Genomic DNA, 57,671 nt, shown 5'->3' on the forward strand with positions numbered 1-57,671 from the left:
ATCCATTAGCGCCCAACACGGCTTGGGTAACGGATATTACGTACATCAAAACGCATGAAGGCTGGCTCTATCTTGGCGCTGTAATGGACTTGTTCTCACGACGAATAATTGGTTGGTCAATGGGCAGTCGTATCACCAAAGAGCTTGCGTTAGATGCTTTATTAATGGCGGTATGGCGTCGTAAACCTGCTGGCAAAGTGCTGGTTCATTCAGATCAAGGAAGCCAATACACGAGCCATGATTGGAGTGAGTTTCTAAGCGCTCATGGTTTGGAAGGTAGCATGAGCCGTCGAGGCAACTGCCATGATAACGCAGTAGCAGAGAGTTTCTTCCAACTGCTGAAACGTGAACGAATTAAGCGAAAAATCTATGCGACCAGTATGCCAGCCACTTTACTGATTTCGATAATACGGATGCTTTAGGAGCCGGGAAAGACAGTGAATTCAATTTAGGTGTACAGGCGGAGGTTTGGTGGTAAGCAGATAAAACATCATTGATGTTGATTGCTGTATAGCAAACCATAATCCGAGTGGTATTAAATCACTCGGATTTTTATGTAAGCAATTCATGAGCCACACTATTACTTATGCATGATTGAGCACTTTCATTGCAGATGTAATGGTGTCTATCGGGGTTTATCAGAAAGGTAAAATACTTTTATGACATTATTGTCATTCTTTGGTCAGGCGAAGTTCAGGTGTGACTCTTTATACTGACTCCGTTCCCTAGTTTACTGATGATATAGAACATCATCATAATCGTATTTTGGCTTTGTTGCTTAAATCGGTGGAACTAAATCAAAAATCTACGATCTGATCGGCTATACCCATCAATCGTCGTAGCCTCATGCCTAAACCTCGTTACAAAACAACTAACTGGAAGCAATACAATAAAGCCTTAATCAACCGTGGTTCTCTGACCTTTTGGATTGATGAGAAAGCGATAGCCGAGTGGAAGCAAAACAAACAAGGCAAGCGTGGTAGACCTCGCCGATTCAGCGACTTAGCCATTACTACCGCACTGATGGTGAAACGCGTTTTCTCTATACCATTGAGAGCGTTGCAAGGTTTTCTAGACTCAGTATTTAAGCTGGCTAACATCCCGCTTGTTTGCCCGCACTACACCTGTATAAGCCGCCGAGCTAAGGAAGTTGAGGTTTCATTTAAAACCAAAACCAGAGGTGCGATACAACATCTGGCAATTGATGCCACTGGCCTCAAGGTTTATGGCGAAGGTGAATGGAAGGTCAAGAAGCATGGAACTGATGGGAAGCGAAGAGTCTGGCGTAAGCTGCATATCGCGGTAGATACAAGCACCCACGAAATAGTCGCAGCAGAGCTGAGCTTATCTAACGTAACTGATGCCGAAGTGCTCCCCAACTTACTCAAGCAGACACGTCGTAAAATCGTTGAGATATCAGGCGATGGCGCTTATGACACAAGGAATTGCCATGATGCCATACGGATCAAGCGAGCTGTTCCGCTCATCCCGCCAAGAGAAGGAGCAGCCTTCTGGGAACAAGGGCATCCTCGTAACTTAGCGGTAGGTTGCCAGAAGCTCTACGGCTCCAACAAGAAGTGGAAAAAGAGGTATGACTATCATAAGCGCTCTCTGTCAGAGACCGCAATGTACCGAGTAAAACAGTTGCTAGGTGGGAAATTAAGTCTAAGAAATTACAATGCTCAGGTTAGCGAGACTTACGCTATGATCAAAGCGCTGAACAAGCTTACAGGGCTTGGTATGCCTGAAACTCGGTATGTTGTTTAAGAACTGATCAACATGGGGCTACCATGTCTTCTCACCGAATTAAGCAACAAAGCCTCGTATTTTTCATTCAATCCTGCCTTATGTTTGAAGCTGAGCTTATTGCTCAGCTCTTTTTTTACTTGCGAGATAAACCATTGGAGGGATGACAATCCATTGTAAAAATGGAAAAAAACCTATGCCAATTATTGGCACAATCGGCATAAGCGGGTCATATTCCCAGCGCGAATAAAATCCAGTATTGATGTGCTCCAGCACAATGGTCGATGCCATTCCTGGAAGAATAAAAAGAAAAACATCCACTAAAGAAGCGGTTGATAGCCAATGCTTTTTGTTTGTGTAGAAGACAAAATAGTATGAAATAACAGCTATGACACCATCCCCCAGAGAAGCCTGAGTGCACATCCAGTTCATTGCTGGCAGGTCTGTCGACTGAGAGAACGTAAATAATGGCATCTGCCACATCTCCCAGAAGAAGTGTATGAAAAAAGAATAAAGGAAGACATATAAGGCAGAATAGTTTCTATTTGAGCCTGATTTATATATGACTGTCATGTCGAATTATCTACAGTAAACATCGGTTACAGATCAGTGATTCGTATCGTTTATAAATTGCAATAAGAGTCACTTGATGGGGAAAAGTTACTTTGATTGTAGCTTAGTGAGTTAAATTGAGCCCCAAAAGATAACTCTTGGGGCTTATCGGGGTTAAAGCGTCATGTTTTTAGTCATACCCGCTTCAGCGTGGCCCGGAACATTGCATGCAAGCTCTACATTTGTATCACCATGGAAATGCCACGTTAGCTGTTTGGCTTTTCCTGGCTCGACAGTGACTGAGTTGCCTGAATCATGCATGTGTTGGCCGCCCATTTTTCTCATCATTTCTCGGTGTTCTAACTGCTCTTTTGCAGAACCAATCGTAAATTCGTGGTTGATTTTTCCGGTATTCATAACCACAAACTGAACAACGTCATTAGGTTCAATGTTTACCTCTTGTTTAAAGGTGATTTTCATATCGTCTGAGAGCATGACATAAGCAATTTTAGTCGGTTTTACGCCTGGGGCAGGCATGCCGACATCTGACATCCCTTCTGAACTCATCGTATTGCCATGATCCATTGTTCCTTGGTTAGTCATTGTCATATCCGCTAGTGCAACAGAAGAGCTTACCGTCAGGGCAATAGCTAGTGCGAGTTTTTTCATATGTATATTCCTTAATATTGGAGCTGATATTTACTTTGTTTCATGCTGTTTCCACAACTTAAAGATTGCTGGGATAACGAGCAGAGTCAGTAGCAGGGCAGATGCCATACCACCAATCATGGGTGCAGCAATGCGCTGCATAATTTGGGAGCCGGCGCCTTCTCCATACATAATGGGGATAAGGCCCATAATAACAGTGATGACAGTCATCATTACCGGGCGGACACGCAGTCCGGCACCTTCGCGAATGGCGTTGTTCAGGTCATCAGGCATTAAGGGCACTTTTTTATCCTGAGCTTTAAGCTTGGTGAAGTGCCAGGCCTGATTCAGGTAAACCAGCATGATGACTCCAATTTCAACGGCCACACCTGACAGAGCGATAAAGCCGACCCCTACAGCGATAGACATGTTGTAATTGAGAGCGTACATGAGCCATAAACCACCAACCATAGCGAGTGGCAGAGTGGTCATTATGATCAGTACTTCTCCAACACGACCGAAGCTGAAAAACAGCAGTAGCGTAATAATGGTGAGGGTAATTGGAATAACAATGCTGAGGCGCTGTTTAGCACGTTCCATATATTCATACTGACCAGACCAGGCAAGTGAATACCCTGATGGGAGTTTCAGCTCGTCCGCCACACGTTTTTGAGCCTCACTGACGTAAGAGCCTAGGTCACGGTCTTCAATGTCGACAAATACCCAGCCATTCGGGCGGGCATTTTCGGTTTTAATCACAGGAGGACCGTCTTCATAGCGAACATCTGCGACATCTGCCAACGCAATTCGGGCACCGTTTTGAGTGACTAATGTTAAGTTTTGCAGTTTATCGACCGAGTCGCGGTAGTCTTGTGGATATCGAACATTGATAGGATAACGCTCAAGCCCTTCAATGGTTTCACCCACATTCATTCCGCCAACAGCCGTTGATACCACCTGTTGAACATCTTTGATACTCAAACCGTAGCGTGCAGCGGCGCGACGTTTGATATCCACAGTAACGTAGCGTCCACCGGCAACACGTTCTGCATACACGGAAGCGGTACCTCTTACACCATTTAAGATAGGTTCAAGCTCAGAGCCAATACGTTCAATCGTTTTTAGCTCCGGACCGACAATTTTAATGCCAATAGGCGTTTTGATCCCGGTAGAGAGCATGTCTATACGGGTTTTAATCGGCATTACCAAGGCATTGGTGACACCGGGGAACTGGAGCAATCTATTGAATTCTTTACGCAGAGATTCTGTTGTGACTCCTTCCCGCCATTCTTCGTGAGGTTTCAGTTGAATAACCGTTTCGATCATCGTCAGTGGCGCTGGGTCAGTTGCAGTATCGGCACGGCCAACTTTACCCCACACCGATTTTACTTCCGGAACGGTTTTTATCAGCTTGTCCATTTGTTGCAATAATTCACGGGCTTTACCAACGGAAATACCAGGGAAAGTGGTTGGCATATACATCAAATCGCCTTCATCCAGAGGAGGGATGAATTCACTGCCAAGTTTGCTGGTTGGATAGTAAGCGGACGCCATCAGGGCAATGGCGATGACTATCATCGATTTTGGATAATTAAGGCTAATGTTAAGCAGCGGACGATACAGTCCAACCAGTATTCTGTTTACCGGATTTTTATGTTCAGGGAGAATTTTACCACGGATAAAATAGCCCATTAATACAGGGACTAATGTCACCGCCAGGCCCGCCGATGCCGCCATCGCATAGGATTTCGTGAAAGCGAGAGGTGAGAACATTTTGCCTTCCTGTCCTTCGAGTGCAAACACTGGCACAAAGCTCAACGTAATAATAAGCAGTGAGAAGAATAGTGGAGGACCCACCTCCTGAGCCGCATCCCCAATGATTTGCCAGCGGTTCTTATCGGTGAGCGGTGTTCGTTCTATGTGTTTGTGCACATTTTCTATCATTACGATGGCACCATCCACCATCGCACCAATAGCAATGGCAATACCACCCAGTGACATGATATTCGCATTGATACCCTGCCAGTGCATAACAATAAATGCAGACAGGATACCGACAGGCAGGCTCAGCGCGATAACTAAAGATGAACGAATGTGGAACAGGAACAGTGCGCAGACAATCGCCACAACAATGAACTCTTCCGCCAGTTTTTTCCAAAGGTTATCAACGGCTGCATTAATCAGGGTTGAACGGTCATAAGTCGGAACAATCTCAACACCTTCTGGCAGGCCGAGTTTCAACTCCTCCAGTTTGGTTTTGACATTACTGATTACCTTGCTCGCATTCTCGCCAAAGCGCATCACAATAACGCCACCCACAGCTTCACCTTCACCATTGAGTTCGGAGATACCACGGCGCATCTGCGGGCCGACTGAGATATCAGCGATATCACCCAGCATCAGAGGTGTCCCTTCTTTCGTAACTTTGAGTGGTAACGCTTGGATGTCCCCAATACTGGTCAGGTAACCGGTAGTACGGACCATATGTTCCGCTTCAGCAACCTCGATAACGGATGCCCCTGTCTCCTGGTTACCGTTTTTAATCGCCATATTTACTTGTTGAAGTGTCAAGTTATAGGCTCGTAGTTTTGCCGGATCAATCTGGATCTGATATTGCTTAACCATGCCGCCAACGGTAGCCACTTCTGATACACCATCGACAGTTTGCAGTTCGTATTTCAAGAACCAATCCTGCAAACTGCGCAACTGCGCTAAGTCATGCTGTCCGGTTTTATCCTGCAATACGTAACTGAACACCCAACCGACACCGGTCGCATCTGGCCCAAGTGTTGGTTTGGCATTTTCAGGCAATTTAGGCGCAACCTGACTTAAATATTCCAACACACGGGAGCGAGCCCAGTACATATCGGTTTTATCATTAAAAATGATATAGACGTAGGAGTCGCCGAAGAAAGAGTAACCACGAACGGTTTCCGCACCGGGTACAGCCAGCATTGCTGTCGTGAGTGGGTACGTAACCTGATCTTCCACTACCTGTGGTGCCTGTCCCGGATAGCTGGTTTTGATGATAACCTGCACATCGGAAAGATCCGGAATGGCGTCGACCGGGGTATTCTTAACACTAAACAGGCCCGCTGCGACCAGAGCAACTGTTGCCAGTAACACGATAAGGCGATTGCTCAGGGACCAGCGAATAATGGCGTTGATCATTGTTCGCCTCCCAGATGTTCAATGTCTTTTAAAGAAAAGTTTTCTTTGTCTTTTTCGACTAGAAATCGGACACGGTCACCTTCCTGAAGACCGGATAGCTCAACGTCGGGGCCAACGTTGAAATTCATTTCCCCTGCATCCCAGTGCCATTCGGATACGGGTAAGTGCTGAAGGGTAATCATGCCAAAATCGGCCATCAGCATGGTGATATTGCCTTCAACCCATACGCTCTCACTGGTGCTAACACCATCAATACGCGATAAATCAGCAGATTGACTGGACTCTGAATCCAACAGGAATTGAGCGGAGGATACGACGTTACTTTTATCGGTCAGCCCTTCAAGAACTTCGACCTCATTTCCGGCTTCACGCCCGATACGGATACGCGCAGAGCGGAACTTACCTTCACCTTCAGACAGTACAACACGCGTCATGCCACCTGAACGAATGACCGCCGATTTTGGTATGGTCAGTACGGATTCATCGGTGACAGGCTGTAAGGTGATGTTGGCAAACATGTTAGGTTTCAGCTCGCCTTGTGGGTTGGGGAATTTAAGGCGCAGTCTGAGAGTTCGGGTTTGTGGATCTAAGATAGGATAGACGTAGTCAATCTCACCGTCCCACTCCTGACCCGGAAGTGCATCCAGCGTCATTTTCGCTTTGCTGCCGGCCTTAACCCATTGTGACTGACGTTCAAAGACTTCGGCATCAACCCACACGTTATCAAGCGGACCTGCACTTATCACGGTTTGAGCCGGTGACAAATATCCACCCTCTCGAACATTTAAGCTGGCAACGACGCCGTCTGCTTTCGCTTTGATGTCAATGGATTGAGACGCTCTGCCACGTTTTACGATGGATTGGATTTGTGGGAGGTCTACACCCAATGTGATGAGACGCTCGGTTGCGCCTTTGATTAATCCGCTTCGACCTGTCCGGTAAGCGTTAAGAAGTTCTTCCTGCGCCTTAACTAGTTCAGGAGAGTAAAGGGTAAACAATACATCGCCCTGATTCACTTTATCGCCGATAGCGCTGACGTTAAGTTTTTCCACCCATCCAGCAACACGTACGTTGATTTGCCATAAACGGCTTTCATCGAACACAATGTAACCTACAGTGTCGATGCTTGGTGACAGCGGTGTAAGCTGAGCCTGTACCACTTTGACACCCAAATTATTTTCAACAGAAGGATCGATTGTGACCGTTCCTGGCTTACTTTCTCCGGCGCCATCTTCGGCATAAACGGGAATTAAGTCCATACCCATTGGGGATTTACCCGGCTTATCGCGTTTGTAACTTGGGTTCATGGGTGCGACCCAGTAAAGAGGCTCATTGTTGGCTTTCGCATTACTTGCGGTATTGCTGGTTGTCTCATTACCCAAAGCCGAATGCGTTAATATCGTTTGCGCACCAAAACCCAGTGTCGCGCCAATAATGAGCGCAATGGTTGTTACGTGAATAGTTTTCATTAGTTGACCTCGTTGTTACTGCTCTGACGATGTAGCGAGTTGTGGCGTATCTACCTGATATTGGTAGCTATTGAGTAGCGCTGACAGATTGTTATTCGTCAGATTTAAATCGGTGATAAGGCGTTGATATTCGAGTTTTAGAGCGAGTTCGTCTCGGGTGGCGAGGATCACATCATTGAATTGTGCGGTGTTGTTCTGATAACCGCGTTCAGTGGCTTTCACCTGAGAAATAGCCTGGGGAATCAGTGTTGACTCAAAACGTTCAATGCGTTGTGACAGGTTGTTTTGATCAACAAATAACGAGTTGACCTTCGCATTGAGCTGTTTGAGTAAGGTATCTTTTTGAGATTGAGCAGCGCCTACCTGATATTGAGCCGCGGCTAAGTTTTGGTCCTGACGGTTTCCGGTGAATAAAGGAATGTCCATAGTGATGAAGGCGCTGACTACATCCGATGCCGGTTCACCTTTCATGTTGTTGGCCTGACGATAGCCATATGCCATTTCCACACCAAATTGTGGAGAGTAGGACTCTTTTGCAATATCGACCTGAGTTCGGCTCGCTTCAATAGAAGCATCAACCATACGAACAGTTGGGTATTGGTTAAGTCGCGAGTAGTAGTTGCCATTACTCGCGGTGTTTTCCAACGCCTGCAAAACTGACCAGTCAAGTGTATTTGAAGCCTGTAACTGATTTGCACTGAGTAACCAATCAGATCCAAGCCACTCGGATAATTGAGCCGTCAGTCTTTGTTGTGTCTGTGCATTGGCCTGAAGTTTTTCATCAAGCTTAGTGACCTGAAGCTGGGCGTTAATCAGATCCTGAGCTTCACTTTTACCGATGGAGTAGTTGGTTTGAATGAAAGCTTCCAGCTCTTCCATCAGTTGTTTATTTTCTAACAGAATCTTATGTGCTACCTGCTGATAACCCAATTCCAGCCAAACTTTTGTGATCGCATTGATGACTTCCAGCTCTCTGGCGGTCACTTTTAATTCGATTCCACTGGCTTGCTGGTTGGCTTTAACGCTGTTTAACTCAAGCGTATCCCCACGGCCAAATTGCTGTGAGATACCAGCAGAGATATTGGTCATCGCATCTTCATCGAATGCGAAACTGTCTACCGGCAGGCCTGATACCCCAAATTTGAGCTTTGGATCTTGCTGGGTAGAACTGGCTTTCCCTGTTGCTCGCATGGCCTGTGCCTGTGCATAAAATTGACGGCGAGAATCGTCATTCGTCAGTGCTGTCACGATAATTTGAGACAGCTGATTGGCGGCCATAGACTCTGCGTTACCTGGCTTTTGCTCACCAGCGTATACAGACGCACTCGTCCATGCCGCAGCGCTGATAGACAGCGCCAAAAGACATTGTTTAAATTTCACTTTTTTAATCCATCACAGAGCGCGTGACGCGCACGAGAGCTTTTCCGTATGAATTTACGGAACCTAAATATTTGAGTGGAATTAAGCGATCGGAGGTCGATAGAGGCTTTGCGTCTTACGGATAACATCACCAGAGATTGGTGATGTAACCAGAGCGAGTGAGGTACTTACAGTGATTAAAACATGAGGTGTAGCCAGAGTCGCCACAGAGGCTACGCAGGTGGTGTCACAGCAGCTTTGGGCTGTATCAGAGACGACTTCACAGTGCCCTTTAGTGCTTACAGTGTCTTTTCCCTCAATAGTTTGATGATGAGATGACATCTGCTGTGTCTGACAACTCATTAAGGAAACCATTTGTTGTAAGTCGTGCGAATTTGCGCTGTTCATCACGGTTGAACCTGATGCAAATCCAGACACAAGCAAAGCTGCTAATGTCCAGAGAGTGATCCAAGTTGTCGGAATGAAGTTTAAGCGCATACTCTATATCTATTTTTGAATGATAGTATTAAGTAAATCGATACAGCCCTATATATGTCCCAATAAAATCGATTTAAATTATTGTAAAATAAAACGCGATTCTACTTATTGGCTTTAAGTAATACAACAAAATATTTATTGCTATCGATTATTGTCACGCTCTACATAATGTACTTTAACATTAACCTTACCCACGTATTCCAGCTCACCATTTTCATTCATTCGCTCTTGTACTGTTACGAAACCGGCATTCTCTAAATGTGTTCTTTTTGAATTCACGTTAAAAGTTAGAACACGGAGTTCATCATTTAGTTCTTGTGCTGACATCGTTTTTAGATGATGCAGTTCAGATAGTGCTAGTTGATAGGCTTCATCTGACGTTGACGTTGGAGCAACAGAGACAGTTTTCATGTCTTCACGGCTGATGTAATTACCACCAATGATGTTCAACGGTTGTGCGAATACAGGAACAGTTGTCAGTGCCATTAAAGAAACAACAAGAGCAGTTTTGATTGTGTTCATGTTTTTATCCTCAGAGTTATGATTTTCAGTACTAACATTTTGGACTATTGTTACTGACATTATGCTTTCTGAAAAATGACTTTTTTGTCATAAAGTGTAGGTATGTAATCCAATTATTGGATTACATAAAAGGCTATTAACTCAATGAAGAAAGACACGTTATATGTGTAAGTTTGCTACTTCTTTGTCTGATCTACCTCGGGTTGAATTTTCTAAGTAATCGAGAATACCTCAGTGTACTAATCAACCCAGAGTCCGACGGAAGATCGTCATAGTGGACTGCCAAATTTGGCAGAGAAAAAGGAGTTTCTCCTATATAAAGTAATTCGTATTTCACTAAATTAAGTTAAAAATGCTAAGCAATTTTTGTTCGGAACCTTCTTACGAGTCTGGGCTTTTGGGCTATGAAACTTAGGTATTGAGACAAAAAAAGAATGGGGAGCGTAATTGCTCCCCATTCTTTTTTTACCGTTACTGGTGGTATTACTTTTCTTTGATGGCTTCACAGCCTTCAGGAACGGTGATGTTCGCTACGTCCTTACCTTTCTGTTGCGCCTCTTTCACATTCATTTTGTATTGAGTGCATTTGCCTACACTGGTATTTACGGCTCCCGAATCTGCGGATGGGTTTCCGCCCAGTGTTCCACCAGCAAAGGCGGAAGAGGTTGAGAAAACTAACGCTGCTGTGATGAGTAGAGATGACTTGTTCATAGTTTATCCTTACGAGTTGGTTGAGTGTGTTATTTGGATATTGGAAGTTAGAAGTTGTAGACAAAGGTGCCAGCGCTGGAGGTGACTTCGATTTCTTTCACGTTGTCCACGGTGTAGTTGTTGCTGTATCCGGTATAGGTTTGGCCGAACTTTAACGAAACGTTTCTTGATAGCTCTGAGGCTGTACCTGCTGGTAATCGGCAGTTGCCTCGGTTAATCACCACATTGCTGATTACGGTGTTGTCGGCGATAGCTTGCAGGTCAAAAACCAATGTTCCCCAATGCGAGTTAGTCGATATCGACACTTCAATATCTGCTGTTGCTGCTTGAGTCTCTTCTTGGTCGCCACAAGCGGTGAGCGCGATAAACAGGATGGTCATAGCGGCGTATCGGAGTAGGGTGCTGGTTAATGTCATAACGGTGCTCTCCTTATCGGTGAGGGAAATTCAGGGTGTACTGATTCCATCGTGTTCACGCATGAACCGCTCAAGATTGAAATCAGTCGGATAGGTAAAAGAAAACGTCGATACACTGGCCTCATTAATCAAAGGCAAGGCTAGGGTACGTATCGTGTGTTGACCGGATAATCGAAAGAGCAGCAAGAGCGCGTCACACTGAACCGAGAGTCCCAGTGGCTCAATGAGCGCCTTCTCTTGCTGCAATACTTGGCTAGATATCTTGAGCATACGGTTGTGCAGTAACGCCGTGTGTACCGCATTCAACACGTGCCGTTGCTCGTCACTCCACTCGCGAATAGTGGGCAATGCCACATGTACTTTGGCTAACCATGCTTGCTCTTTTGAATGTGCTGAAGCTATACGGGGCAAGGGGTTGCCTCTCTCCGAGGAGGACCCTTGCCCGTAATTCAGAGCATCAGGTACTAGCGGTAGTAAGTACTTGTTGGTCAGTTGCCAATAGAGCATTTCCTGCTTGTTGAGCTTCAGTAATTGCTCTGAGGTTTTACGATAAACATGGGGCATGCTCATCGAATCACACTCCACATTAAACACCTCCACAATGACTTCATCGAGGTAGCGTTTAATGCTGCGCGTGGTGCGGTGGATATCGAGTAGGGCTAACTGCTGCTGCAACTCCCTAACGGTGATCCATCGATGTTGAGGAATAAGCATCAGCGTGTGCAGCAAAGCGGATAACCCTTCAATGCTGGTTTTATTGCTCATGACTACGCTCTCAATACATCAAAGCTCCACACCGGAGTCGGACATTTAATGTCGGGAGAATAGAGGTGGGTCAGACACATAATGTCCAACGGTGAAAACAGCATCAATCGGCATCACCAAAGCGTGAGCCGATTAACATTAACGAGGCTTATGCTTATCACTGAGCTCGGCAATCGCTACCAATAACCCAATCAACAGCACCACCAGAAACCCTAAAGTGGATAGGGCTCCAATAGCGCCGAAGAACGGGGAAAGTGAAAACAGCGTGATGAGGGCAGTGACAAGTTTGATGATTTGTAGAAGAAGGGAAGTCATGAGCTATTGCGGGGTGACGGCTATCTCGTTGTAAGCGTCCGTATCGACATAGGCCAGAAAGTTATTCTCCCATAGGCGATACAGCTCTTTGGCATCACGGCTTCCTTGTATTGGTAGCCAGCCACGATAGGCCACAAAGAACTGCCCAACCCGAAAATCAAAATCCAAGTTGCGCTCTAGCTCTGGATAGTAGTTACCCATATAAGCAAAGTCGGTGATGTACTCAATGCTCCATTCTCCTGTTGAGGTTTGGCAAATTGCCATCTCAACCGGATGGAAGCCGCCTTCATCCGCGCTGTAACTTTTATCGCGAAAGTTAAACACCAGATAACGGCTGGTGGTCAGTGCTTCATTACTCAGCAAGTGAGCGGTGAATCGCTCGCTTAGCAGCTTATGCAGTTTCTTCGATACAGGTAGTGTGGAGGTAGTGAAGGTTAATTTGGACATAGTGAGTCCTCCTTGTTTCAGGATTCAAATAAGAAATGAGAGAGTGAGAATTATTGGAACGTACCGACCATCGTCAGTTGCACGTCATCAAAGACATTACGAGAAAGGTGGCGAGCAAAGGCTTTCATCCATACCGAGAGCAGCTCTTGTACCTCTGGGTGGGATAAATCCGTGCTCCCTACATCGGGTTGATAGCACCAACGGTTAGCTAGGTGAAAGTACAACTCAGGCTCAACGGTTGTGCTGTTGTCATCGGGATAAGAGAAGCTGGCAAAGAACACAACCAACCAAGGGCTTGAGGTTGACTCTCGCTTAAACTGTACCTCTATCGGGTGCAAACCTTGTCGATGTCGGTAGTAACTCATTTGACGGCAGTTCAATACGAGTCGTTCTGCGTTATCTGAGATGGTGTATCTATTAAAAAGCGCTTCCAGTGACGCATGTAAAGCGTCATCAATAGAAAGCTCACCATAATGTTGCTCAATCATAACCAACCTCTTTCAGCAAATGAGGTGCAGGTATCGCCTGTCACGATATGGTCGAGAACGCGAACATCCACCAGAGCTAAAGCGTCTTTGAGTCTTTCGGTTATGCGTCTATCGGCTTGAGACGGCGTTGAGTCTCCAGATGGATGGTTATGCGCAAATATCACTGCTGCGGCATTGACTTCCAGCACCGCTTTCACCACTTCTCGCGGGTAGACGCTGGCCGCATCCACCGTTCCCTGAAACAGCTCTTTAAACTCAATTAGGCGGTTTTGGTTATCCAGCAACAATAAGGCAAACACTTCACGCTCATGGCTGCCTAGCTTACAGCGCACATACTCTTTGGTGGCATCAGGGTTAGTTAGGGCATCACCACGCACGTAGCGCGTAGCCAGTATCTCAGCGGCATGCTCTAGAATTTCATTTTCCTGATAGCGTTGCTGTTTTTGGTAATCGGAAGTTTTGGGATTCATTTCAGGCTCCTGTCGGAATCAATGATGGGTATTCACATTGATGACATATGCCTGAATATTTTTTGGTTTAGGGTGAAGGGCTATGGTAGGCAAGAAGAAGGAGGTTGCAAGCTTCTAATGAGAGCATATGGGTTGTCAGTTTTAAGGAGGAAAGATAATGGCGTTAGAATGAGAAAGGGTAGGGCAGAATCGAGTGTGATCACAATTTATTGAGTCGCTACTCTAAATGATTTATGCCCCAAAATCATTTAACTTGAGATTCCTGACCACTCTCTCATGTCAGTTCTTGACCAACTCTCCCTAATAGCAGATTATGAGCTTAGTTGAGCATTTGCGACTATACTACAGACATGTTCTGCAATTTGTGGGAGCAAGGGATATAAAGACAGTTAGAACAGTATGCTGCTACGGTATCTGCATTTTATGAAAATATTATATAGACAATGTCTGCTGAAAAGACACTGTTAGCCCACAATCGATGTATTGTATACGGAGGAGGAATGAATTCTTGGCAAAAAATAAAGCTTAAAATCATATCCTCAGTAAACAGGATACGTTTAAATTTTCAATTAGAGAAAACACCTAAGTTTTTCGTATCGTCATACACGAAAAAGCTAAACCTTTTTTTACGTGGACGAAAAGAGTTCTTACAGCAATCAGTTTGCTTGCCGCGTTCTATGTGTTTGACAATTCCCTTTATGCTTTTCTCTTCGGTGTTGGTGTATGGCTACTTATCACTTTTGTCGAAAAAACGGTTTTTATCTATAACAGTTTTCTCGTTATGCCACTGTTAACCTATGAACACGACCCAGCAAGATTACTAGGCACTTCATTTGGAGTAGCAGTCCCCTCGGATGGTGAGCTAGAAATACCAATTGTCGGCTTTGTGGTTGCGGACGAGGAATATGGGCGTCATATGCATGAAACTTTAAAATACTGGACTGATAACAACACTCGTGACGAAGAGGGGCGTGTTTGCTTGAGTGCAATTGTTCTAAATCCAAAAGAGTACGTATTTCTGTGTTACCCAAACCTTGAGCACTGCTCTGTTGAACAATTTCATAAAGAAGTCGAGAGTAGGCGCAAAGAGAAGAGTTTAACTGATATTCATATACCGATGTTTGCTCTAACTATTATTGGTAAGCGATGTCAAATTGGTGAGGGTTCTTACTTCCCTACGTTTCGTGAAAAATATCGTGAGGGAGTGCCTGTCTTATTTCAAATATGTATGCCAGGTGAGCAAGGACAAGTTAAAGATATAGATGGTTTGGATGATTTTGTGCTGTTTAACCTAAAAATTAAAGACAAAGATCAGCTGACAAGAAAAGAAATTGAATACGACTACTTGAAAGTTATGGGCTAACAAGGCGTTAGGCTCTCAAGGAGAATAAAGATTGGACGCAGTAATAGGAAAAAACGCTGTTGTTTTATTGGGAGCAATGTTTGCAGCCCTTATTGCGGGATATTTCGCGTTTACAAATCTCGTGGCATCAAAAGAAAATAAGATATCAGAATTTAGGCAGGAGTGGATTAATTCGCTCAGAAATTCTATCGCGCGATACATTTCATCACTTACATACCTATCAACACTTTATATTCATCATTCAGCGCGACCGGAAGAAAAGCGAGATAAATTTGAAATGGCTCGAGATGTAGAAGAGGTATACGCGAGAGTCAACGAGTCATACAACGACATAATTTTTCGTATCAATGACAGTGAAAAAAATGCGGAAGGTAAGAAACTAAATGATGCCTTTTTGTCGGCGCTTTATAAAACGAGAGAACACTACCATAAGAGCGAATTGTCAGAGGCTAGAAAGGCCTGTGAGCCTTTGAGAGAGGCAAGTAAACCGCTCCTAAAATATGAGTGGAAGCGCGTTAAATCTGGCGAACTAAATTACAGAATGGCTAAATATCTTGCCATAGTTGTCTTGCTAAGCGGGCTATTAGCTGCATTTTCAAATGCCTATTACATATGGAGTGAAGGTAACAATCATCACTCCAGTGTCGAAGAAAAGCCTAACAAATCAACGCAGCCGACCACTAACGCTGTGGCTGATTGAGGCATTATACCTAATAGAGGAAACCATGGCACAAGAAGCAGCAGATATAGAAAATAGACCAAAAGAATTATTCAAGCTTCCTAATTATGGTTGCTTACCTTCTGGTAGTTTTCAAATAGATTTAAATGGTGCTCTCGGGGATTTTTTGGGTCATGACCTATTTGATCTTGATGGAAATCAGCCGATAGAGGGCAGCATACTGAAATTGACGGGTGGTCTGATTAATGTAAACCCATCAGATGAAGCTATTGAATTTTATCGTGAGCGTGGTGACGATTTTCAAATGATCAATGTAGTAGTTTGTTGCTATGCATTTGAAGAAATAGATGGTCATCTTTTTGGACTTCCATACCATGTATCGTTAAGACCTGCACAAAAAAGAGGACTACCATCATCCGTCGGAGTTGATTGGATCGATAAAATCGACTTGGAGCGCATTTTAGATGGCAACCCACATTATATGGGGTTCAATCCGTTTTCAAATGCGTTTGGTTTGTATTGTGTTGGTGAAGGAATGCCAGTTAACGAGCAAATGTGTTCAGATGTAATAGGGTTTGTTTATAACACCTATTTTCTTGCATCAAAATACGATAAGTCAGACGTTTTAGATCCCGGTTTGTGCACATCACTACTCGGTGAAAGTAAGGCTTTGCTCAATGATTACCGAAAATTTAGGTTCTCTCGATACTTTAAACCATTTGATAACATCGAACCGGTAAAAATCTGGGGGTGCGATTCTCCTATAGAGCTTTTCTTGCTTCAAGCTATGCACAGTTTCGGGCTAAAGCCTACAATTCAAACCCACATCCTAACAGACGGAACTATTTTTCCAACTTTGCAAACAATGTGGGAAGGTGGTGTTAGAACTAAAGCTTTGAGCAAGACAATCACAGAGGCTGATTTTTACTTTGCTAAACAGCGTGTGGCGATTTTTGTTGATTCTGTAGCTCATCATTCTTCTGAAGAAGCCATTGCTAAAGATAAAGCAATAGATGACAAGCTAGAAGCTATAGGAATACGCAGTATTAGAATTTCGGGTCCCGATATCATGAACTCGCCAATAGCTTGTGCTCAGCGTGTCTTCGATATCATCGAAAATTAGGTATAACAAACGTCTAAGGACTCAGTATACTTTTCCTAATCTGACAGAAACGCTATAGAGCATCAGTTCTAAATCGTTTCTGTCCATCAGTTGGCTGTGTAGGGCGATGAAGTCATACTACTAAGTCAAAATTGTCAGATCATGCATGAGTCGGCATATTTGAAAAGAGGATGCCAATGGCATCCTCTTTTTTTTCTTATGCCTAAATGACAATGTGATTCTTAACTAGCTCAGTAACTTTTTCCAGTGCTTCTTTGCGCTCTTCCAAGTAGTCATACCGATCATAGATACCCTCGACTCCTTTCAGCTTATGATTTAAACAGCGCTCCGCGATATGGCTAGGCACTTTGACTGAAGCGAGTAGGCTACGACAGGTGCGGCGTAGATCATGAACCGCAAAGTGTTTGATATCGCCCATTTTATTTGGTGGTTGTACCTTACGGCCGGGCTCTCGACCAAATAGCTTTGAAATAGCTCTGTTCAATGTGTCTTTACCCATGTGCGGTACTTTGCTTTCTCTTCTGTTAGGGAAGACGTATTCTGAACCACAAGCTCGCTGATGTAGTTCTTTAAACCATTTAATGCACAGCTCCGGAAGCGGAATCGTGAAACCTGTGCCAGATTTGCTTCGCTCCGCTGGTAGGTGCCATAAAGCATTATCTAGATCGAACTCAGTCCACTTTGCTTCTGTTAGCTCTGATTTACGAACGCCAAGACAAAGAAGCAGAGCACAAGCTAGGTAGTTGTCTCGATTGAAGCTATAAATGTTTTGGTTGAAGACGGAAAAAACATGTTTAATCTCTTCCAGTTCTAAGACCCGATCTCGGCTCTCTTCAATGCCACCAGCATCATAGTTGGAAAATGCTAGTGCAGGGTTAGACTCAATAACACCAATCTTCATACCGTGTTTAAAAAGCTGTTTACAATACATTAGCGTGTCGTTAGCTGTGGTTGGACGGCCACTGTCAGCGACTATTTGGATGATGTTGCGGATATCTAAAGGTGTAACACGTTTCAACGTGTATTGACCAATTTGTGGAGAGATCTCTTTCTGATAGATACGCTTAGGTATATTGGGGTGCTTGAGCCTTTTGGACAAATCCTTGTACCAGTCTTCGAAGAGGTCATCGATTATTTGTATATCGGCTTGCTTACTCCGTTTTCTTTCTGCAATTGGGTTAATCCCTTCGCTGATTTGCTTTCGAAACTCAGCTGCTTTCAACCTTGCATCTGCAAGAGAAAGTTCATCGACCTTGCCAATAGTCACCTCCTTTCTTTTCTTAAAAAGGGTGTACCTTAGCATCCAGTATGGTCGACCTATTCTAGGAATCATTAGATAGAAACCATCACCATCGGCATGACGACCCGTTTTTTGATCTTTTACTATCGCCTTAACTTGGTTGACAGTGAGATTGCCCATCTCTATCTCCTTGAATTTATAGCTCTAATCGAAGTTATCATTATATCACTCTCCAGAAGTGGGGAGTATGTTGTGATATTTATACTACGATGGGGAGTAAATAGCAAAATGCTACCCACTATACTCCCCGTTTGTTCATGGCTGTTGATGAATTTTATGGATGTATATGGATGGTGAAAATAAAAAAACCCTTGTAAACAAGGGTTTTGTGGAAGTGAGTGGAGTATGGGGGAATCTATTCTATATTTTGGATCTGCTCGCGCATTTGCTCAATCAGCACTTTCAGTTCTACGCCAGAGGCGGTGATGTCGGTGCTGATCGATTTGGAAGCCAGTGTGTTCGACTCGCGGTTGAACTCCTGCATCATGAAATCTAGGCGGCGACCGACTGAGCCACCTTTTTTCAGAATATTGCGCGTTTCTTTGACGTGCGAATCGAGGCGATCCAGCTCTTCGGCTACATCGGATTTCTGCGCCAATAGAATCAGCTCTTGTTCGATGCGGCTCGGGTCAAGCTCCACTTTGGCTTCTTCAAATTTGCTGACCAGACGTTCACGTTGCCAGTCGATGATTTCCGGCATGCGCGCGCGCACTTTCACCACTTCGGCGCTGATGCCATCCAGACGCTGCTCAATCAGCGCTTTCATGTTTTCGCCTTCGCGACCACGAGCTTCGATGAATTCACTCACCGCTTCGTCAAAACCTTCCAGCAGTGATTTGTTGATCGCGTCCATATCCTGTTCAGGGGTTTCCATCACGCCCGGCCACTGCATGACCTGGAACGGGTTGATACGGCTCAGTTCGCCGGTCATGTGCATGATTTGGCTCGCCGCTTTAATCACTTGTTCGGCCAGCGCTTCGTTGATGTTTAACTTGCTTTGCGCTGCCGGGTTGGCATCAAAACGCAGATGACATTCGACTTTACCGCGCGCCAGACGCTGGCGGAAACGTTCGCGTAACACGGGCTCCAGGCCACGGAACTGCTCCGGCAGGCGGAAGTAAGTTTCCAGATAGCGTTGGTTAACCGAGCGAATTTCCCACACGGCACTGCCCCAATCGCCTTTGACTTCTTTGCGTGCATACGCCGTCATGCTGTAGATCATCGATATGTCCTTGGTTTTGAATTTTTTTAAATGAACTGGCGCTAATACTAGCATAGAAAAACCCTGCGGTGGCGAGATGCACTTCCCAGTTGCGTGGCCAACTTGATGTAACGATAGGACGCAAACCTAGGATTGACGTTCGAATTCCGCTATAATTCTGCCCCAATCAAATCCGCCCCCTCGATGGCGGCTCACCCAACACAGGTAAAAACCTTATGCGTCCAAATAACCGCGCTGCGGATCAGGTTCGTCCGATTAACATTACTCGTCACTACACGGCCTACGCAGAAGGCTCTGTGCTGGTGGAATTCGGCAACACCAAAGTGCTGTGTAACGCAACGGTAGAAGAAGGTGTGCCACGCTGGCTGAAAGGTCAGGGTAAAGGCTGGGTAACCGCAGAATACGGCATGCTGCCACGCGCCACCCATTCGCGCACACGTCGTGAAGCGGCGAACGGCAAGCAAGGCGGTCGTACCATGGAAATTCAGCGTCTGATCGCGCGCAGTCTGCGTGCTGTGGTGGACTTGGAAGCGATGGGCGAACTGATGATCACTGTGGACTGTGACGTGATTCAAGCCGACGGTGGCACACGTACCGCATCGATTTCTGGTGCCAGTGTTGCGATGGCTGATGCGTTCGACAAACTGGTCGCGGACGGCAAACTGAAGAAGAACCCGATGAAAGGCCATGTCGCGGCAGTTTCAGTGGGGATTCTGGGTCAAGACGTATTGTGCGATTTGGAATATGTGGAAGATTCGGCGGCAGACACCGATATGAACGTGGTGATGACCGAAGAAGGCAAGATGATCGAAATTCAGGGCACGGCCGAAGGCGAACCGTTCAGTCACGAACAGTTGCTTGATTTGTTGGCGGTGGCCAAGAAAGGCATTGCAGATATCGTCTCGGCGCAGAAGGCGTCGTTAGAGAATTGATGTTTAGCTCCCGATTGGGGGCTATTTTTTTGTCTGAATTTTTTGCCGCGTGAGCGGCAGCAAGAAACCTTGGGCGTTTACTGGTGTAAGCGTCCACCGTTGAGTTTGACGATGCTCAAACCAGAACCATGTAAATATAGAGAGAAAGTGATGAAAGCATACCAGCGTGAATTTATTGAGTTTGCCCTAGAAAAGGAAGTACTGAAATTTGGTGAGTTTACTTTGAAGTCTGGCCGTAAAAGCCCATATTTCTTTAACGCTGGTCTTTTCAACACTGGCCGCGATTTAGCGCGCCTCGGCCGTTTTTATGCGGCGGCGCTGGTGGATTCAGCGATTGAGTTCGATGTGCTGTTTGGCCCAGCCTACAAGGGGATTCCGATTGCGACCACCACCGCCGTAGCACTGGCGGATCACCACGATGTGGACACGCCATACTGCTTTAACCGCAAAGAAGCCAAAGATCACGGCGAAGGTGGCAATCTGGTGGGCAGCGCGCTGGAAGGCCGTATCATGCTGGTAGACGATGTGATTACCGCGGGCACGGCGATTCGTGAGTCGATGGAAATCATTCAGAACAACGGCGCAGATTTGGCCGGTGTGCTGGTGGCGATTGACCGTCAGGAAAAAGGCAAAGGCGAATTATCGGCGATTCAGGAAGTTGAGCGTGACTTTGGCTGCGCGGTGATTTCGATTGTCAGCCTGACCGACCTTATCACCTATCTAGAAGAGCAAGGCGGTAACCGCGAACACCTCGACGCGGTGAAAGCGTACCGCGCGCAATACGGTATCTGATACCGACCTCCTCAAAGGGGAATGGACGGACAACAAAAAGCCCACCGATTGGTGGGCTTTTTAGTTCAAGCTGGCGTTGCAGACATTATTGGTAACGAATGCCTTTCGGCACGTTCGGATCCTGCATGGTTTTAAAGCGTTTGTGCAGCCACATCCATTGGGTTGGCGCGCGCATGATGACCATTTCTACATACTTGTTCATGTAGGCTGCGGCGGCAATTTCATCTTTTTGTGGGTAGTTGTCTCCCACGGAGATGTCAGCCAAAATCTCATACTTGCCTTCGTCGTTACGAAAGCCTGAACCCATCACGATGGCGCAGTGGCTGGTGTACGCCAGAATGCTGGTGCCGGTGGTGGTGCACGCATCTTGCACTGCAAAAAACGGCACAAATACCGATTTGTTACGCCCGTAATCGTGGTCTGGCAAATAGAACAGCAGCTCACCCTGGCGCATCACACGAATCATTTTCTTCACGTCTTTACGGTCAATCAGTACGTTGCCATTATGTGTGCGGCCCCAATACTGAATGAAGTTATAGGCTGGGTTGTTGTGTGGGCGAAACGCGCCATAACCCGGCAGACCCAGCACGGCAAACGCACGCGCGGTAATTTCCAGGTTGAGGGCATGCACGCAGCACAGCAGCACGCCTTGGCCGTTGGCTTTGTATTCGCGCAACACCGCCAAGTCTTTCTCAACAATACGACGTTTGAACCGCCAGGTGGGCCAGAACCAGGTGATGCCAGTTTCAATCAGTGCCAGACCCGTATTTTTGAAGTTCTCGACCACCATCTGATCGATCTCGTCGCTACCTTTGTCAGGAAACGCCAGTTCAAAGTTACGTTTGGCGACGTGCACGCGTTTTTTACTCAAACGCATGCCCAACAAGCCTAAGCTCTGGCCGAGTTTCAGCAATACAGGATAAGGCAGCAGGTTAACGATCAGCGCGAGCGTGCCGAATCCCAGCCACACGCCCCAGTTTTTAGGGTGCAGCAGAGACAGGGTGAATTGAGGTTTGCCGTATTTGTCTTGACTCATGGGGTTCACTTAATCTGAGCACTCAGCAGCGACCAGTATTCGTCGAAGTTGGCCGTGGGCAGGTATTTGAAATCGGAACGCACGAAGCGGTTCAGACTGCCTTCGACCTGACCGAGTAACTGGGCGGCCAGAATGTTTTCGTCAACAGGAAATGATTTGCCTTCACGAATTTTACGTTCACGCAGAATCTGACGCAGTGAGGTCTCGATGCGCTCGAACAACTGATTGATGCGCTCACGCAGACGCTCATTTTCAAACATTAGAGCATGGCCGGACAAAATTCTTGTCAGACCGGGGTTACGTTCTGAAAACGCCAGCAGCAGTTGCATCACCAGACGAATACGGTTCAGGGTGTCTTTTTCATCATCCAGAATGCGGTTGATGCGCGACATCAACGACTCTTCGATGAACTCGATCAGACCTTCGAACATGCGTGCTTTGCTGGGAAAGTGACGATACAGCGCCGCTTCAGAGACACCGACCTGTTTTGCCAGTTTGGCGGTGGTGATGCGCGAGGCGCCTTCGTGCGACTCCAGCATTTCTGCTAAGGCTTGGAGAATTTCTTCACGTCGATTGCTTTTCTTACTGACGGCCATAACCGTGTTTCCTTTTAATACCACTGCTTGGTTAGAAATGAGTCGGGCGAAACGGTCACTGTTTCGCGCCCCAACCTCACTTCAGAGCGTTTCGATAAAATGGTGTAAGCAGGCGGGGAGCCGCTTACAGTTTGTCGTTGATCAACAGCATCAGCGCTTGTGCCAATTCGGCTTTGGAGGCCAATGGCAGTGATTGCTCACTGGGTGCACTTGGTTCACTCGGGCGCCAATACACCGTGAGGGCATTGTCGTTGCTGTTGAAACCCTGGCCAGCGACGGAGACGTCGTTAGCACAGATCATATCGAGATTTTTCTTCACCAATTTGCCGCGCGCGTATTTTTCCACATCCTGTGTCTCGGCGGCAAAACCGACGGTAAATGGTCGGTTATCGGTCATCGCGGCGACCGAGGCGACGATGTCCGGATTTTTGACCATAGTGACGCTGAGCGTATCACTGTCGTCGGTTTTTTTGATTTTTTGCTGTGCCATGCTCTGCGGACGGTAATCTGCCACCGCCGCGCAGCCGATAAAAATATCGTGCTCGCCTGCGTGCGCCATCACCGCTTGGTGCATGTCGATGGCACTGTCTACATTGATACGCGACACGTTGGCAGGCGTTGTTAAATTCACCGGGCCACTGACCAGCGTCACTTGCGCTCCCAGTTTCGCCGCCGCATCGGCAATCGCAAAGCCCATTTTTCCGGAACTGTGATTGGTGATGTAACGCACCGGATCGAGCGCTTCCCGGGTCGGGCCCGCGGTCAGCAGGACGCGTTTACCCGCCAGCGGCTTTGGGCCGAAAAAATCCTCACAGCGATGCACCAGATCCATCGGTTCGAGCATGCGGCCCGGGCCGATATCGCCACACGCTTGTTCACCGGCGGCTGGTCCCCAGATCTGCATGCCGCGACGAGCCAGAGTGGCAATGTTTTCTTGAGTCGCGATATTGCGGTACATCTGCTGGTTCATTGCCGGAGAGACGACCACAGGCGCATCCGTCGCCAGCACGAGAGTAGTGAGCAAGTCATTGCCCATCCCTGCGGCCATGCGCGCGATCAGATCGGCGGTGGCCGGAGCCAGCAGAACCAGATCGGCCCACTTGGCAAGTTCGATGTGGCCCATCGACGCTTCGGCGGCCGGGTCGAGCAGGCTGTCAGAGACAGGGCGACCGGAGACCGCTTGCATCGTTAAAGGCGTGATAAATTCTTTTGCCGCTTTGGTCATCACGACCTGAACGTCGGCGCCGCGCTCAATCAGGCGACGGGTTAATTCTGCACATTTGTACGCCGCGATACCGCCGCTGATACCAAGCAGAATCTTTTTTCCTGCCAATGTTTGCATGCTGGATTCCTCAAAAATTCTGCGCGCTATGTTAGCACAACTCCAGAAAGATGTCGGAGCTGTGTCAAATCTCGGCATGTGCAGGCGATAAATCCTCAGCCGGACGCTGCAAAGTTATGCCAGCCTCACAGATATTCTTTCTGGATTATGCAACATACTGTTTTATAAAAACCAATAATAAAGCACAAGGAACTTTATGATTACCTCCCTGAGAAGCCGAACTAAACTTTTACTGCTAACGGTCATTCCTCTGGTGATTATTACTGCCATGATGACGGCGGTATATTACTGGAACGGGATGAAATCCCTCGACCAAGAACTGACTCAATACCGCGCGCAGCTGGTCGACAGCCGCAAAGCGGAGCTCAAAGCCTACCTGATGATGGGTGTCACCGCAGTGAAATCGCTGTACGACGCCGATCAGGGCGGGGAAAACAAAGAACAGGCGAAAACGATTCTCAAAGCGATGCGCTTTGACAGCGATGGCTACTTCTTCGCCTATGACTCCAAAGGCATCAACACGCTGCACGCCATCAATCCGTCATTGGAAGGCAAGAATCTCTACGATCTGAAAGATAAAAATGGCGTGCCGGTGATCGCCGGATTGATCCAAGCGGCAAAATCGGGCGACGGCTTCCTTTATTTCTCGTGGCACAAACCGTCGATTGATGCTCAGGCACCTAAACTGGGGTATGCGGAATATCTGCCGAAATGGGACTGGGTGCTGGGAACCGGTATCTATATTGATGACATCGATACTCAGGTCGCGCAGTTTAAGGCGCAGCGCGAAGCGCAGCTGTATGAACAAACCCTGTCGGCAGTTGGTCTTTCCGTCGTCGGGCTTGTGCTGACTATCATCGTGGTGAGTGTGCTGGTTGCGCGCGGCGTGGCGCCGTTGCAGCACGTGGTGGACTCACTGAAAGCGGTCGCGGCGGGTGGCGGCGATCTCACCGCGCGTTTGAAAGTCGAAAGCCACGATGAAGTGGGCGAAGTCGCGCAAGCATTCAATGCCTTTATGGACAAACTGCATCCGCTGATTGTCGATCTGCGTACCTCGGCGCAGGACGTGCAGTCTGCCGCGGCCGATCTCGATGTGCAAACCACGCAGTCCAGCCAGCAAATGAACAGCCACTGCATGGAGACCGACAAAGTGGTTGCCGCGGTAACCGAAATGAGCGCCACAGCCCGTGAAGTGGCCAATAACACCAACTCTACCGCTCAGGCGATTGATTCTGCCAACCGCCAGATCATGGATGCGCAGAAAGAGGTGAATCTGGCGATTGAAGGTATTGGCGAGCTGGTGAACGAAGTCAACCTGACTTCGGATGCGATTCAAGAATTGAGCCAGCAAACGGAACAGATCACGAAAGTACTGAACGTGATTGGGGATATTGCTGAACAAACCAACCTGCTGGCATTGAATGCGGCAATTGAAGCAGCACGCGCTGGCGAGCAGGGCCGCGGTTTTGCCGTCGTGGCCGACGAGGTACGCTCATTGGCAAGCCGCACGCAAAACAGCACACAGGAAATCGGTGAGATGCTGCAGGCGCTGCATCAAGGGGTGAGTAAAGCGGTCAGCAGTATGGCACTGAGTCAGGATCGCGGCGAAAAAACCGCACTGGAATCGGTGCAGATTAAAGACAGTCTGTCTGGCATTTCCGATGCGGTCAGTGTCATTCACGATATGGGGATTCAGACCGCTTCTGCCGCTGAGCAGCAAAGCGCAGTGGCGGAAGACATCAACCAAAACCTGGTCGCGATTCAGCAGATAGTCAATGAGCTTAGCGATAACCTGCAGCGTTCAGAATCGATCAGCACCCGTTTAGCACAATTGGGCCAGCAAATGGGGAACCTGGTCGGTCACTTTAAGCTTTAACTGACAACGGCGTTGCACCGCTGAATGACGCCGCTCTAAAGATCCCTCAGGCCGCTTGCAGCCTGAGGGAGAGATCGGCTTGAGTATGGCAAATCACAGGAGCCATACATGAGCCTCAAATCCCTTCCCAATGAATCCATGCCGCGTGAAAAGTTGTTGTTACGCGGCCCTCAGGCATTATCTGATGCTGAATTGCTGGCGATTTTTCTGCGCACCGGCACTCAGGGCATGAATGTCCTCGAACTCTCCGACTTTCTGCTGCGCGAGTTTGGATCGCTGCGCGCCCTGTTTTCCGCCACCAAGGATCAGTTTTGTGCCCACAAAGGGCTTGGCGAAGCGAAATTTGTTCAGTTGCAGGCGGTGTTGGAGATGACTCAGCGCTATCTGGCAGAAACGCTCAAACGCGGCGAAGCGCTCACCAGTCCGCAGCAGACCAAACTGTATCTGTCGAGTGTGCTGCGCGATCGCCAGCGTGAAGCGTTCTACATTCTGTTTCTCGACAACCAACACCGCGTAATTCGTGATGAAGTGCTGTTTGAAGGTACGATTGATGCGGCGAGCGTCTACCCGCGAGAGGTGGTCAAACGCGCACTGCACCACAACGCGGCGGCGCTGATACTGGCACACAACCACCCGTCCGGTGTTGCGGAACCCAGTCAGGCGGACCGAAGGATCACGCAGCGTCTAACCGATGCCCTAGCGCTGGTGGACATTCGCGTGTTGGATCACTTCGTGGTGGGTGACGGTGACGTGGTCTCATTTGCGGAGCGGGGCTGGATATAAAGCGACACAAAAAATAAATTTCGGGTTGTTGAAAGTTTAAACTATTGAGCAAATACAAGGCTGTAGGGACAAACTTTCACTTTTTCTCAGGAAAATTCCGACAGCCCTTACCAGCAATTCACTTGAATGCACAAAAAATGCTTAGCTTTCTGTGGTTTTCTGGTATGATTCGCACACATTTTTTAACCCCAATTCAGCTCAACACAAAAAAGATCAGGTAATCCTGTAAAAAGGATCTGTTCGGGTCTTGAGCAATGCGTGTCAAGTTAGTATAATGCGCGACCTTTGATAGCCTTGTATGGATTTTCCATAACGGTTTTTAACCTCAACTTCTTATGTAGAAAGAGAGAGGTTCGGCCACCAAGGTTGATATCGAGCTGAAACGATTTGGAGAAGACATTCATGTCCCGAGTATGCCAAGTAACTGGTAAGCGTCCAGTAACGGGTAACAACCGTTCACACGCACGAAATGCTACTAAGCGTCGTTTTCTGCCGAACCTACAAACTCATCGTTTCTGGGTAGAGAGCGAAAAACGTTTTGTTAAACTACGTCTAACTGCTAAAGGCATGCGTATCATTGATAAGAAAGGCATCGATGCTGTTCTTGTTGATATCCGTGCACGTGGCGAAAACGTTTAAGAGGAATTAAACAATGGCTAAAGGCATTCGTGAGAAAATCCGTCTAGTATCTTCTGCTGGTACTGGTCACTTCTACACAACTGACAAGAACAAACGCAACATGCCAGGCAAATTTGAGATCAAGAAATTTGATCCAGTTGTACGCCAGCACGTTGTATACAAAGAAGCGAAAATCAAGTAATTGATGGCTTCCTTGGAACGATAAAAACCCAGCCTCTTGGCTGGGTTTTTTCTTTTCTGCTTTCGGTGTCCTGCCAAGCACTTATCTAGGATCTCTTTTCTTCCTCTGCTACTCTAGCGGTATCGTAATCAACTAAGGACAGCGATTATGCGCGTCGCGCCTCATCGTCGTCGCCGATGGAATAACATTCTGATTCTGGCGGTGATTGTGTTTATCGGAGTGTTGAATCTGCCTGCGTTCATCAAATCTTATTTGATCGAACCGGAGGTTAGCTCGTATCCAACCTTACTCAATCCGCACGCCAAGCTACAGGCTATGCATTTTGCCCGTTTGTCACTGGAGCTGAATCAGGGCCGCTGGCGAGCCACACCACCGACAGAAGTGGCACCGGAAGAGCTGGTGAAACGTTGGCAAGAGCTGGTTGGTACGGAAGTGGACGATGAGACCTATCTGTCGTTGCAACCGAATTTACGCAGTCCGCAGACGATCGAAGTGTGGTATAGCGATCAGGAAGAGCCGCAAAGGATCACTTATTACCGTACGCCACAGTTCTGGCTGTTTAAGAACTGGCAGGATAAGTGGATCGCCATCTCTGTCGACAATGGTTACCTGCTGCCGTCATTCTGAGCACCGCTCCATCATTAGAGGTTTAATTACACAACATGCCAGAACTCCCGGAAGTTGAAGTCAGCCGCATGGGTATCTCACCGCATCTGGTGGGAGAAACCGTGCGTTCGCTGACGTTCCGTACGCCTAAACTGCGTTGGGATATTCCCGCTGAATTGAAACAGATGGAAGGGCAGGTCATCACCGCCATTTCTCGCCGCGCTAAATATTTAATGATTGAAACATCGGTTGGCAGCGCTATCGTTCATTTAGGCATGTCAGGGTCACTGCGCGTGTTGGATGGCGATTTTCCACCCGCCAAACATGATCACGTGGATCTGACGCTGACCAATGGCAAAGTACTGCGCTACAACGATCCGCGCCGTTTCGGTGCCTGGTTATGGTGTCCGGTCGGCGAGAGTCACGAAGTGCTGGGTCACATGGGACCAGAGCCACTGACGGAGGCGTTTAATGCTGAGTATCTGCAAAATAAGGCGCGTAATAAGCGGGTGGCGGTGAAGTCGTTTATCATGGACAACAAAATTGTCGTCGGTGTTGGCAATATCTACGCCAATGAGTCGCTGTTCAGCTCTCATATTCATCCGCTGCGACCCGCCCATTCGCTGAGTGAAGCCGAGTGGATTTCTCTGGTGGCTGACATCAAAGCGGTCTTAACTACCGCTATTGCGCAAGGTGGCACCACGCTGAAAGATTTTGCCCAAGCGGATGGCAAACCGGGCTATTTTGCTCAGGAGTTGCAGGTGTATGGCAAAAAGGGCCAACCTTGTCCTCGCTGCGGCGAGAAAATAGCCGAGCTTAAAATTGGTCAGCGCAACTCGTTCTTTTGTCCACAATGTCAGCCACCAGAGCGCGAAAAATCAACACATTTGTGATATAACGCCCATACACTAATTTAGAGGCTTAAAGAGTATAACAATGAAATATTTAGTGACCGGAGCTGCGGGTTTTATTGGTTCAGCGGTAATTGAACGTCTGTGTGCCGAAGGCCACGATGTGGTTGGCATTGATAATCTGAACGACTACTACGATGTGGCGTTGAAAGACGCGCGCTTGGAGCGAGCGGCACATGAACGTTTCTCGTTTCTTGAAATGGACATCGCGGATCGCGAAGCGATTGCCGATCTGTTTGCGGCTGAACAGTTTGATAAGGTCATTCATCTGGCAGCGCAAGCGGGCGTACGTTATTCGATTGATAACCCGATGTCGTATGCCGACAGTAACCTGGTCGGCCATCTGACCATTCTGGAAGGTTGCCGCCATCACAAAATCAAGCACTTGGTCTATGCATCGTCGAGTTCGGTGTACGGTCTGAACCGCAAAACGCCATTCAACACGTCTGATAGTGTGGATCACCCGATTTCCCTCTACGCTGCGACCAAAAAGTCTAATGAGCTGATGGCGCATACCTACTCTCACCTGTACGGTGTACCAACAACAGGGCTACGTTTCTTCACCGTGTACGGTCCTTGGGGACGTCCGGATATGGCGCTGTTTAAATTCACTAAAGCTATCATCAATGGTGACGCTATCGATGTGTATAACAACGGCGATATGATGCGTGATTTCACCTACATTGATGACATCGTTGAAGGCATCCTGCGTATCAAAGATGTGGTACCTGAGCCGAATGCAGAGTGGAGCGTGGAAGCAGGATCGCCGGCGACCAGTTCAGCACCTTACCGTGTGTATAACATTGGTCACGGCAGCCCGGTGAAACTGATGGATTACATCAAAGCACTGGAATCGGCGTTGGGTATCGAAGCGAAGAAAAACATGCTGCCGATGCAGCCGGGTGATGTGTATGTGACGTACGCTGACACTCAAGACCTATTCAACGCGACGCAATACAAACCTCAGATGGGGGTTGAACAAGGTGTGGCGAATTTTGTGAAATGGTACAAAGAATTCTATTCTGTATAGCGATACTTCACACACTCTTTGCGGCCGGGACTTGTGTCCCGTGCTGTAAACGATAATCTTCCGCTTTGCCGGATGCTCAGATATTGATGAGCCAACTCTGGCTCAACGCCATATTATTCCCTGAAATTGATGCCCTGAATTCGGTATCATTCTTGCTAATGTGACTGACTGATTTTATTCCCTGACCAAGAAAACACCCGCTTTTCGCTCGTCAGATTGTCCACCTGTTTGTTGTCCATAAAAATGAAGTATCCATCTCATCTGCGCCAGCTGTGTCTGCTGCTACTCCAGTGTTTCTTGTTCTCCTTCAGCCTGTTGCTGATTGCCCGTGTGGTGTTTTTTCTTCACATTCGCGATGTATTGCCGGAGGCCGGGGTCAGTGATGATATTGGGCGGGCGTTCTGGGTCGGTGGGCGGTTTGATGCCAAGGTCACCGCCATCGCTTACGCGCCGTTGCTGCTCAGCGGTTTAATTGCCGCTGCGTTTCACAATATCTACCGCCGCTGGCTGAAATTTGCCTTGGGTTATCACAGCGTGATTGCCTTTTTGTATGTAGTCGGAGGCATCGGTAATTACTACTATTACCTGACTTATGGCAGCTACGTTGACCTGTTTGTCTTTGGTCTGTGGGAGGATGACACTAACGCCGTACTGATCAATATCTGGCAGGATTACCCTATCATTCGCGGTTCGTTGTTGTCCGTTTTGGCCGCATTGCTGGCTTATGTCTCTTCACGCTGGTTCTTGCGTACAACGCTGGGGCAGTTGCGTCCACGCATGTATTGGCATTGGAGCGTGACGTCGCTGGTGGTCGTGCTAACGATTGTGGTCACGTTTGTCGTCGCACGCGGTTCGCTCGATAGCCATCCGCTTAAGCGTTACCACGCCAGTGTGTCGCAGTACAAACCGCTGAATATGATCACGCCGAACGTGTTTATGGCGCTTGATTGGGCGACAACCGATTACAAAGAGCAGCGCCGTTTTGACCCTGTGTCACAACGCGTATTGACCGCGCAGATGGAAAAGATGCTCGGTCAGCCGACGCCAAACTATCATGTACCGACCAACTCTTTCCTTACTGACAATCCACCGCATGTCGTGGTCGCGATGATGGAAAGCATGGGTATGAATATTTTGGTGGAAGACGATCCGCAGACGAACGATTTACTGGGGAGCCTGCGTCCGTATTGGGAGAACGGTTTCTTATTCGAGCGCTTTATGGCGGGCACGTCGGCGACCATCGACAGCATTGTCATGACGTTGTTCCACAGCCCGGTGGCGACGATCAGCCACTCGTCGATTCAAAACATTGCGCTGCCAAGCTCAGCTGTTCTGCCATATAAGCGCGCGGGCTATGAAGTCACATTCCTGTATGGCGGCAATGGCATGTGGCGAAATCTGGCCAACTATTTGCCGGTGCAAGGGTTTGATCGCGTTTACGATGAGAACGACATTATTGAGGCATTTCCGGAGGCGGCCCAATATTCCGGAACTTGGGGCGTACCGGATGGCTACTTGTTTAAGTATGCCAACAAGGTTTTGGAGGAGGCGAAAAAACCGACGCTTATTTTTATTATGACGGTGACCAACCACTCGCCGTACAAAGTGCCGGATTATTATCAGCCGAAGCCAACGGTCATGAGTGAACGTTTGTCCTCGCTGATTGGTTATCAGGGCGATCAGGCCAAAGTGTTACTCAACACATTCCAGTATGCATCGGATGCGTTGGGGCAGTTTATCGGCCGAGTCAAAGCCTCAGACAAGTTGAAGGACAACACGGTGATTGCGGTTACTGGCGATCATCGCATGCGTTACAGCAGCACCGATGAGCCGACCGAATACGGCTTAACCTTCGCCGTGCCATTTTTCCTTGATGTGCCACAGCCGATTTTGGATCACACGCCATTTACCTATGATCCGCAGCGCATTGGTTCGCATCGCGACCTGTTTCCGACGCTGTATCATTTCAGTTTGTCGAATCAGGATTACATCAGTTTAGGCGGCGAAAACCTGTTGGCCACAGACGGAGTGAGTAACATCGGTTTTAATGCCTCGCGTACTATCAGTGAAAAGGGCGCATTCAGTAGCAGTGGTTCGGGGGTGTTTTATGCGTGGGACGAACACAATCCGCTGTTGAATCAATCCAGACCGGAGAAGAATCCACCGCAAGAGACGGACTGGGGCAAAGAGTATTCGTTGCTGCAAGATTATTATCTGCGCTCGCAAGTGTTGCCGATGACGCCATAAACTGGACTAACACATCAAGAAAAAGGCTGCTCAGTGAGCAGCCTTTTTTCGAGGCGTGACTATTCCACAATCTTTTTGCTGTGCAGCGCGTTGGCTACCAACTCGGGCACAAACGCATCCACGTTGCCTCCATGAATCGCGACTTCGCGAACCAACGATGAGGAGATAAATGCGTACTCTTCCGCCGGGGTGAGGAAAACACTCTCCAGCCCGGGCATCAAGCGCCGGTACATGTTGGTCAGGCCGAATTCGTATTCAAAGTCGACCGTGGTGCGCAGGCCGCGCACTAACACCGTGGCACCTTCGGCTTTGGCAAAATCCACCATCAAGCCAGCGAACCCTTTTGCCGTAACGTTATCCAGATGTGAGGTGACCGCTTTGGCAAAAGCCACGCGCTCTTCCAGCGTAAACAGGGTGTTTTTGCTTGGACTCGCGGCCACCGCGATGATCACTTCATCAAACATGCTGGCAGCACGCTCAATCAAATCCAGATGGCCGTTGGTAATAGGGTCAAAGGTGCCCGGGTAAATAACGCGGGAAATACTTTTTGAATTCACAATGTTCTACTCAGTGTTTGTGCGTGTAAGGGTATGCTAAACAAAACTGTGCCGCCAAACCATGACAATCTGACGGCAAGTGTGATTATTTTTCATCCAATAGCGATTGAAAAAAGTCCAGATGCTGCTGAGCGCTTTCCTGACAGGAGAAATCGTTGATCATCCGCTGCTGCGCTTTGCGCCCCATCTCTTGGCGATTTTGCTCAGACGCGTACAGCCACTGAATTTTATCGGCGATGGCTGAGGCATCATTCACCGGAACAACGAATCCGGTTTCGCCGTCGATCAAGAGTTCTTTACCACCGCCGGTGGTGGTCACCACGGAAGGAATGCCCATCGCCATCGCTTCAATGATGGTTTTAGGTAAACCTTCTCCGCTAATCGAAGGCTGAACTTGCACTTGGCTTGCCGCCAGCAGTTCCGGCACATCTTTGCGGTAACCGAGGAAATGTATGCGATCGCGCATGCCACTTGCTTCGGCCAATTTCAGGTTCTGTTCGGTATCCATATCGCGACCGACCAGCAGCAAGTGCAAATTTGGTAATGGCGCCAGTTGTTTCGCGCTCTCAAGCAACACGTGTACGCCTTTACTTGGCCGCGCATTGGCGATACAGATGGCGCTGAACGCGTCGTCCGGCAAGCCCAGTGCGCTTAAATTCGCCGGCTGCGCCTGATACCAAGCAATGTCGTGGCCTTTGTAAATCGTGACCACTTTGTCGGCGCGTTTCCAAACATGTTTGCGCACATCGTCAGTCACTGCCTGTGCCACACAACTGATGCCGTCGATACGAGGATGCAAATGGGTCAGGTACGCGGTGGGATCGTGACGATACAACCCGCCGACTGTGCCGCGATAGCTCACCAGTTTGGTGTGTTTGAAACCGATGCAGGCAAATGCCGCGTTGGGAATGGTTTTGGAGTTCATGGCGTACACCACGTCATAGCGTTCTTGATGCAGCGCGTGACGTAACGTCTTGATCGTGTTGAGACAAATCTTTTTCTTCGGGTAACAGTCGATGATCTTCACGCCGTTGTCGCGAAAACGCGGCACATACTCCGCATCGCCTTGCGTCATGATGGTCACATCATGGCCGAGCTTGGCCATTTCAATAAACATTTCCGCTTCCGGACGCACGCTGTTCCAGGCATCACGATAGGAGCTAAAAATTAAGATTTTCATGGTCTCACATTACCTCAGCCGCAGCGAAACTGCAGCGGTGTTCAAATTTGGTGGCTGACACGCTTTCGCGTCGCGAGCCCAGATTATGACTTTCCGGCCGCAACGCGAGCGTAAAGCTGCTCGTAGCGTATGGCGGTATTCTCAATCAGAAAGCCTTGCAGTTTTTTCTCACGTCCGATGGCGAGTTTTTCGCGCAACGTGGCGTCGCTGCGAATAGTTTCAATCGCATTGGCCAGTCCAAGGCCATCGCCGGGCTCAATCAAAAGCCCTGACTCTTGGTGGTCAATAATATCCGGGATACCGCCCGCACGAGCACCAATCACCGGTAAGCCATTGCCCATCGCTTCCAGAATCACCGAACCCAAGCCTTCGCTGTAGGAAGGGTGAACCAGTAAGTCGGCTGCGGCAAACCAATCGCCCATGTTGCTCTGTTTGCCCATGAACGACACGTTGGGTAAGCCTGCGGCTTGCTGCTCTAGGGCGGCTCGCTCTTTGCCGTCTCCTAACAGCGCAAAATGAACCTCAGGGGCGCGCTGAACCAACGCTTTTGCTGCGCTCAGGGTGACATCAAAACCTTTGTGTTTGAGCATGTTGGCGGCGTGGATGACCAGAAATTTGCCACTGAATTGCTGTTTGATGTGCGCCACGTTGGCGTCATCAATCGGGTAGGTGACTGGCGAGCTGGGAATGATCTCAATGCTTTTTGTCGGGTACGCGTCACGAATGCGGGCCGCGATTTCATGGCTCAGGCCAACCAACAACGCGGCTTGGCGGTATGCTTGGTCCGATAACCATTTTTTGCGCAGCGGATTGTCGATGCGACGCGTCACCATATACGGCACACCATGCAATGCGTGTTGCAGCCACGCCCAGTAAATGGCTCGGCCTTCATGCACATGAATCAATTCACAGCCGTCGGTCACGCGTTTGCCATGTTGGAGTAAATAATGGCTGGCGGCGATGACTCGACAAGGCAGCTCGGACACACGCGCAAAAAACGGGCTTTTGGGGTTGGCGACAATTGTCAGCTGATAGCCCATGCGAATCTGCTGCTTGATGAGTTGCAGTGTCTGGTTTTCTCCGCCGTGATAGCCGGATGCCAAGTTAACGTGGCAGATGTTCATTTCTGTTTTTGCTCCTGCTTGCGCACGTAGTCGCGCAGCCACAAATCCGCATACCGGGTAAACGTGGTGTTGGCGCTTAAAATCGCCAACAGTAAGCCATGGCGACCATCGAGAAAACCGCGTTTAATCACGTACATTTTAAAGAAGCGAAAAAAACCGTGTAGGATGGCTCTACTCAACGAAGATTGCTTATATCCTTCACGTTGATCTGCCCACGCTTTCATGTATTGCTGTGTTTTGGCTGTGTATTGAGGTAAGTACTCAAAGGTATAATGTTCCAAGTGGCCTTTCAGAGATTCGACTTTAAATTCTCGAGGAACAATAACGCTTTCATGAACTAGCGATTCATCGTATTGAGTTTCGCGCGTGCGGTAAAGACGCGTGACCCAGTCGGGGGACCAACCGGAATAGCGAATCTGTTTACCAAATGCGGTGGTGAGGCGATCAATCTGGTAAACGGTATTGGGTTTGTCGGCGTGGACCGCTTGTAAAATCTGCTCTTTGAGCACATCGGTCACGCGTTCATCGGCATCGAGCCACAACACATAGTCTGAGGTAATGTGCGATTGCGCCAAACGGCGCTGAGGACCAAAGCCGGGCCACTCGGTGTTGACGAAAAATTTATCGGTATAGCGGCGAGCGATGGCTTCAGTTTGATCGCTGCTGCCGGAATCAAGAATGACGATTTCGTCGACCCATTGATACACCGTGTCTAAGCAGGCTTGCAGGTGCTTGGCTTCATTTTTCACGATCAGGGCGACCGCCAATGTTGGAGTGGTATTAGCCATGATTTGGGTTACCTAACTGTGTTGTCGCTGACATCATGCGATCAAAGGTGGTGATGACCGCATCGAGCGAGATGGCCTGCATCAGGTCCGTGCCTTTGGCGCGTGTGCTCCACGCTAACAGTTCCAGCGGTTTGCCCTGTTGCTCGGTCACGAACGGTTCGTACACACTCACCACATCTTTGATATTAAAGTATGGCCCCGTGCGCTTTGGGTTGCTGTGGGCATACAAGCCCAGTACGGGCGTGCCTTGTGTGGTGGCAATATGTGCCGGGCCAGAATCCGGAGCAAGCACTAACTTCGCTTCGCCCAATACGGCGGCCAGTTGTTTTAAATTGGTTTTGCCAACCAGATTGAGCACCGGATGCGTAATCAATGCGCTGATTTGCTCTGCCAGTTTCTGCTCGCGCGGCGCAGGAGAGCCACATAAGGCGACCTGATACCCTTGAGAGATAACGTAATCGGCAAATTGCGCGTAGCGTTCCGTGACCCAATTGCGCTCATCTTTACTGGCGGCCGGGCTGATGACGATGGTCGGTTGGTTGCCCAGTTGCGCGCGGGCAAACTGCCTATCTTGTTCGGAAATCGGCAGGTTCCAGGTTGGTGTTTGGCGTGGCACGCCAAGAAACTCGGTAAACGAGAAAAAACTGTCGAGCACATGCGCCGATTCGGTGTCGGCAATCTGGCGGTTAGTGAACAACCACTGACCTTCTTTGGCCCGTTTGCGGTTGAATCCCACTTTGTACTGCGCGCGAATGCCCAGCGTGACCAAACTGGCGCGCAGGGCTAACTGCATGTGCACGAGCGCATCAAAATGACGCCCTTTCAGTTGCTGCCAAACCGCTTTGATGCCAGACCAGCCGGCTTTTTTATCAAAGACGATCAATTCAACGTTCGGCAAACCTTGGAGCAGTTGGGCTTCGACTTTGCCAATCACCCAGGTTACTTGGGTATCTGGCCAGTGTTGTTGCAGGTTTTGAACCGCGGCAACGGCATGACAAACGTCGCCAATCGCCGACAGGCGCAGAAAACAGACCGACTTCGGAGGCGCAGTGAACAGTGGCATCAAATAAGCTCTTCAATTAATGAGGCTAAATTATGCAGAGTCCACCGATAAATGTAAAATAACCGCATTCTTTTCCTCTCTTTATTGGTGTGAAGATGCCAATTCTGACGAGATCAGCCACCTTGTGTGTCAATCACTATAGCGGGAACCCAGCGTGATCAAACAGCAGCAGCTCAGCAAACATCAGACAATTTGGTACGACGACCAATGGGTCAATGAACCGTTGGCGTCGCTATTTGACCCTGAATATTGGCAAGCTAATCAACGGGTGATTGGCAGCGCACAAGGGCGTGGCACCACGTGGTTTGTTCAAATGGCGGCGTTGCCAGCTGCGTTACGCCATTATCGCCGCGGCGGCTTGTTTGGAAAACTGGTCAGCGACAGTTATTGGTTTCAAGGGTGGGAGAAAACTCGCAGCTGCGCCGAATTTCAATTGCTGCATCATTTGCGTGAGCAAGGGGTGAATGTGCCGCGTCCGATTGCTGCTCGCGCCTTGCGCCGGGGCTGCGTGTATCAGGCCGATATTCTCAGTGAGAAAGTCGCCAATGCGCGGGACTTGGTGGCGGTGTTACAAACCGAAGCTTTGCCTGAGGCGCTTTATCATCGCATTGGTCAACAGGTGGCGAAGCTGCACCGTGCTCAGGTCAATCACACTGATTTGAATATTCACAACATTTTGCTCGATAATCATGACCGTGTGTGGATCATTGATTTTGATAAATGTGCGCTTCAACATGGCGATGGCTGGAAAGCTGAGAATTTGGCGCGACTGTTGCGTTCGTTTCGCAAAGAGCAGTTACGCGCCAATATCAAATGGCAAGACGCCGAATGGCAAGCGTTGCTGGACGGTTACCAAGCAACAGTTTAATGCTTATCGTTATTCCATTGCTCTACGATAGTCATAAAGGACTGATAGACTTTCTCTTCGGTAAACTTTTCATAACCCGCGGAAAGATCTGGTATGTCGCGGTCTTCCAACAATGCATCGATTCTCTCCGCGATGACTTTTTCATCGTAAGAGTGAATCAGATATTTCGATAGCTCTCCTGTAAGAATTTCATCTGGGCCGGAAGGGCAGTTCACACTGAGAGCGGGAATGCCGAGAATCAAAGCTTCAATGATAACGGTTGGTAGACCTTCATGATCCGAGGTCAGTACGACTGCTTTCGCACTTTTAATAATTGGGTACGGATTGGTGTCGAACTTTTTGAACTCCACTCGTTCGCTTAGGTTTAACTCTGCTGCTTGTGTTTTTAACTTTTGCTCCAAAGAACCCTCACCCAAGATCACTAGCCTGATGGACGGATTTTTCACGTAAGAAAACGAAGTCAGCAAGCGATCGACACGCTTTTGTTTTTCTAGGCGGCCAACGAAAAGCAAGTAGTTTTCTTGAGAAGCCTGTGCGCTTTCATCACAAGCGTAATGTCGGATGGTCTCGATGTCGAACGGATTATAAAGCACGCTAGCGGGCTGGATGTGTTTCCCACAACACTGCTCAGTAAATTTTTTTATACTCTCGGAGACGCACAGCACATGCTTTCCTTTGAGTCGCTTCGCCAATCTGTTGCGGTATCGAAAGCGTTTGAAGCAGTTGCGTTGACTGTATGAATACTGGTCCGAGTTATGGATAAATGGAACTAAACGCTGATCAGAAAAATGTGCGATTAACTTGATACATTCACTGTGTGGGGCAATCAAATAGTCAAACTCAGCGTCCTGATACCAGGATTTAAAATGCGACAGCAGTACTCTCTCACATTTATTGTTCTGAGGAATATTCAGACAAGAGATGTTTAAATCACTTAATTCCGGTAACTCAATGTGATCGAACAGAGTGATGATTTGTACGTTGTGTCCGTTCGCCTGCAGTAGCCTAGCCAGGCGCACCGTTACCACCTGTACGCCTTCAATTTTTAAGTCTCTGATTAAAAATTTTATGTTCATGAGTTAACCATCACTGCGTTCAAATCCATCTTGTAGTTGTTCTAGGCGATATTGGCGATTGTACGAGAAATTGCGCCTGTATTCTGCTCAACGACTTTCTGTGCGTTAGCTCCCTTAACTTGTAGCAGCTGGGAAGTTGTCCAAAATTGTTGAAGATTATACGTAATCTTCTGGGCATTTTCGCAAATAGTTACGGCATCATTGTCCTGCAGCAATTGCATAATTTCACTGAAGTTATAATAACTTGGGCCATTGAGTAGTGGTTTCCCGAGAGCAGCAGGTTCAAGTAAGTTGTGCCCGCCTACTTTATCACCGATAAGGCTGCCTCCCATAAAGCAGATGTCCGCCGCACTGAGTAGTGTTAGTAACTCGCCCATTGTGTCGCCAAGGTAGACCTGACAATCTTGTTTCATTGGTGTTGGGAACGTTCTGCGACAAGTTATGAACTCTCGCTTTATGCAGAGGTCAAAGACGGAATTAAACCGTTCCGGATGGCGTGGAACTAAGATCAGTAAAGCCTGGGGAAAATGCTCTAACAGGGTTTGATGAGCGTCGAGGAGAATGGCATCTTCACCTTCGTGGGTGCTGGCGGCAATCCATACCGGACGGTCTAAGCCCAGTTCTTCACGCAATTGTTTTCCTTGTTCGAGTACCGTGGGTGCAATTTCAATATCAAACTTAATCGAGCCAGTCACTTGAACTTGCTCTGGTTGAAAACCCAAGCGAACAAAACGCCCAGCATCACTTTCATACTGACAAAGAATGCGATCAACGTAGGGGCGAATCAGATTAAATAGCGCGGAAAACTTTTGATAGCGAAGACAAGATCGCTCTGATAAGCGAGCATTAATGATGGTTATTGGAATGTTATGTTGATGCACTGTGTGTACGGTATTCGGCCACAGTTCCGTCTCAACGATCAGTAGTCGAGACGGTTTAACGGCTTGCAAAAAGCGGCGCACACACCAAGCAAAGTCCAACGGCATGTAGCGATGTTCAACCAGGTCGCCTAGTTTGGCGATTTGTTCCGCACCAGTGCTGGTGGTGGTGGTAACGACAATCGCCTGATCCGGCTGCGCTTGCTTCATGGCTTTGATCACGGGAATCGCGGCGATTGACTCACCCACGGAAACCGCATGTATCCAAATAGGATTCTGAGAACTAACTTTTGGTGTCATTCCCCAGTGCTCTTTCCAACGTGCACCAAAAGCCGGTTTGCCGACTTTCTTTTTATACAATGAATAGAGCAGTAATGGACTAGCGACAATCAGCAACAGAGTATAGATCAGGCGCATTGTTCAAATTACTCCTGTTCTGCGTTGTCGAATTGCATCAACGCGTTGATGACACGCTGCGGAGCGAGATCTTTCAGACATTTCAAATGCCCTAACGGACATTCCCGTTTGAAGCACGGTCTACATTCAATATCGGTATGAATGATGGCTTTTTTCTCTGCCAGAGGCGGTGTGTATGTTGGCGAAGTGGAGCCATATACGCCGACCACTTGGCAACCCACCGCGGCGGCCACATGCATTAACCCTGAATCATTGCTGACGACGCTCTCGCAGCAGGCCAGCATGTCGACGGCTTCGATTAAGCTGGTTTTTCCCGCCAAATCAAAGATGTGTGCTTGTTGGTCATCGCTGAGGTCGGCCGCAATGGCTTGTGTGGTTTTGCTGTCTTTCGCCGAACCAAATAACCAAACTTGTTTCCCGGCATCGATCATCGCCGCAGCGACGGCGGCGTAATGTTCGGTTGGCCATTGCTTCGCTGGTCCAAATTCAGCACCAGGACACAAGCCAATGACTGGGCGAGAGGAGTGAAGGGCAAACTTATCGCGAGTTTGTTGCTGAGCATCTTTATCAATGTACAGACTTGGGCGTGGTAACGCGTCGAGGCCGCCCAATGATGCGGAGTCCACCATGGTGGCTTTGGGATGTGCCAAGGCTACATAACGTTCGGTCATGTATTGGAAGGATTTTTTATTCGGGCGCAAATCGTTCAGCAACCCGTAACGCATCTCACCTTTCCAGCCTGTTCTGACTGGAATGTCGGCATACCAAGGTATCAGCGCGGATTTGGCTGAGTTCGGCAGAATATAAGCCTGATCATATTGACCACGCATCGACTTACCGATAGCTCGGCGACCAAGAAAGTTAAAATCACCATGCCCTAACGGCATTTCGATCGCTTGATGTACTTCGGGCATGCGTTCCAGAATGGGTTTGCACCATGCTGGCGCCATGACATCGATGACGGCGTCGGGATGTTGTTGCTTGATGCGAGTATAGAGGCATTGAGACATCACCATGTCTCCGACCCAAGAGGGGCCAATCACTAGAATTTTCATTCGATACTTCGATTCGTTTGATGCTGTGTTCATTCTGGCGGTAGAGGAAGAATGAACACAAGCGTTTTGCTCTTTTAGTGTGAAGATAGCAGAGATTCACGCTTTTGCTTTAGCTCTGACCATTCAAAATCATGCACATAGACACGGTCGTTTCGACCTTTAGCGGGTGGGTTAAACACCACTTCTGCTTTATCTGACAGAGGATGCCACTCTTGGAAATTGCGAGGGTCGTCGGCATAGATCGCCAGAATGGGTGTGTTCAAAGCGCTGGCCATATGAACCACAGAGGTGTCGGGCGTGACACACAAGTCGACCTGACTGAGCAGTTGTAACGAAAATTCCAATGACGGTGTTTCGCTTAACAATTGCACGCGTGGATTCTCTAGTTCAGTGACGAGCTCTTTCAGAAATTCAATTTTACCCGGGACAGGGATCAGATAAAGGGTGTCTTGCGGGAAATCGCGTAACCAGTGATTCAGCAACTTGTTGGCTTCCGTTTTGGAAAACTGACGATATTTACTGGAGCCAAATAGATTGATTGCAACGGTCGTCGTATGAGGATCGACGATCGTTGACGTTGAATAAGGAATCAACGGAATGTCTGCGGATTCTGGCACATCACAAAATAGTCTGGCGACCGCAAGGTAGCGATCTTTAAAGTGTACATGCTCATTGGGCAGACACACGTTGAAAATCGGATGTGATTCTTTATTGAATCCAATGTTATACGCTGCGCCCAATTCATGCAGAGCGAGCAATTCCTTAAAGTCGAAACTGGTGCCGAGTTCAACCACCGCATCAAATTGCCCGCGATATTGGCGGAATGCTCGAGCTGTCTTCACCCCGCGTTTCCCACAAGGGATGATGTTGCACTGGGTTGATTGTTCAAACCAACTTGCGCAAAAACTCGGTGTAATAACGGAAACCTGAATATCTGGGCGGTATCGCTGCAGCATTTTGATCAGCAAACCACTCATGATTGCATCGCCCAGTTTGTTGTCCCAACGCAATAGAGCAAGCGTCTTAATTTCTCTGAGTGGAACTTTGGATTGTGGGGCTTTATCAAAGCGCTGACAGTAATAGCTCAACTTAAGTTTTTTCTGTTCATTACGCAGAGCACGATTGAGCTGTTTTAATTTTTTAAGCAACGTCTGAACTCCCATCTGTAATTTGAGCTGATGGTTGGGAAGCGCTGTTGAGCAAAACAAGCATAGTGAGGACATACAAGATAAACGTCTGGCCATTATAAAATGGTGCATCGGTGAGTCCCATTATGGCGTATAACATAACCACTGATATGACAACGTTTTTTAAGTTCTTATTAGAGTGTCTAACCAAATACAGAGGTAGCACTAGCAGCAGCAGTAGAAAAGACAGCCCAATTAGGCCTGATTTTACCACGCTATCTATAAACTGATTGTGATAGTGAGGCGGGTGATAGTCATATAGTGCTTTAGATACTTTATTCTGTTTGTATAGTAGCTCTAGTTTTTCGAAATGTTCATTCCCCAGCCCTAATAGCCAATTGCCTTCTGCTAATTTGACTGCCGCCCGCCACATCTGGACTCGCAGGCCGATGGAAGTATTCATGTTGCCTTTTTGGATCTGTTCAAACTCATAGCGAGTTTGCTCGATACGTTGTTCAATAAAGCTACCAGAGAGCATGAATACAACAGAAGAAAGTAGTATCAGTAAAAGGGCAACTTTCTTAAACGTGAATCTGAACTTATTTAAAAACAAAACGAATAATGCACATGCAAAGGCTAGCCATACACCACGAGATTCAGTCAGAACCAAACTAATCACTGGCAATATTGCAAATACTCCAAACAAAAATTTTGTCTTAGTGCTTTTAGTGCTTAATGCAACATGTAACGATAACAGACCCAATAGAGCACTTATGCTTGCGTAAGGGATTGAGTTTATTACTCCGGATTCACGACGGAGTCCCAATACAATATTAAAATAAATGCTGTTGGCAAAAATCGTTATACACCCGAGAGCAATGATGGCCTGATAGTAGACAGGCTTGATGGCGCGAAAAGGGAAATAAAGCGCAATCACGGATAAGCACAATAACGCTCTGATTTCTCGAGAGCTTACCCCATGTAGAAACGATTGAACAAAAATAAAAAGTGTGAACACCCAGATAAGAATGTGGAAAGGTTGACGTAAGTTGTCAATGAGGGTGCACTTCAACCTTTTTCTGAAACTAATACCGAAGGACAACAGTGAGATAACGGTTGTAATGACTAATACTTTACTTGCTCCTTCAAACCAAATCATAAGAGCGAACGAAAATGCGAAGGGCAGCAGCAAAAACACTTCGCTCAAGTTTTTCTTGTTGAATATATTAGTCATCATTTACAGCTTTAGTTGATAAGGGTTGATGTCTGAATCTGGGCGCGTTTTTAGCAGTCGAAGAATCCACATATACTGCTCTGGTCGTTTAGAAACGTAGTTTTCAATGCAGACGTTCATCATTCGTGCATCCTGATGCTCATCGCCAGTTGGGAATGGAAGTTCAGGGTAGAAATCCAATTCATATTGTCCGGTTTCGCTGTTAAACATGGCAAATAGCGGTACGATTTTCGATTTACTCAATGTAGAAAGGCGACCTAAACCCGCTATGGTTGCTTTCTGCGTAGCAAAAAAATCGACAAAGACACTGTGCTCTCGACCTAAGTCTTCATCAGGTAAGTAGTACCCCAAATAGCCATCTTTGCGCACAGATTTGATAAAGGGTTTGATACCGACGCTGCGATCGTAAACTCGGCCACCATATTGAACACGTTGTTTATGCATTAACCAGTCCGAGACCTTATTTTTCTGACTTTTCGCCATTGCAGAAACCGGGTGACCTCGTGAGGCAAGTAAAATAGCAGGAATATCGATAGCCCAAGTATGTGGTACGAGAAGAATAACGTTTTCACCCCGATCCAATACATGTTCTACATGCTCAAAGCCACGCATGGTTGTATTGTGTTCCAGCCATGCTTTACTGCGCAGTGATGTGGACGCAAATCCAATTAAGAACATCACAGAGGTGATGTACATCTCTTGCAGAATCTTTTCTCGCTCATCAACGGATTTTTCCGGGAAACACATTTGCAAGTTGACCCGTGCTCGAGTGTTCGCCTTACTTTTTACTTTCACAGCCAGCTTGGCGAGACTTTGGGCGAGTGCTCTTTTCAAAAAAATTGGAAGAAAACTCAGCAGACAGGCGAAAATCACCGCCAGCCAGGTACCCCAATAACGAGGATGAAGAAAGTGCCAACTGAACTGCGGATTATAGGCGTAATCATCATGGTCATTGCGTGGTGATGATGAAAAGTTTGATGACGACATAAGTGGATCAGATTCGATTGTTTTTCGAGTAAAATTGTGACCGAGTATAGCAGTTAACTGTGCGGGAAACAGTAAGCAATGTAGGGGTAAGTTCAACATGAGGCTATTTTTTCTACACTACTGTGTAAATAGAGCTTTGCTGTTGATGAATAAAAAACGGCCACCTTAAGGTAGCCGTCCAATCTGCCGAATCTAGCAAGTTATTGTGTGTTTGAGGTTTTAATCACTGCCAAAAAGGTCACGGGTATATACTTTGGCTTCCACATCTTTGAGCTCTTCTGCTAAACGGTTTGAGACAATGATGTCTGCCTCTTGTTTGAATGCTTCCAAATCATTGACCACGCGGGAGTGGAAGAAATGAGCTTCTTTGAGTACAGGTTCGTACACAATCACTTCGATACCTTTCGCCTTGATGCGTTTCATGATGCCTTGTATAGAAGAGGCTCGGAAGTTGTCGGAACCTGCCTTCATAATTAGGCGATAGATACCCACCACCTTTGGCTGACGCTGAATAATAGAGTCTGCAATGAAATCTTTACGAGTGCGGTTCGCATCCACGATAGCGCCAATAATGTTGTTTGGCACATCGTGGTAGTTAGCGAGAAGTTGCTTGGTATCTTTTGGCAGGCAGTAACCGCCGTAGCCAAAGGAGGGGTTGTTGTAGTGATTGCCGATTCGTGGGTCAAGACTAACGCCTTCGATGATTTGGCGGCTATCGAGGCCATGAACTTCTGCGTAAGAATCCAATTCGTTGAAGTACGCTACGCGCATCGCCAAATAAGTATTTGAGAACAGTTTTACCGCTTCTGCTTCGGTTGAGTTGGTAAATAAAACGGGAATGTCTTGTTTGATTGCGCCTTCTTTCAATAGGTTTGCAAACGTTTCGGCGCGCTCACTCTTTTCTCCCACAATAATGCGTGAGGGGTACAAGTTGTCGTACAACGCTTTACCTTCTCGCAGGAATTCAGGCGAGAATATAATGTTGGAACAGTTGAGATCCTGTTTTAGTTTTTCGGTGTAGCCGACAGGAATTGTGGATTTAATCACCATCACCGCATCAGGGTTGATGTCCATTACGTCGCGGATAACGGCTTCAACGGATGATGTGTTGAAGTAGTTGGTATTCGGATCGTAATCGGTCGGTGTGGCAATAATCACAAACTTTGCGTTTTTATACGCCTGTTCTTTATCGGTTGTCGCCATGAAGTTGAGAGACTTTTCCGTCAGAAATTGCGTGATCTCTTCGTCAACAATCGGAGACTGATGACGGTTGAGCATCTCAATTTTTTCTTGGATGATATCCAGAGCAACCACCTCGTTGTGTTGGGCCAGAAGTAACGCATTGGACAGGCCGACATATCCTGTACCTGCTACTGCTATTTTCATAGTGTTCTCTCTTAGAGCTTCAAACTAGATTCATTTATTGATGATCGATAGGTATTCAGCCACGCCTTCGGCGACAGACTTAAATTCGATATCACAACCTGCAGAACGTAACTTAGTCAGGTCTGCCTGCGTATATTCCTGATAGGCGCCTTTAAGGTGTTCTGGGAACGGAATGGTTTCAATCTGACCTTTTCCATGATGAGCTATGACGGCGCTAGCGACTTCATTGAATGATTCCGCATTACCCGTACCACAGTTGAAAATCCCAGAAACACCCTGTTCCAGGAACCACAGGTTGACGGCTGCTACATCACCAACATAGACAAAGTCTCGTTTGAAATGTTCACTACCCGCGAACAATTTTGGATTTTCACCTGCATTCATTTGATTGTTGAGGTGGAAGGCGACGGATGCCATGGAACCTTTGTGTTGTTCGCGCGGGCCATACACATTGAAATAACGAAAACCAGTAATTTGAGACAGTTTTTCACCGTGCTCATCAGCATCTAACCACAGGCGACGTACGTAATTGTCAAACTGTTGTTTTGAATAACCATAAACGTTCAGAGCTCCCTCATACTGAGGTTCTTCAACGAAGGTATCAGTGTCGCCGTAGGTGGCGGCTGACGAGGCATAAAGGAAAGGAATTTCGCGTTCAAGGCAGTAATGCAATAGCTCTTTTGAATACTCATAGTTATTGAGCATCATGTATTTGCCGTCCCATTCAGTGGTTGCAGAACATGCACCTTCATGGAAGACGGCATCAATCGGCCCAAAGTCGTCTCCGGCCATGATCTGAGTCAGGAAATCGTCGCGATCCATGTAATCAGCGATTTGAAGATCCACTAAATTCTTAAACTTGCGGCCATTTTTCAGATGATCAACAACTAAAATGTCCGTTACGCCAACCTCATTCAGAGCTTTAACAATATTGCTGCCAATCATGCCAGCGCCACCAGTTACGATGATCATTCAGAATTCCTTTAGATACAAACAGTGGAGCCATTATAGCCTGCCATATTCTTACTGTAATCACAAAATCTAAGCTCTGCTTGATGAAGGCTCGCCTTGTAAGGCTTTTTAGTTTAGACTTCGTCGAAAAACATACGCTGTTATTGTGCTATTAGGAGCGAGACCTAAGGGCGGTAGCGTGTCAAAAAATTGTACATCTATACTGCAGGAGCAATCAGTGAGTTCATTAGCCAATACCCCTCCCGTTCAGCCCCCACAATACCCACATTACGCCCATCCTGCTAATGATGAAATTGATTTAAAAGAGCTTTTTGTAGCCCTATGGCAAGGAAAGTTGCTAATCATTCTTACCACATTGCTTTTCAGTGTGGTCGCCATCGGTTATGCATTAACCACCCAAGAATGGTGGAGTGCCAAAGCAACAGTTAGCCAACCGCAATTGCAAGGTATTGCTAGTTACCAGCAGGCGGTAAAGCGTTATCAACCGTTGTTTGACGTGTACCAAGAAGACGGCAGCATTGTTGTTAGTGAGGCCTTAGATTTATTGATTGATCCTGAGGTTATTTTTAAACGTTTTATTCAAGAGTTTAATGCTAATGGTACTAAACGCCGCTTTATGCAAACTAACCCTACTTTTTTAACTCTACAAAAGCAGATACTGGAACAAAACAATGATCCGGAAGTTATGCAGAAGCTATACGAAGATTGGTTTGAGCGCATTCAAGCCTCTGAAGTAGATAAAAAAGCCAACGATATATTTACACTAAGTTTTCAATCTGTAGATAAAGCCAGCAGCTCAATGATAATTTAATTAGTACCTTGGCAGCCAAATATGGTGAGCTGACACAGCAAGAAAAGAACTTACTTCAACAAGCACAATTACGTTTACAGGTTGAATTAGAGCGCACTCAATATGCATTAAACATTGCTGAGGCGGCTGATATTAAACAGCCAGTACCAAATTTAGGTGAACAAGAGATTTTCGCGATTAACATTGGTAGCCGCGCATTGAACGCTAAAGTGGGTGCCTTAAAATCAATCAAAGATTTGAGTGTGTTTGAGCCAAGACTGGCCATTTTACAAAGTAAGCTGAGCCAATTTGATTTAGAAACGTTGAGTGCAGAGGCTAAGTGGTCGGTCAACGGCTTTTACTATTTAGATCAACCAGAGCAGCCACTAACGAGAGATAAACCCAAGCGCGCTTTGATTGTTGTGCTCGGTGCTTTGCTTGGAGGAATGTTGGGTGTAGCGATGGTGTTAGTAAGGTTTGCGTTTAGAAGTGAAGAAAAAAGAGCTTAGAACAATAATCCTAGAAATCTCAGATCTTTGTTATTTAGGAAATGAAAATGAAAATTCTCGTCACCGGTGGCGCAGGCTTTATTGGCTCTGCTGTTGTTCGTCATATCATCCAGAACACTCAAGATAGTGTCGTGAACTTAGATAAATTGACTTATGCAGGCAATTTAGAATCTTTAGCGTCAGTCGCTGGTAGCGAACGTTATGCTTTTGAGCAAGTCGATATCTGTGATCGTGCCGAGCTAGACCGTGTCTTTGAAGAGCATCAACCCGATACAGTTATGCACTTAGCGGCTGAATCTCATGTTGACCGCTCTATTGATGGTCCAGCGGCCTTTATTGAGACCAACATTATTGGCACCTATACCCTCCTCGAAGCGGCTCGTCATTACTGGAGCCATTTGGAGAGTGAACATAAAACTGCGTTTCGTTTTCATCACATCTCAACCGATGAAGTGTATGGCGATTTAGAAGGTACGGACGACCTCTTTACCGAAACGACCTCCTATGAACCAAGTAGTCCTTATTCTGCTTCTAAGGCATCCAGTGACCACTTGGTGCGCGCTTGGCTACGTACTTATGGCTTACCCACTATAGTCACCAACTGCTCAAACAACTACGGCCCGTATCATTTTCCAGAAAAGCTCATTCCACTGATGATTTTGAATGCACTGGAAGGGAAAGCCCTGCCTGTGTATGGCGATGGTATGCAAATTCGTGATTGGCTGTTTGTCGAAGACCACGCACGAGCACTGTATAAAGTGGTGACCGAAGGTCAGGTAGGGGAAACCTACAACATTGGTGGGCACAATGAAAAAGCCAATATTGAAGTCGTAAACACACTCTGTGCATTACTTGAAGAGTTGGTACCGAATAAGCCCGCGGGTGTTGCCCATTACGCCGACCTCATTACTTACGTCAAAGACCGCCCAGGGCATGATGTTCGCTATGCGATTGATGCGTCGAAAATCGAGCGAGAGCTGGGCTGGAAGCCAGAAGAGACCTTTGAATCCGGTATTCGCAAAACCGTAGAGTGGTATTTACATCACCGTGAATGGTGGAGCCGAGTGTTGGACGGCTCATACAGTCGTGAGCGTTTAGGTACCGGGCAATAACAATCAATGAAGTTGGCAATAGCATGAAAGGCATTATTTTAGCGGGTGGCTCAGGCACTCGTCTCTATCCCATTACCCGCGGCGTATCAAAGCAGCTGCTCCCTATTTACGACAAACCGATGATTTACTATCCGCTTTCGACACTAATGTTGGCGGGAATTCGTGACGTTTTGATTATTACCACACCTGAAGATAACGAAAGTTTTAAACGCTTATTGGGCGATGGCCGTGATTTTGGCATTCATCTCCAATATGCTATTCAACCGAGTCCCGATGGTTTGGCACAAGCCTTCTTAATTGGTGAAGAGTTCATTGGTAACGACTCGGTTTGTCTTGTGCTTGGCGATAACATTTTCTATGGGCAATCGTTCAGTAAAACTTTGCGCCATGCGGCATCGCGTGAGCACGGTGCAACCGTATTTGGTTACCAAGTCAAAGACCCCGAGCGTTTCGGTGTGGTGGAGTTTGATGAGCAGATGCGTGCTATCTCCATTGAAGAAAAACCCTCCAAACCTAAGTCAAACTATGCGGTCACTGGACTGTATTTCTATGACAACCGAGTGGTAGAGCTTTCCAAACAAGTGAAGCCGTCAGCGCGAGGTGAATTAGAAATCACCACTCTTAATGAGATGTATCTGAATGATGGCTCGCTCAATGTCGAGCTACTAGGCCGTGGTTTTGCTTGGCTAGATACGGGTACCCATGAAAGCTTGCATGAAGCTTCCTCCTTTGTAGAAACGGTGCAGCACATTCAAGGGTTGAAGATAGCGTGTTTGGAAGAGATTGCCTGGCGTAATGGTTGGCTCACCTCTGGGCAGCTTCTTGAGTGCGCAAAGCCGATGCTTAAAAATGACTATGGTCAGTATTTGGAAAGATTAGTCAAAGAGGAGCGCCACGGATGATGCGTGTTCTAGTGACGGGCAGCCGTGGTCAAGTGGGGCACTGCTTAGTCCAGCAGCTCAGTACCATGAAAGAGGTTGAGTTTTTAGCGGTAGACCGCGACCAACTGGATATCACCCATCCCGCTCAAGTGGATGCGGTGGTGAACGAATTCAAGCCTAACATCATCATCAATGCGGCGGCGCATACCGCCGTTGACCGTGCAGAGCAAGAGATTGAGCTCTCTTACGCGATTAACCGAGATGGCCCTCACTACCTAGCCCAAGCGGCACAGAAGGTTGGTGCGGCGATACTGCACATTTCGACAGACTATGTTTTTTCTGGTGATAAACCGAATCCATATCTCGAAACTGACCCTACCGCACCTCAGGGCGTGTATGGCGAAAGCAAATTAGCGGGAGAAATCGCGGTCGCTCAAGCCTGCCCTCGGCACATTATCTTGCGCACGGCTTGGGTGTTTGGTGAGCATGGCAATAACTTTGTGAAAACCATGCTGCGTTTAGCACAAACACGCGATGCCATAGGCGTGGTAGCAGACCAGTGTGGTGGCCCGACGTATGCGGGAGATATTGCCAACGCGGTACTGACGATGGCGAAAGCGATTGTGGAGGGGAAATCTACCGCTTTTGGTGTGTATCATTTTTCTGGATTACCGCATGTCAGTTGGCATGAGTTTGCTTGCACCATTTTTGATAAAGCCCGTGACCAAGGGATATTGAATAAATCCTTGCAAGTCAATGCAATCACTACGCAAGAGTACCCAACCCCGGCGAAGAGACCGGCTAACTCTCGGTTAGACACCCAGAAAATCCATCAACACTTCGGTGTAGTTGCCAGCGATTGGCAGGCCGCATTGAACCATCTCATTGACTATAAGAGTAAAGAATAATGAAAGTGATAGAGACAGACATTCCTGATGTCAAAATCATTGAGCCAACAGTGTTTGGTGATGAACGCGGATTCTTCATGGAAACGTGGAACCAAAAGCGTTTTGAAGAGTTGGTGACGGGTAAGCCAACCCAGTTTGTGCAAGACAATCATTCAAAATCTAAAAAAGGGATTTTACGAGGTTTGCATTACCAAACGGAAAACACGCAAGGCAAATTAGTGCGTGTGGTTTCTGGTGAAGTGTTTGATGTCGCGGTAGATATTCGTAAAGACTCTCCGACTTTTGGGAAGTGGGTGGGTGTGTATCTGTCTTCGGAAAACAAACGTCAGCTTTGGGTGCCTGAGGGTTTTGCGCATGGCTTTTATGTGACCAGTGATGAGGCGGAATTTGTGTATAAATGCACGGATTATTACAATCCAAATGCAGAACACTCTATTCTATGGAATGATAAAAGTTTATCGATAGAATGGCCCATACAGTCTTCTCCTGAGTTATCAAAGAAAGATCAACAAGGTGTTACGCTTAAGTTTGCAAATATGCTATAGGCTACATTCTGGATCTATTGAATATGAAAAAGAAATTTGCCACCGTTTTTAACAACTTTGAGAGTGTGCACTTAACAAAAGATGTAGGCATGATACCTTGCTCGTTCTCAAGTCTTGATAATTATGACAAATCAATAATATTTTATTGGGACAAAGAAAAAGAAAAAGAAAAAATTGAATTGCAAGATGTTATATTGCATCCAATAAAAGCCAAGACTAGACTGTTTTATTATCTTAAATTATTCCAAGATATATCAAAAAACAATGTCAGTGTGTTAAATATATATCATGACTCAATTCAGTCTGCTCTATTCTGTTACTTGGCTAAACTAATTGGGGTTAAAGTCTATCTAAAGCTAGATATATCCCATATTGGATGTGATATTCTTTTGAAAAGGAGTAAGTCCAAGCGGATTTTTGACTATTTCCGTCTAAAGGGGCTCAATTTGGCAAATTTTGTATCCGTGGAAACATGGGATACTTTCAAGAAACTAAAAGATAATAGGGTGTTTAAGAAAGATATATTTTACCATATCCCTAATTCGATATTAGACTCAACTGTCAAAGCCGAACCGTTGCCTTACTTAGAACGATCTAATCGAATAATTGTTGTAGGTAGGATTGGAGCGTACCCAAAGAACCATGAGTTGATCTTAGATGCTCTTTCTAAAATTGAAAGTCTCAAAGGTTGGTTCGTTGATTTTATTGGTCCAATAGACGATTCATTTAATAAAAAAATAGATTCATTTTATAGGAATAACAAACGACATTCTAAGGTTGTTAGGTTCTTAGGAAATAAAAGCAGAGATGAGTTGATGGATCTTTATGCAACATCTAAAATATTTCTTCTTTCCTCTCGCTGGGAAGGCTTCTCTCTTGCTTTAGTTGAAGCTGCATATTTTGGTTGTTATATAATAACAACTGAAGTTGGCGGTTCTAATGAAGTTACAGACCGTGGTAAATATGGGAAAATATATAAGCAAGATGAGTTAGTAGGTATTCTTGGCCATATTGATGAGTCATATATTTCCTCTGGCTATATAGATAGACTCAAATACGCGCGTGATATTTTTAATATTAATAAATATTCTGGATTCATTTCTAAATCACTGGGTTAAGATAATTGATAATTAACAGAAATTTAAATTATTCGTTCCTGTATAACATTGCAAATGCAGTCTTCCCAGTAGCTACACTTCCTTTTGTTTTTAGAGCTATAACTCCCCAAACCTATGGGAGCATAGTTTATTCAAATTTAATCTATCAGGTCCTAATTGCACTATTTTTTAACTCATTGATATCATTTTCAATAAGGGAATACCAGAAAAACAAGCTTGAAAGTGTTGATGCTATATATAGTTTGCAAATTTTTTTCACAGTCATATCAGCATTTCTTTATGCCATTTTGAGTTTTTTTTTCAAGTTTACTTTTGATTTGGATAATAATTATATAGATGCGTTTATAATTAGCACATGTTTTTTGTTCATTAATTCTGATTGGATACTTTTTTCAGAGCAGGATTACAAGAAATTGTTCTACAGAACATTGCTCATTAAAAGTGTGTTATTAATCAGTGTTTATGTATTTGTTACCGATGATCAGGATGACCTATTATACGCATACATGCTTTCGATTAGTTATATTTCAAATAATTTGCTGGCATATTATTATGTTAGAAAATGCTATGGTGTAAGGATTAAATTTTCATTAAGAAAAATAAAGGCCACAATATCACAAGCAAGGTATTTTCTCTCAAGTGCAAGTATTGGTGTTTCTTACCAGTATGTTGATCAACTAATAGTAGGTGTGCTACTGAATAGCTCAAGTTTGGCATACTTAAACATACTTAAGCAGATTACAGGTATGCTCTCTATTGTCCCAAATACTATCTGTCGTTTTTATCTACCAAAAGCGAGTCTTGTATATTTAAACAAAGATAATATCAAAAATTATCACAAGTCCTTGAGTGTAAAATATATTTCAGTAATGATTTCCTCGTCAGTGCTCTTATTTATTTTAGGGCAGTACGGGCTGCAGCTATTTGTCGGAGAAAATTTTGACATATCAAAGGAATCAATCACCATATGCATATTGTTATATATTATTAGCGCACTAAGTGTATATCTAGATACACAGCATAGCATTCCTCTTCATTATGAAAAGGTAACATTTAGTGCTAATGTCATTGTCGCTTCCTTCTACTTAATATCTTTGTATTGGGTTGCTACTAACTACAACTACAATGGAGTTTTGTTTAGCCTAGCCGTAGCCGAATTATTGGGAGTTGTATATGTGTGCGTGTTTTATTTAAGAAGAAAAGAAGTATGGTTAAAGTAAGCGTTATTTTAGTTAGCTATAATACCTGTAAGTTGACGTTAAATACAATCTCCTCAATATACAAAGAAACGAAAAATCTAGAATTTGAAATTATATTGGTGGATAACAACTCTAAAGATGATACAGTAAAAAAAGTCGAAGAAAATTATAGCCAAGTTAAAATTATAAAGAACACTTTTAATGCAGGATTTGGTGCCGCGAACAATATTGGCGTAAAATACGCAAATGGTGAATATGTTTTTTTATTAAATACAGATACAATTTTACTAAATAATGCGATTAAGGTCCTTTCTGATTATTTAGATAAAAATAGCGATGTTGTTGCTGCAGGTGGAAATTTATACAATGAAAATAAAAAACCAGCCACGTCATACTCTAGATTATTTCCTTCGATACTTTTGGAAATAGACCAGCTTTTTCTGAACTTCTCATCGATATTCAATTTTCTTAACGCTAATTTTAACTACCGCAATAAACCAATGAAATTTAAAGGTTCTCTGTCTGGAGCTGATGCAATGATCAGGAGAAATGTTTTTAAATATATTCGCGGGTTTGATGAGGATTTTTTCTTATATTATGAGGAAACGGACTTATTTTATAGAATGATTAAAGCAGGTTATTATGTTGCTTCAGTTCCAGAAGCTAAAATCATTCACTTAGAGGGAGCATCAGAAAGTGTTAAATCTATAACGCTGAAAAGAAGCTTAACAAGTAAGTATATATATTTAGGAAAACATTCTACGCATTTAAAAATACAATTCCATCATATCCTTTTCAATTTAACTGCTAGAAGTCGCATATTGTTGTTTCATATTAGGGGGGATGTAAATCGTTCGCGGTTTTGGAAGTCGCTTATGGATATCGAGAATGAAGTATACATTGAATTTAAAAGGAAGCGTGGATGCAGAGTAGAATAGTTGTCCTATATTTATACTTTCTTTTCTCTTTGTCACTAATTCTAATTTTGGCAGCAGGTCTGAGAACTGGAGGGGATCCAGATTATGCAAACTATCTAGATATATATCTAAAATCTCAAACAGAGGCTGTTTCAGTAGAGCCGTTTTATTTGTACTTGAACAAGCTATTTTATAAGTTGAATATTCCTTTTGAATTCTTGATTTTTATAATTGCATTTCTGTCAATAGGTATAAAAGCTGTTGTTTTCTATAAAAAGTCACCCTATTATTTAAGCTCTTTGTTAATATATTTGTTCACAATATTTGTTCAATTTGACTCAATTGCAATTAGGCAGGGTCTTGCAATTTCATTAGTCATGCTTGCATTTATGTTCGTTGAGAGGAAAAGTCTGTCAATTCCTATCTTACTGGGGGCTTCTCTTTTCCATGTGTCTGCCTTAATAGTTCTTCCTATGCTTTTCATGGTGAACATAGAGTACAAAAAGAAGCTCGTATTCACTTTTTACTCAATTGTTCTTATCGCAACATTATTAAAATTTTCGCTTCCTATTCAAGAATATATATTTTATTTCTCTAACGCTCCAGCATTCATATTAGAAAGGTTGCTGATTTACTCATCATACACAGAAGCGTCAATACTTTCATATAAGCAACTGTTAATACTACTCATATCAATACTTGTGTACTTTTATTGCAATGCAAGTAAATTTATTAAATCAATGTGTATATTGTATTGGTATGGTTGCATAATAAGCATTTTATTTTCTCAAATTGGTGATATTGCATATAGATTGAAGTGGTACTTTTTTTTCTCAGAAGCATTCTTTGTACCAGTATTTATATATATGGTTCCACTTGCTTTAGGTAATTACTTGTTGATGAGAATTATAAAAGCATTTACATTCTTTGCTTGCTTGATTGTTTTATATGTTTTGCCTTGTATAAGCTTTATCGTTTCTATACATGAGAGAAATCATACTTTAATATTCTAGATTATTTTAATACGGATCTTATGAAACACATTATATTTTATGTTAATAGCATGTGTCCCGCAGGAGGAATAGAGAGGGTTGTAGCCACTCTCGCGAATGAACTGTGTAAGGACAATAAAGTAACTCTTCTTGTAAAAGATAAGTGTGAGTCTTTCTACTATATAGATAGCGCTATAACAATTAATACGATAGGTACATACAGAAAACTAGATATGAATAGTCGATTCAACAGAATTCAGAGTTTGCTATCAAGTTTTATCTTATCCGTAAATTCTCTGAAAATGTATTTAACTAAAACGGAATTCGATTATATTTATGTTACTAATCCACTTTCTTTTTGGGAAGCCTACTTTACATTCAAGTGTAGGAATAAGATTATTGCATCTGAGCATGGCTCTAGGCTTAATTATAACTTTATATATCGACTACTAAAAGTAGGATATAAGCTATCTCATTGTTACTCGATACCTACTCGGCTTGACTTTGAATACTATTATACTAATGGATATCCAGCTGCTTATGTACCACACTTAAGGCCTAAGCTTGACTATAAAATCACTGACATATCGCAAAAGAATGTCATCAATATAGGAAGGTTTACTTCTGATAAAAGGCAGTTGTTGCTATTAGAAATATGGAGTAACATATTAAAAAAGAACAGTTCATTAAGGGATTGGACTTTGATACTAGTAGGCACCGGCGAGCTGGAGCAAGAAATAAATAATAAGATAAATGGGTTAAATATTTTAGACCGTGTGAAAGTGATACCGCCTCAAGAGGATGTCAGGAATTTGTATACATCTGCTTCAATTTTTGCGCTTACTTCAAGTAGCGAAGGATTTGGCATGGTCCTTCTTGAAGCATTGTCTTTCGGATTGCCTGTTATATCTTTTGATTGTCCTTCTGGTCCGAGAGATATTATTGAAAACAATGTCGATGGCATATTAGTTAGTGATGATAATGTTATTGAATATGAGAGTTCCTTATCCAAACTAATGAGCAATTACACTCTACGAGAAAAAATGTCTCATTTAGGTTTTCATAAAGCTAAAAACTGGAATTCTCATCAAGTAGGCAACAAATGGAAGGAAATATTGTAAATGATATCAATAGTGGTTCCTGTGTATAATTCTTCATCCTCAATTATTCAATGTTTGCTATCTATAGTTAATCAGGAATCGTTTAATTTTAAAAAAGAAATAGTCATTGTTAATGATGGTTCGACCGATAATTCAGAAGAGTTGATATTAGATTTTATTAAAGTACACAAAGAACAAGATATAAAGTACATATTTAAATGTAATGGTGGTGTGTCAAGTGCTAGAAATATAGGTATCCATTCTTGTAAATATGATTGGATAGCATTCTTGGATTCAGATGATATTTGGTTGCCAAACAAATTAAATAAGCAGTTTGATGTAATCTTCAATTCTAAGTTTAATATCGATTTCCTTGGTAGCGCGCGCAACGATGAAAAATTATATCTTCTAGGAAGGAAAATAAATTATTTGCATAAGGCAACTGTATTTGAGTTGCTTATAAAAATGTTCCCTCAGACATCTACGGCAATTGTAAAGCGGGAATTATTATGTAAAGTTGGTGGATATGATGAAAAAATGTCTCATGCTGAGGATGGTGACTTGTGGGTCAGGTTATGTGAGGTTGGTGACTTTTACTACATGCCAGAGTCATTAGTAATGACTGGTGGTGGAAAGAACAATTTTGGAGAGTC

The 57,671-nt window shown here is 45.8% G+C and carries 55 protein-coding genes and 2 pseudogenes (1 of these 57 running past the window's edge); 26 read left to right on the forward strand and 31 right to left on the reverse strand.

Annotated elements, in window-relative coordinates; translation table 11 throughout:
- Together JIG40_RS00155 and JIG40_RS00160 are read left to right on the forward strand one after the other, a co-directional pair.
- Positions 1 to 377, forward strand: a pseudogene (locus JIG40_RS00155) (IS3 family transposase); the annotation flags it as partial.
- Positions 378 to 846: 469 nt separating this feature from the next.
- Positions 847 to 1,767 (forward strand): IS5 family transposase, encoded by a 921-nt coding sequence (locus tag JIG40_RS00160; protein ID WP_014204087.1) that lies wholly within the window; start codon positions 847 to 849, stop codon positions 1,765 to 1,767.
- Positions 1,768 to 1,863: 96 nt separating this feature from the next.
- Here the strand turns inward: JIG40_RS00160 and JIG40_RS00165 are convergent, their stop codons facing one another.
- From JIG40_RS00165 to radC (JIG40_RS00225), 13 genes are all read right to left on the reverse strand, one after another.
- A complete protein-coding gene (locus tag JIG40_RS00165; protein WP_148227968.1) occupies positions 1,864 to 2,220 on the reverse strand; it encodes a hypothetical protein in 357 nt (118 codons plus the stop codon).
- Positions 2,221 to 2,472: 252 nt separating this feature from the next.
- Positions 2,473 to 2,967, reverse strand: coding sequence for a copper-binding protein (locus JIG40_RS00170; protein ID WP_014204085.1), 495 nt, complete (start codon positions 2,965 to 2,967; stop codon positions 2,473 to 2,475).
- Positions 2,968 to 2,997: 30 nt separating this feature from the next.
- Positions 2,998 to 6,117, reverse strand: coding sequence for an efflux RND transporter permease subunit (locus JIG40_RS00175; protein WP_014204084.1), 3,120 nt, complete (start codon positions 6,115 to 6,117; stop codon positions 2,998 to 3,000).
- Positions 6,114 to 7,586, reverse strand: coding sequence for an efflux RND transporter periplasmic adaptor subunit (locus JIG40_RS00180; protein ID WP_014204083.1), 1,473 nt, complete (start codon positions 7,584 to 7,586; stop codon positions 6,114 to 6,116). The genes JIG40_RS00175 and JIG40_RS00180 overlap by 4 nt, the downstream gene beginning before the upstream one ends.
- A 15-nt stretch (positions 7,587 to 7,601) precedes the next feature.
- A complete protein-coding gene (locus tag JIG40_RS00185; RefSeq protein WP_148227992.1) occupies positions 7,602 to 8,864 on the reverse strand; it encodes a TolC family protein in 1,263 nt (420 codons plus the stop codon).
- Between the two features lie 720 nt (positions 8,865 to 9,584).
- Positions 9,585 to 9,965: a DUF3316 domain-containing protein gene (locus JIG40_RS00190; RefSeq protein WP_014204081.1), complete on the reverse strand. Its 381-nt coding sequence runs from the start codon at positions 9,963 to 9,965 to the stop codon at positions 9,585 to 9,587.
- A gap of 483 nt (positions 9,966 to 10,448) precedes the next feature.
- Complete coding sequence (locus tag JIG40_RS00195) at positions 10,449 to 10,676, reverse strand: hypothetical protein (protein WP_014204080.1); 228 nt, start codon at positions 10,674 to 10,676, stop codon at positions 10,449 to 10,451.
- Between the two features lie 47 nt (positions 10,677 to 10,723).
- Positions 10,724 to 11,092: a hypothetical protein gene (locus JIG40_RS00200; RefSeq protein WP_041942441.1), complete on the reverse strand. Its 369-nt coding sequence runs from the start codon at positions 11,090 to 11,092 to the stop codon at positions 10,724 to 10,726.
- 30 nt (positions 11,093 to 11,122) lie between these two features.
- Positions 11,123 to 11,857 (reverse strand): transcriptional regulator, encoded by a 735-nt coding sequence (locus JIG40_RS00205; RefSeq protein ID WP_014204078.1) that lies wholly within the window; start codon positions 11,855 to 11,857, stop codon positions 11,123 to 11,125.
- A gap of 138 nt (positions 11,858 to 11,995) precedes the next feature.
- Complete coding sequence (locus JIG40_RS00210; RefSeq protein ID WP_001914530.1) at positions 11,996 to 12,172, reverse strand: hypothetical protein; 177 nt, start codon at positions 12,170 to 12,172, stop codon at positions 11,996 to 11,998.
- 3 nt (positions 12,173 to 12,175) lie between these two features.
- Positions 12,176 to 12,619, reverse strand: a complete 444-nt coding sequence (locus JIG40_RS00215; protein ID WP_000041085.1) for a DUF2787 domain-containing protein — start codon at positions 12,617 to 12,619, stop codon at positions 12,176 to 12,178.
- 50 nt (positions 12,620 to 12,669) lie between these two features.
- Positions 12,670 to 13,107 carry a DUF2787 domain-containing protein gene (locus tag JIG40_RS00220; protein WP_014204077.1) on the reverse strand — a complete coding sequence of 146 codons (438 nt, stop codon included), beginning with the start codon at positions 13,105 to 13,107 and terminating at the stop codon, positions 12,670 to 12,672.
- Positions 13,104 to 13,577: a DNA repair protein RadC gene (radC, locus tag JIG40_RS00225; protein WP_001915017.1), complete on the reverse strand. Its 474-nt coding sequence runs from the start codon at positions 13,575 to 13,577 to the stop codon at positions 13,104 to 13,106. The genes JIG40_RS00220 and radC (JIG40_RS00225) overlap by 4 nt, the downstream gene beginning before the upstream one ends.
- A 661-nt stretch (positions 13,578 to 14,238) precedes the next feature.
- On the opposite strand from radC (JIG40_RS00225), the gene JIG40_RS00230 reads away from it, so the two are divergent.
- The 3 genes from JIG40_RS00230 to JIG40_RS00240 are packed head-to-tail and all read left to right on the forward strand — an operon-like array spanning position 14,239 to position 16,742.
- Entirely contained in the window at positions 14,239 to 14,940 is a 702-nt protein-coding gene (locus JIG40_RS00230) for a hypothetical protein (RefSeq protein WP_041942439.1), read from the forward strand.
- Between the two features lie 31 nt (positions 14,941 to 14,971).
- A complete protein-coding gene (locus JIG40_RS00235) occupies positions 14,972 to 15,640 on the forward strand; it encodes a hypothetical protein (protein ID WP_049781620.1) in 669 nt (222 codons plus the stop codon).
- Between the two features lie 25 nt (positions 15,641 to 15,665).
- The gene (locus JIG40_RS00240) at positions 15,666 to 16,742 is read left to right on the forward strand and encodes a hypothetical protein (RefSeq protein ID WP_041942438.1); all 1,077 of its coding nucleotides are present in this window, start codon (positions 15,666 to 15,668) and stop codon (positions 16,740 to 16,742) included.
- 202 nt (positions 16,743 to 16,944) lie between these two features.
- Here JIG40_RS00240 and JIG40_RS00245 read toward each other — a convergent pair whose 3' ends face one another.
- A complete protein-coding gene (locus tag JIG40_RS00245; protein ID WP_014204074.1) occupies positions 16,945 to 18,162 on the reverse strand; it encodes a site-specific integrase in 1,218 nt (405 codons plus the stop codon).
- 235 nt (positions 18,163 to 18,397) lie between these two features.
- Positions 18,398 to 19,264 (reverse strand): YicC/YloC family endoribonuclease, encoded by an 867-nt coding sequence (locus JIG40_RS00250; RefSeq protein ID WP_047463205.1) that lies wholly within the window; start codon positions 19,262 to 19,264, stop codon positions 18,398 to 18,400.
- A 215-nt stretch (positions 19,265 to 19,479) separates the two neighbouring features.
- Here JIG40_RS00250 and rph point away from each other — a divergent pair, with 215 nt between their 5' ends.
- Positions 19,480 to 20,196: a ribonuclease PH gene (gene rph, locus JIG40_RS00255; RefSeq protein WP_020332543.1), complete on the forward strand. Its 717-nt coding sequence runs from the start codon at positions 19,480 to 19,482 to the stop codon at positions 20,194 to 20,196.
- Between the two features lie 150 nt (positions 20,197 to 20,346).
- On the forward strand, positions 20,347 to 20,988 hold the full coding sequence (pyrE, locus tag JIG40_RS00260; protein WP_004728401.1) for an orotate phosphoribosyltransferase: 642 nt from the start codon (positions 20,347 to 20,349) through the stop codon (positions 20,986 to 20,988).
- 85 nt (positions 20,989 to 21,073) lie between these two features.
- On the opposite strand, the gene JIG40_RS00265 is transcribed toward pyrE, so the two are convergent.
- From JIG40_RS00265 to coaBC, 3 genes are all read right to left on the reverse strand, one after another.
- The gene (locus JIG40_RS00265; RefSeq protein WP_199464576.1) at positions 21,074 to 22,024 is read right to left on the reverse strand and encodes a Kdo(2)-lipid IV(A) acyltransferase; all 951 of its coding nucleotides are present in this window, start codon (positions 22,022 to 22,024) and stop codon (positions 21,074 to 21,076) included.
- A 5-nt stretch (positions 22,025 to 22,029) separates the two neighbouring features.
- Positions 22,030 to 22,620, reverse strand: a complete 591-nt coding sequence (gene slmA / locus JIG40_RS00270) for a nucleoid occlusion factor SlmA (RefSeq protein WP_020332546.1) — start codon at positions 22,618 to 22,620, stop codon at positions 22,030 to 22,032.
- 124 nt (positions 22,621 to 22,744) lie between these two features.
- Positions 22,745 to 23,962 (reverse strand): bifunctional phosphopantothenoylcysteine decarboxylase/phosphopantothenate--cysteine ligase CoaBC, encoded by a 1,218-nt coding sequence (coaBC, locus tag JIG40_RS00275; protein WP_020332547.1) that lies wholly within the window; start codon positions 23,960 to 23,962, stop codon positions 22,745 to 22,747.
- A 196-nt stretch (positions 23,963 to 24,158) separates the two neighbouring features.
- On the opposite strand from coaBC, the gene JIG40_RS00280 reads away from it, so the two are divergent.
- The 8 genes from JIG40_RS00280 (at position 24,159) to JIG40_RS00315 (ending at position 32,235) form a co-directional block, all read left to right on the forward strand.
- Positions 24,159 to 25,838 (forward strand): methyl-accepting chemotaxis protein, encoded by a 1,680-nt coding sequence (locus JIG40_RS00280; RefSeq protein WP_199464577.1) that lies wholly within the window; start codon positions 24,159 to 24,161, stop codon positions 25,836 to 25,838.
- A gap of 108 nt (positions 25,839 to 25,946) precedes the next feature.
- Complete coding sequence (gene radC, locus JIG40_RS00285) at positions 25,947 to 26,621, forward strand: DNA repair protein RadC (protein WP_047463216.1); 675 nt, start codon at positions 25,947 to 25,949, stop codon at positions 26,619 to 26,621.
- A 402-nt stretch (positions 26,622 to 27,023) separates the two neighbouring features.
- Positions 27,024 to 27,260 (forward strand): 50S ribosomal protein L28, encoded by a 237-nt coding sequence (rpmB, locus tag JIG40_RS00290; RefSeq protein WP_004728407.1) that lies wholly within the window; start codon positions 27,024 to 27,026, stop codon positions 27,258 to 27,260.
- A 13-nt stretch (positions 27,261 to 27,273) separates the two neighbouring features.
- A complete protein-coding gene (gene rpmG, locus JIG40_RS00295) occupies positions 27,274 to 27,441 on the forward strand; it encodes a 50S ribosomal protein L33 (protein ID WP_004728408.1) in 168 nt (55 codons plus the stop codon).
- Between the two features lie 147 nt (positions 27,442 to 27,588).
- The gene (locus JIG40_RS00300) at positions 27,589 to 28,068 is read left to right on the forward strand and encodes a hypothetical protein (RefSeq protein WP_143683826.1); all 480 of its coding nucleotides are present in this window, start codon (positions 27,589 to 27,591) and stop codon (positions 28,066 to 28,068) included.
- A 35-nt stretch (positions 28,069 to 28,103) separates the two neighbouring features.
- The gene (gene mutM / locus JIG40_RS00305; protein ID WP_199464578.1) at positions 28,104 to 28,940 is read left to right on the forward strand and encodes a bifunctional DNA-formamidopyrimidine glycosylase/DNA-(apurinic or apyrimidinic site) lyase; all 837 of its coding nucleotides are present in this window, start codon (positions 28,104 to 28,106) and stop codon (positions 28,938 to 28,940) included.
- A 43-nt stretch (positions 28,941 to 28,983) separates the two neighbouring features.
- A complete protein-coding gene (locus JIG40_RS00310; RefSeq protein ID WP_104966285.1) occupies positions 28,984 to 29,988 on the forward strand; it encodes an NAD-dependent epimerase in 1,005 nt (334 codons plus the stop codon).
- 243 nt (positions 29,989 to 30,231) lie between these two features.
- Complete coding sequence (locus tag JIG40_RS00315; protein WP_244662613.1) at positions 30,232 to 32,235, forward strand: LTA synthase family protein; 2,004 nt, start codon at positions 30,232 to 30,234, stop codon at positions 32,233 to 32,235.
- Between the two features lie 59 nt (positions 32,236 to 32,294).
- Here JIG40_RS00315 and coaD read toward each other — a convergent pair whose 3' ends face one another.
- From coaD to JIG40_RS00340, 5 genes are all read right to left on the reverse strand, one after another.
- Complete coding sequence (coaD, locus tag JIG40_RS00320) at positions 32,295 to 32,792, reverse strand: pantetheine-phosphate adenylyltransferase (RefSeq protein WP_172557862.1); 498 nt, start codon at positions 32,790 to 32,792, stop codon at positions 32,295 to 32,297.
- A gap of 85 nt (positions 32,793 to 32,877) precedes the next feature.
- Positions 32,878 to 33,972, reverse strand: a complete 1,095-nt coding sequence (locus tag JIG40_RS00325) for a glycosyltransferase family 4 protein (protein ID WP_199464579.1) — start codon at positions 33,970 to 33,972, stop codon at positions 32,878 to 32,880.
- 83 nt (positions 33,973 to 34,055) lie between these two features.
- Positions 34,056 to 35,096: a glycosyltransferase family 4 protein gene (locus tag JIG40_RS00330; RefSeq protein WP_047463256.1), complete on the reverse strand. Its 1,041-nt coding sequence runs from the start codon at positions 35,094 to 35,096 to the stop codon at positions 34,056 to 34,058.
- Positions 35,093 to 35,884, reverse strand: coding sequence for a glycosyltransferase family 2 protein (locus JIG40_RS00335; RefSeq protein ID WP_199464580.1), 792 nt, complete (start codon positions 35,882 to 35,884; stop codon positions 35,093 to 35,095). Before JIG40_RS00335 ends, JIG40_RS00330 begins: the two co-directional genes overlap by 4 nt.
- The gene (locus JIG40_RS00340; protein WP_100268403.1) at positions 35,877 to 36,947 is read right to left on the reverse strand and encodes a glycosyltransferase family 9 protein; all 1,071 of its coding nucleotides are present in this window, start codon (positions 36,945 to 36,947) and stop codon (positions 35,877 to 35,879) included. Before JIG40_RS00340 ends, JIG40_RS00335 begins: the two co-directional genes overlap by 8 nt.
- Positions 36,948 to 37,101: 154 nt before the next feature.
- On the opposite strand from JIG40_RS00340, the gene JIG40_RS00345 reads away from it, so the two are divergent.
- The gene (locus JIG40_RS00345) at positions 37,102 to 37,815 is read left to right on the forward strand and encodes a 3-deoxy-D-manno-octulosonic acid kinase (RefSeq protein ID WP_199464581.1); all 714 of its coding nucleotides are present in this window, start codon (positions 37,102 to 37,104) and stop codon (positions 37,813 to 37,815) included.
- On the opposite strand, the gene JIG40_RS00350 is transcribed toward JIG40_RS00345, so the two are convergent.
- The 8 genes from JIG40_RS00350 to rfaD form a co-directional block, all read right to left on the reverse strand.
- A complete protein-coding gene (locus tag JIG40_RS00350; protein ID WP_100268401.1) occupies positions 37,812 to 38,891 on the reverse strand; it encodes a glycosyltransferase in 1,080 nt (359 codons plus the stop codon). The two genes, JIG40_RS00345 and JIG40_RS00350, sit on opposite strands and share 4 nt — an antisense overlap.
- 41 nt (positions 38,892 to 38,932) lie before the next feature.
- Positions 38,933 to 40,186 carry a lipid IV(A) 3-deoxy-D-manno-octulosonic acid transferase gene (waaA, locus tag JIG40_RS00355; RefSeq protein ID WP_100268400.1) on the reverse strand — a complete coding sequence of 418 codons (1,254 nt, stop codon included), beginning with the start codon at positions 40,184 to 40,186 and terminating at the stop codon, positions 38,933 to 38,935.
- 8 nt (positions 40,187 to 40,194) lie between these two features.
- Positions 40,195 to 41,241 carry a lipopolysaccharide heptosyltransferase II gene (gene waaF / locus JIG40_RS00360; RefSeq protein ID WP_199464582.1) on the reverse strand — a complete coding sequence of 349 codons (1,047 nt, stop codon included), beginning with the start codon at positions 41,239 to 41,241 and terminating at the stop codon, positions 40,195 to 40,197.
- 74 nt (positions 41,242 to 41,315) lie between these two features.
- Positions 41,316 to 42,389 carry a glycosyltransferase family 9 protein gene (locus tag JIG40_RS00365; protein WP_199464583.1) on the reverse strand — a complete coding sequence of 358 codons (1,074 nt, stop codon included), beginning with the start codon at positions 42,387 to 42,389 and terminating at the stop codon, positions 41,316 to 41,318.
- On the reverse strand, positions 42,382 to 43,602 hold the full coding sequence (locus JIG40_RS00370; RefSeq protein ID WP_199464584.1) for an O-antigen ligase family protein: 1,221 nt from the start codon (positions 43,600 to 43,602) through the stop codon (positions 42,382 to 42,384). The genes JIG40_RS00365 and JIG40_RS00370 overlap by 8 nt, the downstream gene beginning before the upstream one ends.
- A 3-nt stretch (positions 43,603 to 43,605) precedes the next feature.
- Complete coding sequence (gene lpxM / locus JIG40_RS00375; RefSeq protein WP_100268396.1) at positions 43,606 to 44,589, reverse strand: lauroyl-Kdo(2)-lipid IV(A) myristoyltransferase; 984 nt, start codon at positions 44,587 to 44,589, stop codon at positions 43,606 to 43,608.
- Between the two features lie 219 nt (positions 44,590 to 44,808).
- Complete coding sequence (locus JIG40_RS00380; RefSeq protein WP_100268395.1) at positions 44,809 to 45,975, reverse strand: nucleotide sugar dehydrogenase; 1,167 nt, start codon at positions 45,973 to 45,975, stop codon at positions 44,809 to 44,811.
- A gap of 30 nt (positions 45,976 to 46,005) precedes the next feature.
- The gene (rfaD, locus tag JIG40_RS00385) at positions 46,006 to 46,947 is read right to left on the reverse strand and encodes an ADP-glyceromanno-heptose 6-epimerase (RefSeq protein WP_199464585.1); all 942 of its coding nucleotides are present in this window, start codon (positions 46,945 to 46,947) and stop codon (positions 46,006 to 46,008) included.
- Between the two features lie 217 nt (positions 46,948 to 47,164).
- Here rfaD and JIG40_RS00390 point away from each other — a divergent pair.
- The 10 genes and pseudogenes from JIG40_RS00390 to JIG40_RS00440 form a co-directional block, all read left to right on the forward strand.
- A pseudogene (locus tag JIG40_RS00390) lies at positions 47,165 to 48,246 on the forward strand (Wzz/FepE/Etk N-terminal domain-containing protein).
- 47 nt (positions 48,247 to 48,293) lie between these two features.
- Positions 48,294 to 49,358 carry a dTDP-glucose 4,6-dehydratase gene (gene rffG / locus JIG40_RS00395; protein WP_199464586.1) on the forward strand — a complete coding sequence of 355 codons (1,065 nt, stop codon included), beginning with the start codon at positions 48,294 to 48,296 and terminating at the stop codon, positions 49,356 to 49,358.
- Between the two features lie 23 nt (positions 49,359 to 49,381).
- Positions 49,382 to 50,260 (forward strand): glucose-1-phosphate thymidylyltransferase RfbA, encoded by an 879-nt coding sequence (gene rfbA, locus JIG40_RS00400; protein WP_199464587.1) that lies wholly within the window; start codon positions 49,382 to 49,384, stop codon positions 50,258 to 50,260.
- Positions 50,257 to 51,147 carry a dTDP-4-dehydrorhamnose reductase gene (rfbD, locus tag JIG40_RS00405; protein WP_199464588.1) on the forward strand — a complete coding sequence of 297 codons (891 nt, stop codon included), beginning with the start codon at positions 50,257 to 50,259 and terminating at the stop codon, positions 51,145 to 51,147. Before rfbA ends, rfbD begins: the two co-directional genes overlap by 4 nt.
- A complete protein-coding gene (rfbC, locus tag JIG40_RS00410; protein WP_199464589.1) occupies positions 51,147 to 51,692 on the forward strand; it encodes a dTDP-4-dehydrorhamnose 3,5-epimerase in 546 nt (181 codons plus the stop codon). The genes rfbD and rfbC overlap by 1 nt, the downstream gene beginning before the upstream one ends.
- 23 nt (positions 51,693 to 51,715) lie before the next feature.
- Entirely contained in the window at positions 51,716 to 52,810 is a 1,095-nt protein-coding gene (locus tag JIG40_RS00415) for a glycosyltransferase family 4 protein (protein ID WP_199464590.1), read from the forward strand.
- Positions 52,811 to 54,017: 1,207 nt separating this feature from the next.
- Positions 54,018 to 54,947, forward strand: a complete 930-nt coding sequence (locus tag JIG40_RS00425) for a glycosyltransferase family 2 protein (protein WP_076025060.1) — start codon at positions 54,018 to 54,020, stop codon at positions 54,945 to 54,947.
- The gene (locus tag JIG40_RS00430; protein ID WP_199464592.1) at positions 54,932 to 55,939 is read left to right on the forward strand and encodes an EpsG family protein; all 1,008 of its coding nucleotides are present in this window, start codon (positions 54,932 to 54,934) and stop codon (positions 55,937 to 55,939) included. The genes JIG40_RS00425 and JIG40_RS00430 overlap by 16 nt, the downstream gene beginning before the upstream one ends.
- Before the next feature lie 20 nt (positions 55,940 to 55,959).
- The gene (locus JIG40_RS00435; protein ID WP_199464593.1) at positions 55,960 to 57,039 is read left to right on the forward strand and encodes a glycosyltransferase family 4 protein; all 1,080 of its coding nucleotides are present in this window, start codon (positions 55,960 to 55,962) and stop codon (positions 57,037 to 57,039) included.
- On the forward strand, positions 57,040 to 57,671 hold the 5' portion of the coding sequence (locus JIG40_RS00440; RefSeq protein WP_199464594.1) for a glycosyltransferase family A protein. Its footprint extends 160 nt past the window's final position; the window shows 632 of its 792 coding nt (coding positions 1-632); it begins with the start codon at positions 57,040 to 57,042; its stop codon lies beyond the right edge, outside the window.

This window comes from Vibrio sp. bablab_jr001 (assembly GCF_016464285.1).
GTDB classification, from domain to species: Bacteria; Pseudomonadota; Gammaproteobacteria; order Enterobacterales; family Vibrionaceae; genus Vibrio; species Vibrio fluvialis.

Bases quoted from the DNA above. Each gene is read 5' to 3' on its own strand.
- JIG40_RS00160 (WP_014204087.1), top strand. From the start codon at position 847: ATGCCTAAACCTCGTTACAAAACAACTAACTGGAAGCAATACAATAAA.
- JIG40_RS00165 (WP_148227968.1), bottom strand. From the start codon at position 2,220: ATGCCATTATTTACGTTCTCTCAGTCGACAGACCTGCCAGCAATGAAC.
- JIG40_RS00170 (WP_014204085.1), bottom strand. From the start codon at position 2,967: ATGAAAAAACTCGCACTAGCTATTGCCCTGACGGTAAGCTCTTCTGTT.
- JIG40_RS00175 (WP_014204084.1), bottom strand. From the start codon at position 6,117: ATGATCAACGCCATTATTCGCTGGTCCCTGAGCAATCGCCTTATCGTG.
- JIG40_RS00180 (WP_014204083.1), bottom strand. From the start codon at position 7,586: ATGAAAACTATTCACGTAACAACCATTGCGCTCATTATTGGCGCGACA.
- JIG40_RS00185 (WP_148227992.1), bottom strand. From the start codon at position 8,864: ATGGCCGCCAATCAGCTGTCTCAAATTATCGTGACAGCACTGACGAAT.
- JIG40_RS00190 (WP_014204081.1), bottom strand. From the start codon at position 9,965: ATGAACACAATCAAAACTGCTCTTGTTGTTTCTTTAATGGCACTGACA.
- JIG40_RS00195 (WP_014204080.1), bottom strand. From the start codon at position 10,676: ATGAACAAGTCATCTCTACTCATCACAGCAGCGTTAGTTTTCTCAACC.
- JIG40_RS00200 (WP_041942441.1), bottom strand. From the start codon at position 11,092: ATGACATTAACCAGCACCCTACTCCGATACGCCGCTATGACCATCCTG.
- JIG40_RS00205 (WP_014204078.1), bottom strand. From the start codon at position 11,857: ATGAGCAATAAAACCAGCATTGAAGGGTTATCCGCTTTGCTGCACACG.
- JIG40_RS00210 (WP_001914530.1), bottom strand. From the start codon at position 12,172: ATGACTTCCCTTCTTCTACAAATCATCAAACTTGTCACTGCCCTCATC.
- JIG40_RS00215 (WP_000041085.1), bottom strand. From the start codon at position 12,619: ATGTCCAAATTAACCTTCACTACCTCCACACTACCTGTATCGAAGAAA.
- JIG40_RS00220 (WP_014204077.1), bottom strand. From the start codon at position 13,107: ATGATTGAGCAACATTATGGTGAGCTTTCTATTGATGACGCTTTACAT.
- radC (WP_001915017.1), bottom strand. From the start codon at position 13,577: ATGAATCCCAAAACTTCCGATTACCAAAAACAGCAACGCTATCAGGAA.
- JIG40_RS00240 (WP_041942438.1), top strand. From the start codon at position 15,666: ATGGCACAAGAAGCAGCAGATATAGAAAATAGACCAAAAGAATTATTC.
- JIG40_RS00245 (WP_014204074.1), bottom strand. From the start codon at position 18,162: ATGGGCAATCTCACTGTCAACCAAGTTAAGGCGATAGTAAAAGATCAA.
- JIG40_RS00250 (WP_047463205.1), bottom strand. From the start codon at position 19,264: ATGATCTACAGCATGACGGCGTATGCACGCAAAGAAGTCAAAGGCGAT.
- rph (WP_020332543.1), top strand. From the start codon at position 19,480: ATGCGTCCAAATAACCGCGCTGCGGATCAGGTTCGTCCGATTAACATT.
- pyrE (WP_004728401.1), top strand. From the start codon at position 20,347: ATGAAAGCATACCAGCGTGAATTTATTGAGTTTGCCCTAGAAAAGGAA.
- JIG40_RS00265 (WP_199464576.1), bottom strand. From the start codon at position 22,024: ATGAGTCAAGACAAATACGGCAAACCTCAATTCACCCTGTCTCTGCTG.
- slmA (WP_020332546.1), bottom strand. From the start codon at position 22,620: ATGGCCGTCAGTAAGAAAAGCAATCGACGTGAAGAAATTCTCCAAGCC.
- coaBC (WP_020332547.1), bottom strand. From the start codon at position 23,962: ATGCAAACATTGGCAGGAAAAAAGATTCTGCTTGGTATCAGCGGCGGT.
- JIG40_RS00280 (WP_199464577.1), top strand. From the start codon at position 24,159: ATGATTACCTCCCTGAGAAGCCGAACTAAACTTTTACTGCTAACGGTC.
- radC (WP_047463216.1), top strand. From the start codon at position 25,947: ATGAGCCTCAAATCCCTTCCCAATGAATCCATGCCGCGTGAAAAGTTG.
- rpmB (WP_004728407.1), top strand. From the start codon at position 27,024: ATGTCCCGAGTATGCCAAGTAACTGGTAAGCGTCCAGTAACGGGTAAC.
- rpmG (WP_004728408.1), top strand. From the start codon at position 27,274: ATGGCTAAAGGCATTCGTGAGAAAATCCGTCTAGTATCTTCTGCTGGT.
- JIG40_RS00300 (WP_143683826.1), top strand. From the start codon at position 27,589: ATGCGCGTCGCGCCTCATCGTCGTCGCCGATGGAATAACATTCTGATT.
- mutM (WP_199464578.1), top strand. From the start codon at position 28,104: ATGCCAGAACTCCCGGAAGTTGAAGTCAGCCGCATGGGTATCTCACCG.
- JIG40_RS00310 (WP_104966285.1), top strand. From the start codon at position 28,984: ATGAAATATTTAGTGACCGGAGCTGCGGGTTTTATTGGTTCAGCGGTA.
- JIG40_RS00315 (WP_244662613.1), top strand. From the start codon at position 30,232: ATGAAGTATCCATCTCATCTGCGCCAGCTGTGTCTGCTGCTACTCCAG.
- JIG40_RS00325 (WP_199464579.1), bottom strand. From the start codon at position 33,972: ATGAAAATCTTAATTTTTAGCTCCTATCGTGATGCCTGGAACAGCGTG.
- JIG40_RS00330 (WP_047463256.1), bottom strand. From the start codon at position 35,096: ATGAACATCTGCCACGTTAACTTGGCATCCGGCTATCACGGCGGAGAA.
- JIG40_RS00335 (WP_199464580.1), bottom strand. From the start codon at position 35,884: ATGGCTAATACCACTCCAACATTGGCGGTCGCCCTGATCGTGAAAAAT.
- JIG40_RS00340 (WP_100268403.1), bottom strand. From the start codon at position 36,947: ATGCCACTGTTCACTGCGCCTCCGAAGTCGGTCTGTTTTCTGCGCCTG.
- JIG40_RS00350 (WP_100268401.1), bottom strand. From the start codon at position 38,891: ATGAACATAAAATTTTTAATCAGAGACTTAAAAATTGAAGGCGTACAG.
- waaA (WP_100268400.1), bottom strand. From the start codon at position 40,186: ATGCGCCTGATCTATACTCTGTTGCTGATTGTCGCTAGTCCATTACTG.
- waaF (WP_199464582.1), bottom strand. From the start codon at position 41,241: ATGAAAATTCTAGTGATTGGCCCCTCTTGGGTCGGAGACATGGTGATG.
- JIG40_RS00370 (WP_199464584.1), bottom strand. From the start codon at position 43,602: ATGACTAATATATTCAACAAGAAAAACTTGAGCGAAGTGTTTTTGCTG.
- lpxM (WP_100268396.1), bottom strand. From the start codon at position 44,589: ATGTCGTCATCAAACTTTTCATCATCACCACGCAATGACCATGATGAT.
- JIG40_RS00380 (WP_100268395.1), bottom strand. From the start codon at position 45,975: ATGAAAATAGCAGTAGCAGGTACAGGATATGTCGGCCTGTCCAATGCG.
- rfaD (WP_199464585.1), bottom strand. From the start codon at position 46,947: ATGATCATCGTAACTGGTGGCGCTGGCATGATTGGCAGCAATATTGTT.
- rffG (WP_199464586.1), top strand. From the start codon at position 48,294: ATGAAAATTCTCGTCACCGGTGGCGCAGGCTTTATTGGCTCTGCTGTT.
- rfbA (WP_199464587.1), top strand. From the start codon at position 49,382: ATGAAAGGCATTATTTTAGCGGGTGGCTCAGGCACTCGTCTCTATCCC.
- rfbD (WP_199464588.1), top strand. From the start codon at position 50,257: ATGATGCGTGTTCTAGTGACGGGCAGCCGTGGTCAAGTGGGGCACTGC.
- rfbC (WP_199464589.1), top strand. From the start codon at position 51,147: ATGAAAGTGATAGAGACAGACATTCCTGATGTCAAAATCATTGAGCCA.
- JIG40_RS00415 (WP_199464590.1), top strand. From the start codon at position 51,716: ATGAAAAAGAAATTTGCCACCGTTTTTAACAACTTTGAGAGTGTGCAC.
- JIG40_RS00425 (WP_076025060.1), top strand. From the start codon at position 54,018: ATGGTTAAAGTAAGCGTTATTTTAGTTAGCTATAATACCTGTAAGTTG.
- JIG40_RS00430 (WP_199464592.1), top strand. From the start codon at position 54,932: ATGCAGAGTAGAATAGTTGTCCTATATTTATACTTTCTTTTCTCTTTG.
- JIG40_RS00435 (WP_199464593.1), top strand. From the start codon at position 55,960: ATGAAACACATTATATTTTATGTTAATAGCATGTGTCCCGCAGGAGGA.